Annotated in this window: 56 protein-coding genes, 1 tRNA gene and 1 pseudogene (1 of these 58 running past the window's edge); 9 read left to right on the forward strand and 49 right to left on the reverse strand. The window is 45.4% G+C overall.

The window, feature by feature from the left end; translation table 11 throughout:
• Together BUA79_RS02040 and BUA79_RS02045 are read right to left on the reverse strand one after the other, a co-directional pair.
• A pseudogene (locus BUA79_RS02040) lies at nt 1-416 on the reverse strand (solute carrier family 23 protein); the annotation flags it as partial.
• Between the two features lie 402 nt (nt 417-818).
• A complete protein-coding gene (locus BUA79_RS02045; protein WP_073992705.1) occupies nt 819-1712 on the reverse strand; it encodes a LysR family transcriptional regulator in 894 nt (297 codons plus the stop codon).
• 363 nt (nt 1713-2075) lie between these two features.
• Here BUA79_RS02045 and BUA79_RS02050 point away from each other — a divergent pair, with 363 nt between their 5' ends.
• Nucleotides 2076-2708, forward strand: coding sequence for a corrinoid protein (locus BUA79_RS02050; RefSeq protein ID WP_073992706.1), 633 nt, complete (start codon nt 2076-2078; stop codon nt 2706-2708).
• A gap of 56 nt (nt 2709-2764) precedes the next feature.
• Nucleotides 2765-3766: a uroporphyrinogen decarboxylase family protein gene (locus BUA79_RS02055; protein ID WP_073992707.1), complete on the forward strand. Its 1002-nt coding sequence runs from the start codon at nt 2765-2767 to the stop codon at nt 3764-3766.
• Between the two features lie 88 nt (nt 3767-3854).
• Here BUA79_RS02055 and BUA79_RS02060 read toward each other — a convergent pair whose 3' ends face one another.
• The 13 genes from BUA79_RS02060 to BUA79_RS12780 form a co-directional block, all read right to left on the reverse strand.
• Nucleotides 3855-5105, reverse strand: a complete 1251-nt coding sequence (locus tag BUA79_RS02060; protein ID WP_073992708.1) for an NADH-ubiquinone oxidoreductase-F iron-sulfur binding region domain-containing protein — start codon at nt 5103-5105, stop codon at nt 3855-3857.
• A gap of 1 nt (nt 5106) precedes the next feature.
• Entirely contained in the window at nt 5107-7233 is a 2127-nt protein-coding gene (locus BUA79_RS02065; RefSeq protein WP_073992709.1) for an FAD-dependent oxidoreductase, read from the reverse strand.
• Between the two features lie 161 nt (nt 7234-7394).
• Nucleotides 7395-8051 (reverse strand): 3-oxoacid CoA-transferase subunit B, encoded by a 657-nt coding sequence (locus BUA79_RS02070; RefSeq protein WP_073992710.1) that lies wholly within the window; start codon nt 8049-8051, stop codon nt 7395-7397.
• On the reverse strand, nt 8051-8707 hold the full coding sequence (locus BUA79_RS02075; RefSeq protein WP_073992711.1) for a CoA transferase subunit A: 657 nt from the start codon (nt 8705-8707) through the stop codon (nt 8051-8053). The genes BUA79_RS02070 and BUA79_RS02075 overlap by 1 nt, the downstream gene beginning before the upstream one ends.
• Nucleotides 8708-8718: 11 nt before the next feature.
• Complete coding sequence (locus BUA79_RS02080; protein ID WP_073992712.1) at nt 8719-9897, reverse strand: acetyl-CoA C-acetyltransferase; 1179 nt, start codon at nt 9895-9897, stop codon at nt 8719-8721.
• A gap of 16 nt (nt 9898-9913) precedes the next feature.
• A complete protein-coding gene (locus tag BUA79_RS02085) occupies nt 9914-10777 on the reverse strand; it encodes a beta-keto acid cleavage family enzyme (RefSeq protein WP_073992713.1) in 864 nt (287 codons plus the stop codon).
• A 126-nt stretch (nt 10778-10903) separates the two neighbouring features.
• A complete protein-coding gene (locus BUA79_RS02090) occupies nt 10904-11854 on the reverse strand; it encodes a cyclase family protein (protein ID WP_073992714.1) in 951 nt (316 codons plus the stop codon).
• A 70-nt stretch (nt 11855-11924) separates the two neighbouring features.
• On the reverse strand, nt 11925-12854 hold the full coding sequence (locus BUA79_RS02095) for a 3-hydroxyacyl-CoA dehydrogenase family protein (protein ID WP_073992715.1): 930 nt from the start codon (nt 12852-12854) through the stop codon (nt 11925-11927).
• Nucleotides 12855-12878: 24 nt separating this feature from the next.
• On the reverse strand, nt 12879-13664 hold the full coding sequence (locus BUA79_RS02100; RefSeq protein ID WP_073992716.1) for an SDR family NAD(P)-dependent oxidoreductase: 786 nt from the start codon (nt 13662-13664) through the stop codon (nt 12879-12881).
• Between the two features lie 61 nt (nt 13665-13725).
• Nucleotides 13726-14076, reverse strand: a complete 351-nt coding sequence (locus BUA79_RS02105) for a cupin domain-containing protein (RefSeq protein ID WP_073992717.1) — start codon at nt 14074-14076, stop codon at nt 13726-13728.
• Between the two features lie 412 nt (nt 14077-14488).
• On the reverse strand, nt 14489-15349 hold the full coding sequence (locus BUA79_RS02110) for a prephenate dehydrogenase (RefSeq protein ID WP_143147865.1): 861 nt from the start codon (nt 15347-15349) through the stop codon (nt 14489-14491).
• Complete coding sequence (aroF, locus tag BUA79_RS02115; RefSeq protein ID WP_073992719.1) at nt 15336-16343, reverse strand: 3-deoxy-7-phosphoheptulonate synthase; 1008 nt, start codon at nt 16341-16343, stop codon at nt 15336-15338. The genes BUA79_RS02110 and aroF overlap by 14 nt, the downstream gene beginning before the upstream one ends.
• Nucleotides 16344-16453: 110 nt before the next feature.
• Nucleotides 16454-16579 (reverse strand): hypothetical protein, encoded by a 126-nt coding sequence (locus tag BUA79_RS12780; RefSeq protein WP_278308899.1) that lies wholly within the window; start codon nt 16577-16579, stop codon nt 16454-16456.
• A 150-nt stretch (nt 16580-16729) separates the two neighbouring features.
• On the opposite strand from BUA79_RS12780, the gene BUA79_RS02120 reads away from it, so the two are divergent.
• Nucleotides 16730-18313, forward strand: a complete 1584-nt coding sequence (locus tag BUA79_RS02120) for a PucR family transcriptional regulator (RefSeq protein WP_073992720.1) — start codon at nt 16730-16732, stop codon at nt 18311-18313.
• A 32-nt stretch (nt 18314-18345) separates the two neighbouring features.
• Here BUA79_RS02120 and BUA79_RS02125 read toward each other — a convergent pair whose 3' ends face one another.
• Nucleotides 18346-18582, reverse strand: a complete 237-nt coding sequence (locus BUA79_RS02125; protein ID WP_073992721.1) for a hypothetical protein — start codon at nt 18580-18582, stop codon at nt 18346-18348.
• A gap of 135 nt (nt 18583-18717) precedes the next feature.
• On the opposite strand from BUA79_RS02125, the gene mnmA reads away from it, so the two are divergent.
• Entirely contained in the window at nt 18718-19806 is a 1089-nt protein-coding gene (gene mnmA, locus BUA79_RS02130) for a tRNA 2-thiouridine(34) synthase MnmA (protein ID WP_073992722.1), read from the forward strand.
• Between the two features lie 7 nt (nt 19807-19813).
• Here the strand turns inward: mnmA and BUA79_RS02135 are convergent, their stop codons facing one another.
• The 9 genes from BUA79_RS02135 to mtaB are packed head-to-tail and all read right to left on the reverse strand — an operon-like array spanning nt 19814 to nt 26603.
• Complete coding sequence (locus BUA79_RS02135) at nt 19814-21055, reverse strand: peptidase U32 family protein (protein ID WP_073992723.1); 1242 nt, start codon at nt 21053-21055, stop codon at nt 19814-19816.
• Nucleotides 21056-21064: 9 nt separating this feature from the next.
• Entirely contained in the window at nt 21065-21706 is a 642-nt protein-coding gene (locus tag BUA79_RS02140; RefSeq protein ID WP_073992724.1) for an O-methyltransferase, read from the reverse strand.
• Between the two features lie 17 nt (nt 21707-21723).
• Nucleotides 21724-22080, reverse strand: a complete 357-nt coding sequence (locus BUA79_RS02145) for an endolytic transglycosylase MltG (protein WP_073992725.1) — start codon at nt 22078-22080, stop codon at nt 21724-21726.
• A gap of 1 nt (nt 22081) precedes the next feature.
• Nucleotides 22082-23746: a ribonuclease J gene (locus BUA79_RS02150; RefSeq protein ID WP_073992726.1), complete on the reverse strand. Its 1665-nt coding sequence runs from the start codon at nt 23744-23746 to the stop codon at nt 22082-22084.
• 42 nt (nt 23747-23788) lie between these two features.
• Nucleotides 23789-24244: a Fur family transcriptional regulator gene (locus BUA79_RS02155; protein ID WP_073992727.1), complete on the reverse strand. Its 456-nt coding sequence runs from the start codon at nt 24242-24244 to the stop codon at nt 23789-23791.
• A 6-nt stretch (nt 24245-24250) separates the two neighbouring features.
• Complete coding sequence (locus tag BUA79_RS02160) at nt 24251-24520, reverse strand: DUF1292 domain-containing protein (RefSeq protein WP_073992728.1); 270 nt, start codon at nt 24518-24520, stop codon at nt 24251-24253.
• On the reverse strand, nt 24504-24959 hold the full coding sequence (gene ruvX, locus BUA79_RS02165) for a Holliday junction resolvase RuvX (RefSeq protein ID WP_073992729.1): 456 nt from the start codon (nt 24957-24959) through the stop codon (nt 24504-24506). Before ruvX ends, BUA79_RS02160 begins: the two co-directional genes overlap by 17 nt.
• The gene (locus tag BUA79_RS02170; RefSeq protein ID WP_073992730.1) at nt 24960-25232 is read right to left on the reverse strand and encodes an IreB family regulatory phosphoprotein; all 273 of its coding nucleotides are present in this window, start codon (nt 25230-25232) and stop codon (nt 24960-24962) included.
• Between the two features lie 51 nt (nt 25233-25283).
• Complete coding sequence (gene mtaB / locus BUA79_RS02175) at nt 25284-26603, reverse strand: tRNA (N(6)-L-threonylcarbamoyladenosine(37)-C(2))-methylthiotransferase MtaB (RefSeq protein WP_073992731.1); 1320 nt, start codon at nt 26601-26603, stop codon at nt 25284-25286.
• Nucleotides 26604-26711: 108 nt separating this feature from the next.
• On the opposite strand from mtaB, the gene BUA79_RS02180 reads away from it, so the two are divergent.
• Nucleotides 26712-26948: an HPr family phosphocarrier protein gene (locus BUA79_RS02180; RefSeq protein WP_073992732.1), complete on the forward strand. Its 237-nt coding sequence runs from the start codon at nt 26712-26714 to the stop codon at nt 26946-26948.
• On the opposite strand, the gene thiI is transcribed toward BUA79_RS02180, so the two are convergent.
• The 8 genes from thiI to hrcA form a co-directional block, all read right to left on the reverse strand.
• Complete coding sequence (gene thiI, locus BUA79_RS02185; protein ID WP_073992733.1) at nt 26935-28119, reverse strand: tRNA uracil 4-sulfurtransferase ThiI; 1185 nt, start codon at nt 28117-28119, stop codon at nt 26935-26937. The genes BUA79_RS02180 and thiI overlap by 14 nt on opposite strands.
• A 2-nt stretch (nt 28120-28121) precedes the next feature.
• Complete coding sequence (locus BUA79_RS02190; RefSeq protein ID WP_073992734.1) at nt 28122-29276, reverse strand: cysteine desulfurase family protein; 1155 nt, start codon at nt 29274-29276, stop codon at nt 28122-28124.
• 8 nt (nt 29277-29284) lie between these two features.
• Nucleotides 29285-30022, reverse strand: a complete 738-nt coding sequence (locus tag BUA79_RS02195; protein WP_073992735.1) for an RsmE family RNA methyltransferase — start codon at nt 30020-30022, stop codon at nt 29285-29287.
• Nucleotides 30023-30034: 12 nt separating this feature from the next.
• Entirely contained in the window at nt 30035-30934 is a 900-nt protein-coding gene (locus tag BUA79_RS02200) for a 50S ribosomal protein L11 methyltransferase (RefSeq protein WP_073992736.1), read from the reverse strand.
• Between the two features lie 21 nt (nt 30935-30955).
• Complete coding sequence (gene dnaJ / locus BUA79_RS02205) at nt 30956-32140, reverse strand: molecular chaperone DnaJ (RefSeq protein ID WP_073992737.1); 1185 nt, start codon at nt 32138-32140, stop codon at nt 30956-30958.
• Between the two features lie 99 nt (nt 32141-32239).
• Complete coding sequence (gene dnaK, locus BUA79_RS02210) at nt 32240-34096, reverse strand: molecular chaperone DnaK (RefSeq protein WP_073992738.1); 1857 nt, start codon at nt 34094-34096, stop codon at nt 32240-32242.
• A gap of 27 nt (nt 34097-34123) precedes the next feature.
• Nucleotides 34124-34726, reverse strand: coding sequence for a nucleotide exchange factor GrpE (gene grpE / locus BUA79_RS02215; RefSeq protein ID WP_242941626.1), 603 nt, complete (start codon nt 34724-34726; stop codon nt 34124-34126).
• A 39-nt stretch (nt 34727-34765) separates the two neighbouring features.
• Nucleotides 34766-35815 carry a heat-inducible transcriptional repressor HrcA gene (gene hrcA / locus BUA79_RS02220; RefSeq protein ID WP_073992740.1) on the reverse strand — a complete coding sequence of 350 codons (1050 nt, stop codon included), beginning with the start codon at nt 35813-35815 and terminating at the stop codon, nt 34766-34768.
• Between the two features lie 219 nt (nt 35816-36034).
• On the opposite strand from hrcA, the gene BUA79_RS02225 reads away from it, so the two are divergent.
• Nucleotides 36035-36460: a PaaI family thioesterase gene (locus BUA79_RS02225; protein ID WP_073992741.1), complete on the forward strand. Its 426-nt coding sequence runs from the start codon at nt 36035-36037 to the stop codon at nt 36458-36460.
• Here the strand turns inward: BUA79_RS02225 and BUA79_RS02230 are convergent.
• The 9 genes from BUA79_RS02230 to BUA79_RS12955 all read right to left on the reverse strand — a co-directional run bounded on the left by BUA79_RS02230 (nt 36449) and on the right by BUA79_RS12955 (nt 45425).
• Nucleotides 36449-37726 (reverse strand): VWA domain-containing protein, encoded by a 1278-nt coding sequence (locus tag BUA79_RS02230; RefSeq protein WP_073992742.1) that lies wholly within the window; start codon nt 37724-37726, stop codon nt 36449-36451. The genes BUA79_RS02225 and BUA79_RS02230 overlap by 12 nt on opposite strands.
• The gene (locus tag BUA79_RS02235) at nt 37701-38570 is read right to left on the reverse strand and encodes an AAA family ATPase (RefSeq protein WP_073992743.1); all 870 of its coding nucleotides are present in this window, start codon (nt 38568-38570) and stop codon (nt 37701-37703) included. Before BUA79_RS02235 ends, BUA79_RS02230 begins: the two co-directional genes overlap by 26 nt.
• 53 nt (nt 38571-38623) lie before the next feature.
• Nucleotides 38624-39163: a rubrerythrin gene (gene rbr, locus BUA79_RS02240; protein ID WP_073992744.1), complete on the reverse strand. Its 540-nt coding sequence runs from the start codon at nt 39161-39163 to the stop codon at nt 38624-38626.
• A gap of 96 nt (nt 39164-39259) precedes the next feature.
• Nucleotides 39260-40423: a radical SAM family heme chaperone HemW gene (gene hemW, locus BUA79_RS02245; protein ID WP_073992745.1), complete on the reverse strand. Its 1164-nt coding sequence runs from the start codon at nt 40421-40423 to the stop codon at nt 39260-39262.
• On the reverse strand, nt 40413-42227 hold the full coding sequence (lepA, locus tag BUA79_RS02250) for a translation elongation factor 4 (protein ID WP_073992746.1): 1815 nt from the start codon (nt 42225-42227) through the stop codon (nt 40413-40415). The genes hemW and lepA overlap by 11 nt, the downstream gene beginning before the upstream one ends.
• 120 nt (nt 42228-42347) lie before the next feature.
• Nucleotides 42348-42944: a hypothetical protein gene (locus tag BUA79_RS02255; RefSeq protein ID WP_073992747.1), complete on the reverse strand. Its 597-nt coding sequence runs from the start codon at nt 42942-42944 to the stop codon at nt 42348-42350.
• Nucleotides 42945-43066: 122 nt separating this feature from the next.
• Nucleotides 43067-44152 carry an aspartate-semialdehyde dehydrogenase gene (asd, locus tag BUA79_RS02260; RefSeq protein ID WP_073992748.1) on the reverse strand — a complete coding sequence of 362 codons (1086 nt, stop codon included), beginning with the start codon at nt 44150-44152 and terminating at the stop codon, nt 43067-43069.
• A 221-nt stretch (nt 44153-44373) separates the two neighbouring features.
• Nucleotides 44374-44446 (reverse strand) — tRNA-Thr (locus BUA79_RS02265).
• Nucleotides 44409-45425 carry a DHH family phosphoesterase gene (locus BUA79_RS12955; RefSeq protein ID WP_073992826.1) on the reverse strand — a complete coding sequence of 339 codons (1017 nt, stop codon included), beginning with the start codon at nt 45423-45425 and terminating at the stop codon, nt 44409-44411. The genes BUA79_RS02265 and BUA79_RS12955 overlap by 38 nt, the downstream gene beginning before the upstream one ends.
• Nucleotides 45426-45612: 187 nt before the next feature.
• Between BUA79_RS12955 and BUA79_RS02275 the strand changes: the two genes are divergently transcribed.
• The 3 genes from BUA79_RS02275 to argH all read left to right on the forward strand — a co-directional run bounded on the left by BUA79_RS02275 (nt 45613) and on the right by argH (nt 49620).
• A complete protein-coding gene (locus BUA79_RS02275; RefSeq protein WP_178138518.1) occupies nt 45613-46062 on the forward strand; it encodes a DUF5721 family protein in 450 nt (149 codons plus the stop codon).
• A gap of 118 nt (nt 46063-46180) precedes the next feature.
• Nucleotides 46181-48181, forward strand: coding sequence for a molecular chaperone HtpG (htpG, locus tag BUA79_RS02280; RefSeq protein WP_073992750.1), 2001 nt, complete (start codon nt 46181-46183; stop codon nt 48179-48181).
• Between the two features lie 50 nt (nt 48182-48231).
• Nucleotides 48232-49620 carry an argininosuccinate lyase gene (argH, locus tag BUA79_RS02285; RefSeq protein WP_073992751.1) on the forward strand — a complete coding sequence of 463 codons (1389 nt, stop codon included), beginning with the start codon at nt 48232-48234 and terminating at the stop codon, nt 49618-49620.
• 52 nt (nt 49621-49672) lie between these two features.
• Here argH and BUA79_RS02290 read toward each other — a convergent pair whose 3' ends face one another.
• The 7 genes in view from BUA79_RS02290 to ilvD are tightly spaced (at most 25 nt apart) and all read right to left on the reverse strand, a layout consistent with a single transcriptional unit that may run on beyond the window.
• A complete protein-coding gene (locus tag BUA79_RS02290; protein WP_073992752.1) occupies nt 49673-50524 on the reverse strand; it encodes a patatin-like phospholipase family protein in 852 nt (283 codons plus the stop codon).
• A 19-nt stretch (nt 50525-50543) separates the two neighbouring features.
• On the reverse strand, nt 50544-51359 hold the full coding sequence (locus BUA79_RS02295; RefSeq protein ID WP_073992753.1) for a mechanosensitive ion channel family protein: 816 nt from the start codon (nt 51357-51359) through the stop codon (nt 50544-50546).
• Between the two features lie 23 nt (nt 51360-51382).
• Nucleotides 51383-52618, reverse strand: coding sequence for a DUF1015 domain-containing protein (locus BUA79_RS02300; RefSeq protein WP_073992754.1), 1236 nt, complete (start codon nt 52616-52618; stop codon nt 51383-51385).
• Between the two features lie 15 nt (nt 52619-52633).
• A complete protein-coding gene (locus tag BUA79_RS02305) occupies nt 52634-53797 on the reverse strand; it encodes a phosphoglycerate dehydrogenase (protein WP_073992755.1) in 1164 nt (387 codons plus the stop codon).
• 16 nt (nt 53798-53813) lie between these two features.
• Nucleotides 53814-54899 (reverse strand): 3-phosphoserine/phosphohydroxythreonine transaminase, encoded by a 1086-nt coding sequence (serC, locus tag BUA79_RS02310; protein ID WP_073992756.1) that lies wholly within the window; start codon nt 54897-54899, stop codon nt 53814-53816.
• A gap of 25 nt (nt 54900-54924) precedes the next feature.
• On the reverse strand, nt 54925-56613 hold the full coding sequence (gene ilvB, locus BUA79_RS02315; protein ID WP_073992757.1) for a biosynthetic-type acetolactate synthase large subunit: 1689 nt from the start codon (nt 56611-56613) through the stop codon (nt 54925-54927).
• 21 nt (nt 56614-56634) lie between these two features.
• On the reverse strand, nt 56635-57671 hold the 3' portion of the coding sequence (gene ilvD / locus BUA79_RS02320) for a dihydroxy-acid dehydratase (RefSeq protein ID WP_073992758.1). Its footprint extends 637 nt past the window's final position; only the last 1037 of its 1674 coding nucleotides appear in the window; the start codon falls outside the window, past its right edge; the stop codon is at nt 56635-56637.

A 57671-nucleotide genomic window follows, 5' to 3' on the forward strand; every position in this document is an offset into this window, starting at 1 on the left:
ATACCGGCAACGATTGGCGGAATTATGTGTTTTACCACTTTACTCAGGACTTTTAAATATCCCAGGGCGACGATTACCAGGCCGCTTATGATAATACTTCCAAAACACACGGCAAACCCCTGTTTGGAGGCTATCGCGATAATCGCTCCAAGGGACGCGAATGACATGCCCTGGATAACCGGATATTTAAGGAAAAGGCCAGCCTGGATCACAGTCGCTAGACCACAGGCCAAAAACGTCAGCGCAATAAGTGCAGTGGCATCTGAAATGTTCAGCTGCATAACTGCTATCAGTACTACAGGCCCTAGGAACAGGTTGCATGCAAGCACGGATTGAAACCCAAGGAACAATGCGGAGCCCACACCTATCTTCTCATCGATTCCCACTACTCTGATTTCTTTTTCATTTGAACTCATTAAAATCTCTCCTTTCGATTTACACATTATTATCAAATGACGTATACGGACATATTCGTGCAGATTATTTCTTTCCGCATGTCATAACTGTGTCAGACATAAAGCTGTCAACTGCTGAGTCTCATTTGTTTATGTATCCATTCTACCCCAGAATAAAAAAAAGAATAATCGCCAAAACCGATTCAGTCATACGGTTTGGTTATTATTCTTTCACAGGACAATATTTCGCCTGTATCATCAGCTATCAAAATTGTACTAAAACCAGGGTTTTTTCTTATTATTTTTGGTTTTTACCTATATTCAAGGCTTTCCGTCTTTTGGGTGTTCGGTGAATCTGCTGCACCGACCATAATCATTTCGTATAATACAAACACGGCTGCATGGCTCTATGCATTTTTGTAATTATTTATCGTATTCCGATTCATTAAAAAACACATCAATGAAGGTCTGTTTAACCGGATTATAGTTATCTATGTTCCAGGCCATGGTCAGACTAGGGTCGCTGATTTCATCTACGTCCAGAAACTTAACCGTCGGATCATCCCGCAGCATGTTTCGGGAATCCAGCACGCACACTCCAACCCCTGCCTGCACCCAGAGCATTTCAGTCTGGATGGACGGAGCAACTTTAATGATCGGCATAACACCTTGTTTTTTAAAGGCATCCAGAATCAGTTTTGGCGATTCTTCCGAATCTGTTGTATCAACCATAATAAAAACATCGTCTTTAAAATCAGATAATTTTACATGTCTGGCTCCAGCCAGCCTGTGAGAGCTATGGACAACCACATGGTCCCTGGTTTCTTCAATCACCTTGTAGCCAATCCGTTCCCGGCACTTTACATCAAACCTCAATGTGATTATCAGGTCAAGGGTGTTATCATACAGATGTTCTATCAGACCATTGAAACTATAGTTACGAAGGTTGATTTTAACGTTTGCATGATATTTCGCAAAATATCGGAGAGCTTCCGGAAACAGGTCGCCCACCATGGCTCCATCCAGAATTCCGATGTTTATCTCTCCGGACAGTCCCTGAAAGCTGTTCTGCGCCTTTACGACTGCCAGATTATAATCATTGTAGATCTTTTCAAATTCTTTCAACAGGATATGTCCGGCCGGTGTAAGTTTAACAGTCCTGTTGTTTCTCATGAAAAGCATAATATTCAGCTCATGCTCCATCGCCTGAATCTGACGGCTCAGGGCCGGCTGCGTCACATAAAGCTGACTTGCCGCCTTGGTGTAGTTGAGCGATTTTGCCAAAGTAATAAAGTATCTGATTTGTGTAATATTCATCTTCGACCTCCTTGAATAATGCTATTATAACATATCTGCATACCATATTATAGTTTTACATTTACAACACTCCAGGGAACCAACGGGCGCTCTTCCTATAAAAAGCAATCAAAATCGAGCCTTCATAAGTATCGTTATTGCCTCATTTTTTAGTGCACAGTGCACATTACACAAGATGCACATTTGTATTTTTATTTAATTTTTGTCGTAAAAACAACGTATTTATGGGGTTTTTATGGCATCTATTAACATTTTGCATGCTTTTATTCATTTTATGCATTAGTCATTCTGCATTGTTTGTGTTATATTGTGAGTATAGAATCTGTTAATAATTAAACAATGTATTTTTAGGAGGAAGAAATTATGTCAAAGTTAAATGAAATCGCAGTAGCTGTGGATACCGGAAAGTCAAAAGTTATAGGCGCACTGGTTCAGGAAGCAATCAACGAAGGAATTGATCCAAAAGATATCCTCAACATCGGAATGCTGGATGCCATGGCAGTTGTTGGTGAAAAATTCAAAAACCATGTGTATTTCGTTCCCGAAATGATGGTTGCTGCACGTGCCATGAAAAAAGGACTGGAAGTATTAAGACCGCACCTCGCTGCTGAGAATGCAAAGAAGCTCGGCAAAATGGTAATGGGAACAGTTGCCGGAGATCTGCATGACATCGGAAAAAACCTGGTTATCATGATGATCGAAAGCGTCGGATTTGAAGTAGTCGACCTGGGCGTGGACGTTCCTGTAGAAAAATTCCTCGAAGCAGCTTCTGATCCAGACGTGGATATTGTAGGCCTGTCTACTCTGCTGACCACAACCATGCCAGCTCTTGAAGAAGCTGTCAAAGCGCTGAATGCCCTTCCAAACAGAAGCCAGTTCAAAATCATGGTAGGCGGAGCTCCTGTCACACAGGATTATGCCACTTTTGTCGGAGCCGACGGATATTCCATGGATGCCGTTTCTGCCGCAGATCTTGCCAAAACCTACGTGGCATAAAGGCACAATAACATTCGATAAATTCACTAATCAATAAAAAAAAAGGAGAAAACACTATGAATATGAACAAATGGATTGAAGATATCATCAATTCTCCCGTCAAGAAACCTTTTCCAGTCCTTACCTTCCCGTCAGTTGGATTTATGAACATGACCGTGGAGGAACTGGTATCCAGCAGCGACAACCTCGCGAACGGAATCAAGATTATTGCAGACAAGGTGGATATGCCGGCAGCACTGGGCTACATGGATCTTTCCATTGAAGCCGAAGCCTTTGGAGCGAATACCGTGTATTCCGCCAATGAAGTGCCCAACATCACCGGAAGCATCGCCGATACAGAAGAAGCCGCAGAAGCCCTCAAGGTACCGGAAGTTGGCGCAGGCAGAACCGGAAAGAGCATCGAGGCAATTGCCAAAGCCAGGAAGCTCATTACCGACAAGCCCCTTATAGCCGGCACTATCGGACCATTCTCCATGGCAGGACGCCTTATGGGCGTAAGCAACGCCATGATCTTCTGCTACGACGAACCGGACTTATGCCATATATTATTGAGAAAATCGACTGATTTCCTGATTAAGTACATCCTGGAATTCAAGAAAGCCGGAGCGGATGCCGTACTGATTGCAGAGCCTCTTGCAGGAATCCTCTCACCAAGCCTTTGCCAGGAGTTCTCCACCGATTACATCAAAGAAATCGTAGAAGCCGTGCAGGACGAAGACTTCATCCTCCTCTACCACAACTGTGGAAACGAGGCAGTCAGACTGATTGACGTAATACTGGACACAGGATGTAAAGCATACCATTTCGGGGATGCAATCGATATGGCGGATATGATGCCGCACATTCCGGCTGACATACTGGCAATGGGCAACCTGAAACCGGCATATTTCAGAAACAGCACAACAGAAGAAATCAGACAGGAAACGTTAAATCTTTTAGAAAAATGCGGCAAGTACCCGAATTTCCTGATTTCTTCAGGATGCGATGTGCCTCCTACCGCTAAATGGGAAAACGTGGAAGCCTTCTTTGACGCAGCAGCAGAATTTTACAGTAAATAACGCCCCCCTCTCTTAATTGTTTATAAATATAAATCACCATGCAAAAAGCACCGGGTCCCCTTCCCGGTGCTTTTTATTTGCGTTATTTCTATCTTTTCTTGAACTTCCCGACCTTCGTAAGTTTTTCAGGCAGCTTCGGAAGCCTTCCGGACGCTCTCACGATTGCCTCATATTCACAGGCTTCTATACACTTTCCACATTTTGTGCATTCCAGGTCATCAATCATATGAATATATCCTTCATCTCCTTCGATGCAGTCCGCCGGGCACTCATCCACGCAGTCCCCGCATCCTTCACATTTCATCGGATCAATATATATATTCATAAAGGCCTTGCAGGTATCTGTCCGGCACTTTTTCCGTTTGATATGATCCTCAATCTCATCGTCGAAATTTGCAAGAACTCCAATCACAGGATTTGCCGCTGTCTTTCCCACAGAACATAATGTGCTGAATTCCATGGCATCGACGATTTCCTTAACAAGCGCCAGGTCCGAAGCACTGCCTTTTCCTGCCGTCATTTCTTTAAAGATAGCATGGAGCTGTCTGCTGCCTTCCCTACAGAAGGTGCATTTTCCACAGCTCTTATAGCAGATTTTTTCCATTCTTACAACCGCTTGGTCAATCATGCAGACATCAGGTCCCAAAACGGATACAACTCCGTTTTCAGGCTGAAACGCCGCATCTATCTTCACGTCGAGAGCAGTCCGGTCAAATATTTTCGTACCGATCTCGAGGGCCATTATGTCTTCTTCGGCAATATCGCCAACCACCTTCTTGACTGTCACTCCCAAAGGATATTTTTTGAATCCCTCCAGCACTTCACCGCGTTTTACCGCAAGCAGGATCGAGGGTCTGTATGTTTCCGGATCGGAAAAAAAGGCACTTAGGGCAGCATACGTTTCAAAATGACCGTTTGCGTTATAAAACGGATTGGTATTGGTGATATGGGTATCGACAATTCCCACTTCGATTTGCATATCAAGCCCATACCCTTTGCTCATCTCCATGATTCGGTCTGCCAGACCGTCATTTTCGCTCGGCAGATAAACTGCCGAATTCGTCGTCCCCAGAGCATAGGCAGCTATTGCCATCCCCTCCAGAACCTCTGCCAAATTGTTTTCCAGAACGGAGATCAGCACCGCATCATAGTCACAATTGTTCAGCGCAGCTGCAATCCGTAATTTTTTTCTTTCGTCTGCTGCACCCTGCACGGCATCGCTCCATATGGCTGAAAGCAGTTTCCCCGCATAATGGCCGTAGTCCGTAAAGCCCTTTTCTTCGATTTTATTCAGAACTTCTTCTCTGTTCTGTTTTTTTGCACTCATCAGTCCGGTCATATCACTCAGCCTCCTTAATCGTCTGCGAAGAATAATCTCCCCACAGCTTCGGTCCCTGGATCTGAAGCCTCAAGTCGCACTGCAGGCATCTTTCGGTCTCGCAGCCGATTTTCTTCTCACAAATCCCAAAATCCATCAGACCAAAGTTTTCTGCCCGCTCTCCGGGCAGCGCCAGATCTGGCTGTATTCTTTCCAGATAACCAAATTTTTCGATAACTCCGATGTGAGGATTGGGTTTCTCCACAGGTGCAAGTATTTCATTGATGTCGCCATCCCCGCCAAGATAAACGTCTATCTCAGCAGCCGCCTTCCTTCCGGAAGCAATCGCCCGGATGACAGAAGCGGTTCCATACACAACATCTCCCGCTGCGAAGATTCCTTCCTTATCTGTCTTGAGGCTGTTTTCTCCGACAAGGATACTGTTTCCTCTTCCCAATTTCAGGCCAGACTCCTCCGTAATGGCAGAGCGCTGTCCTACCGCAAAGATTACGGTGTCCGCTTCAATCAGCTGTTCCGATCCGTCCACCTTCCTGATAACTGCATTTCTATTTGCATCAAAGGAGAATGACTCTACTTCCATCAAGAGCATTCCTGAGCAATGTTCCTCCCCAGTGATTTTTTCAAAGGTTCTGCCCGGGTGTACGAAAATACCCTCTTCCAGAGCCTGCTCAATTTCTTCTTTATCGGCCGGCATGGCGTTTTCTGCCTCAAGACATGCAAGATGAACTTCCCTCGCGCCCAGCCTTTTTGCTGATCTCGCACAGTCAAAAGCAACGTTTCCTCCCCCGAGCACGACGACTTTCTCTCCCATACCCGGGTCTATACCCATGCTCACATTCCTGAGAAAGTCGATATTCAGCAGGACGCCTTCCAGACAATTTCCCTCTATCGGAAGACGCACTCCACTATGGGTACCGGTAGCCATCAGCACTGCATCAAAACCTTCTCCCAGGAGTCTTTCCGGATTTTCTATCCTTACTCCTGTTTCCACAGTAACTCCTGCCTTCATCAGAATATCCACTTCTTCATCTACAATCTCCCTCGGCAGCCTGTAGGAAGGGATGCCGTATTGCAGCATTCCGCCTGTTTTTTCCAAGGCCTCTTTAAGAACGACTTCATGGCCTTTTTTCCGGAGATAATGTGCGGCTATGAGACCTGCCGGTCCGCCACCCACAACGCATACTCTTTTACCGGTGGAAGGCGCAGAAATCCCTTTGCCCTCCCAGATCTTTTCCACATCGTGTTCGGCCGCAAAGCGTTTGATATTTCTTATGGATATCGGAGAGTTGACCTGGCCCCTCTTGCAATCCAGCTCACATACATGATTGCAGATATATCCCAGCACCTTGGGCATCGGCGCTTTTTCGCGGACCACAGCCGTCGCCTCCGAATATTTGCCTTCCTTTGTCAGCCGGACGTACCTTGGAACATCCGTCCCGGCGGGACAGGCCGCCTTACAGGGTATCATTACATCTTCCCTGGTTTTTCCACTACCAATAAAAGATACTTTATCCCGTATTGTTCCTGTCGGACATACCTGCGCACAGGCGCCGCAGAAACGGCAGTCCGCATCCGCAAGAAGCTTATCGTGGATTGTACCCACATAGGTTTCCATATCTTTCTTGTTATACCGGAGAACCTTAACGCCCCTCAGTTCGTCACAAGCCCTTACGCATCTTCCGCAAAGGATGCAGCGGTTCATGTCATGAATGAACAGAGGGTTTCTGTCGTCGGACTTAAAGCCCTTCGACCTCATCTTTACACGTCCGCCGCTTGCTCCGATATACTGCATGAGAGTCTGCAATTCACAATCTCCGTAAACCGGACATGTCGAACAATCTTCCGGGTGAGCCGAAAGCAGCAGCTCCATGGCAAGGGTACGCAATTTAGTCAGTCTTTCACTCTTCGTATGTATCACCATACCGTCTTTTGCTTTCATCGTGCATGAAGTCTCTACGCCATCCCTGCCCTCCACTTCAACGATGCACATACGGCACGAGCCCAGTTCGCTGAGTGCCGGATGGTGGCACAGATGAGGAATGTACACTCCCGCCTCCAATGCGCAGTCCAATACATTCCTGTTGTTCTCTACGTTCAGGCGGATTCCGTCTATAGTTATAACAGCCATATTTACTTCCTTTCAAAATATTAATTCAGATTTTCGTCCTATTTATTATATATAATATTGTACTATTGTCCATATTTAATGTCAATAGTCATACTTCAGAAAGGTCAAATAAAAAAAGCTCCACACTGTGATAACACAATGTGAAGCTTTTAATCGTTTGTTTACAAAGAAGGCATTGTTTTTAAGTCGTCTGCTATAATAAGCTGTGCCCCTGTCTGGCTCTGGATTTCCTCCACTGTTGTACCTTCAGCGATTTCCTTTAACAGGAAACCTTTCTCGGTAACCTCAATTACACACAGCTCAGTAACAATCATGTGTACTCTGTTGATTGCTGTAGCAGGAAGTGTAATCTTTTTAAGAAGTTTTGGTTCTCCTTTTGCAGAATGTACCATTCCGATAATGACCTTTTTGGCACCTACGACCAGGTCCATCGCTCCGCCCATACCAGGTACCATTTTACCAGGTACGATATGGCTTGCAAGTGATCCAGTCTCATCTACCTGAAGAGCTCCAAGAACAGTCAGATCGACGTGTCCGCCACGGATGATTCCGAAGGAGGTTGCACTGTCAAAGAAAACAGCTCCCGGCAATACAGTTACATTCTGATTTCCGGCATTGATAAGATCTTTATCTTCTTTACCCGGCTCAGACAATGGACCCATGCCGATAATTCCATTCTCTGACTGAAGGGTAATGTGCACACCCTCTGGTAAATAGTTAGCTACCAGAGTAGGCAGGCCAATACCAAGGTTAACAACGTCGCCATCATGCAGTTCCTGGGCAACTCTGTATGCAATTATTTCTTTTGCTGAAGCCATTAGCGCTCACCTCCTACGATATAATCTACGAAAATATAAGGAGTCATAACGTAGTTTGGATCAATCTCGCCAACTTCTACAATTTTCTCAGCTGCCACAATTACAACATCGGCAGCCGTTGCCATCATTGGATTGAAGTTTCTGGTTGTGGCATTGTAGAAAACATTTCCTGCTTTATCCACAATACTTCCTCTGATTAATGCCACATCTGCTCTCAGGGCGCGCTCCAGAAGGAATTCCTTGCCATCAACAACAACGGTCTGTTTTCCGTTTGCAACATCTGTACCAAGACCGGTCGGGGTGAGAACCCCGCCCAGGCCAGCTCCGCCGGCACGGATCATTTCCGCCAGGGAACCCTGGGGAACTAATTCCACTTCTGCTTCGCCTGCGGACATCTGCCTTCCCATTTCAGGGTTCAATCCGATATGGGATGCAATCAGTTTCTTTACTCTTTTTTCTGCAACCAGTTTGCCGATACCTGTTGTCTGTGTACCGGCATCGTTTGCAATTACTGTTAAATCTTTTGTGTCGTCAGCTATAAGAGCATCCATGAGTATTTCTGGTGTTCCAATTGACATGAATCCGCCTATCATGACAACGCTGCCGTCTTTAACGAGCTTTGCTGCTTCCTCGGCAGTAATCATTTTGTTTTTCATCAGGTCAATTCCTACCTTTCCACGATAACAGTTGTTCCCATACCGCCACCGATACACAATGTAGCAAGTCCGAGTTTTGAATCTCTTCTCTTCATCTCATATAATAATGTAGTAAGGATTCTAGCTCCGGAGCATCCGATTGGATGGCCGATTGCGATAGCACCACCGTTTACATTTGTAATTTCTGAATCAAATCCCAGGTCTTTGCATACGGAAAGCGCCTGTGAAGCAAAAGCTTCATTTGCTTCGATAAGATCAAGATCCTCTGATTTGATGCCTGCTTTAGCCATAGCTTTTTCGCATGCAGGAACCGGTCCGTATCCCATGATGGATGGATCAACACCGCCTGAAGCATAAGACTTGATGGTTGCAAGGATTGGTGCGCCTAACTCCATAGCTTTTTCTTTTGACATAATTACCATGGCAGCAGCACCATCATTGATTCCGGATGCATTTCCAGCTGTTACGGTTCCGTCTTTTTTGAAAGCAGGTTTTAATTTAGCTAATGTATCTATTGTTGTTCCAAATTTAGGGAATTCATCTGTATCAAAGATCTTTGGATCCCCTTTACGCTGAGGAATCTCAACTGGAACGATCTCTTCTACGAATTTTCCGGATTTGATTGCAGCTTCAGCTCTCTGCTGGCTTCTTGCAGCAAAAGCATCCTGCTCTTCTCTGGTAATGTTGAATTTTTCCGCAATGTTCTCTGCGGTCATACCCATGTGATAGTTGTTGAATGCATCCCACAGACCATCCTGGATCATTGTATCTACAAGAGTATCGTTGCCCATTCTCACACCGAAACGTGCTTTTTTAAGGGCATAAGCAGCATTACTCATGCTCTCGGTTCCACCGGCAACAACAACATCAACATCACCAGCTTTGATCATCTGAGCTGCAAGGCTGATTGCTCTCAGGCCTGATCCGCATACTTTGCTCAGAGTGAATGAAGGAACTTTATCACTGATTCCAGCTTTGATAGCAACCTGTCTTGCAGGGTTCTGTCCCTGTCCTGCGTTTAACACGTTACCAAAAACCATTTCATCGATCTGGTTTGGATCGATTCCAGCTCTTTTAATTGCCTCTTTTACGGCAATAGCCCCTAAGTCGACAGCTGATACATCTTTGAGTGCTCCACCGAAACTTCCAACTGGAGTTCTTACTGCAGAAACGATAACTACTTCTTTCACTTTGATATCCCCCTAATTATTTCTTCTTTGTATTACAGTTTTTCAGATTCAGAATTGCTCTTGCATCATCAGGAGATGCAATTTCCCTGTCGATTTCTGCAAGCATTCTCTTTGTTCTTTCAACGAATTCAACGTTGGATGTAGCTAACTGGCCTTTTTTGAATAACAGGTTGTCTTCCATACCCACTCTCAAATGCCCGTTGCGTGACATGGCAGCCAGCATTACTGGAAGATGTCCTCTTCCAACGCCTAAAGCACCCCATGTACAGCCTGGGTGAAGTTTTTCAGCATAATCAGCTAAAGTAAACAGGTTCTCTGGAGTAGCTGCCATTCCGCCTAATACGCCGATAACGAACTGGAAGTGAACTGGTCCTACTAAAGCGCCTTTTTTAACTAAACGTGCAGCATTTTCAATCATGCCCATGTCGAAGATTTCGATTTCTGGTTTAACATCGGCTTCCTGCATAGCATATCCGAGTTTTTCGAGGAACTGTGGGCTGTTTTCAAAAATCGCATTATCCTGCCAATTCATGGTACCACAGTCAAATGATGAAATTTCAGGTTTTAATTCCTGGAAAGGTTTCATTCTCAGCTCATCTGGAACTCCCAGTCCACCGGATGTTGTAAGGTTGATAACGATGTCTGTATTTGCACGAACGATTTCAACAGTTTTTGCAAACTGATCAAAGTTCATGGAAGCTCCGAATGTCTCAGGATCTCTTACATGGATGTGAGCTATGGATGCACCGGCTTCCCAGCATTTGATAATCTCTTCTGCCTCTTCCTGTGGAGTAATTGGAATATACGGACTATCCTCTTTTTTTGGCCATGCGCCTGTGCAGGCAACAGTTAATATTGTTTTATTTTTAAGATCGCTCATTATTATTCTCCTTTCGATTTTAACGCAAGAATTTGTATATTTATTAACGTTTTAGTTTTTCATAAAATCTAAGCAATAGGATGTACACTGTACATTCTATTGCTTAGCAATTCAGTTTATTTAGTACTATCTGCTCTGAACGCCTGTTCCGCAGTATAAGTATGTTCTGTCTGGTACGTCGTTAACATCATCTTCGTCGATTTCAGCAACGCAGCGAGCCATAGAACCGTCTCCCATATACCATCTGATAGGGAAGCAGTAGAATTTGAAACGCTTTCCTGATACTTTAGCTAAATCTCCACCAAGGTTTTCAACACCAACGATACCATTGCCTAACATTAATTTGTGGCAAGGTTCCCATGTTCCCCAGCAGCCGATTGCTTCTAAATCACCGAATCTCTTATCGTAAGCTTCTTTGCCATGAACTCTGATGTATTCTTCTTTGTCGAATTCAGCATATGCTTCTTCTCCAAACATCTGTTTGTATTCTTCCGTAATAGGTATTCCGGCAGATCCGAGTAAGTTCATACGGGTTGCTCCGTTGTTGCCCATTGCAGTATGCAGTGGATGGTCAAGAGCCTGGCTGTCCATAGCTACACATTTAACTTTGTTTTTTACAAACCATCTTCCTGCATCTTCACCTGTACCGCATGAGTAGTGGTAGTATTCTTTTGAGTCATCAAATTTAAGGTTCATACCTGTGTTCAGGCAAACAATCATTCCTTCTAATTCTTCCGGTTTGATGTTAGCACGTTTGCAGGCATCCTCAAGGTGTGCAGATGTAATCAGCTCCCAACGGCTAGCTTTGATTTCAAGGCAGATTGCATCGCCTGTATATGCATCGACTGGCATTTCATGAGTGTAACGAGCTCTTTTGCCATCGAATTCAGTTTCCATAACATGACGTGGTGCATCACAGTGTGTTCCAGTATGCATAGTGCATCCGATGTACTGAGTGAGAACGCCGCCCTTAGCCATAGTGTGTTTACTGTCAATTACCGGCTTATCAAAATAAGGCCAACGTGGTATTTCAGCACTGAATGGATGTGACAAATCAACAAATACTTTCTTTCCCATTGTAAATCCTCCATAAAATAAATTATTTATATATTAGTTGCGGCATAAGTATACCACAATGTTACCAGTATTAAACCCCGTAAATCATCCTGATGAGATATTCATTCAGGTCGCGACGGCATTTTTCGATTTTCTCCGGTGTCCATTCAAGGAAGCCTTCGCCTGATGCAAAGCCTAATTTACCTTTTCCGATGTTTTCCTGAAGAAGCGGTGATGGTACGTGAGAATCTTCCAAATCTTTCAGCACGTAATTGTGGATATTCCATGTGAGCTGCGTTCCAACCATGTCGGAATTTTCCAGTGGAGCAAGCTGTGGAAGTCTTAATCCGAAGCTGTATTTTACAGCATCATCAACTGTCTGTGCATCTGCAATTCCGCGTTCAACAATGGATATTGCCTCGCGCCATAATGCATGCTGCATTCTGTTTGCGATAAATCCTGGTACGTCTTTTTTGCAGAGTACAGGTTTTTTGCCTGCTTTTGTAAGAACGTCCATAACAGCCTGTACAGCCTCTTCACTCGTATCTGCAGTCTTAACAACTTCAACGAGTGGAATCAGGTAAGGAGGATTCCAGAAGTGAGCTCCTACTACTCTGTCTTTATGTTTGCACTTGGACGCGATTTCGGTCGGGCTCATAACGGAAGTGTTGGTTGCATAAATGCAGTCATCCCTTGTGATTCCTTCCAATGTTGCAAAAAGGTTCTGTTTTGTTTCCATTTCCTCTGCAACGCTTTCAATAACTAAATCTGCATTTTTTACAGCATCATCCTGCATATTAGTAGTGAAATATATTCTGCTGAGTCTAGCTTCAATTTCAGCATCTGTAACAATGCCTTTATCTCTGAGCTGCTCAAGATTCTGTCTTACAAATCCGTGTACGTCACGCTCGCTTCTGTTCTGAACGGTTACCTTGAGATCCTCACATCCGGAAAAAACCTGTGCGAGTCCTTTTCCCATTAAACCTGCGCCGCAAATAACGACATTCTTGATTTCTTTCATAATCTTTTTCTCCTGCTATTTTAATTAGTTAGCCCAGTATCCGCCTTCAACAGCAACATTAGCGCCGGTCATGAAGTCACTTGCTTTAGAAGCAAGGAAGATGCAAGGTCCTACGAAATCTTCAGGCTCTCCAAGACGGCCGATAGGAAGACGTCTTAAGAAGTTTTTGTATATTTCACTTTCTGGATCGAACATCCACTCTGTAAGGTCTGAACGGAATACGGTAGGATTGATTGTATTAACATTGATGTGATGTTTTGCAGACCATTCGCAAGCGAGGGACTGAGCCATCAGGTCAACGCCAGCTTTTGCTGTAGCATATCCTGTGTATCCTGCCATACCCATTTTGGAACGAGCTGAAGAAACAAGGATCATTTTTCCGCCTTTGCCCTGAGCGATCATCTGGATTCCAACATATTTTGCATACAGCCAAGTAGCCTGTACATCTGATGAGATGATTTTCTGCCATTCGGAAAGTTCCTGTTCAACGATAGGCTGTGCATGATTGTAACCTGCAGCTGTTAAAAGAACATTGATTTCGCCGTATTTTTCAACAGTTCCAGCAACTACTCTTTTTACATCTTCTTCTACAGCAGGATCTCCTGTTATATAAGAACATTCGATTCCCATAGCAGCCATTTCATCACAAACTGCTTTACATTTGTCTTCTCCACGTCCAGTGATTACAACTTTCATTCCCGCAAGGCCGAATCCTGTTGCAACGGCTTTGCCGAGTGCTCCGGTTGCTCCGGTAAGAAGGGCAACTTTTCCTTTTACATCAAACAAAGTATCCACAAACTGTTTATCCATTATGATTATCCTCCAAAATTAGTATTTATGTATTCCCAAAAAGGTTCCTTATAACTTGAAATTAAACGCCTGGGTATGTAATGATAACAATAACTTTAGATACTCCATCGCTTTCATTTCCAAACCAACGCTCTTCGTTCGGTCCCATTGAGAATGTATCGCCCGGTTTGATTTTCCATTCGTTGCCTTTTCTGTCTCTGATTGTCATTTCGCCTTCTAACATGAAGTAAACTTTTTCACAGGCATTGTCTGCATATCCCCAGCCAGCTCCGCCGCCTGGTTCAAATGTGCTCATTCCAACCCAGAATTTTTCTGCTCCAGTTTCCTCTTTGCCATGAAAACGTCTTAAAACTACACCGCTATGTCCCGGTGCCTCATAAACTGTTGCGTTTTCAAATGTGTTCTTAACCATGATAATATTTCTCCTTTCCTGATACAAAAATGATATTCAACTTAACATGTTCAACATGAAAATGTATAACTAATATCCGCAAGGTATAATCTAACAATTTCCCGCATTAAAATCATTGTTTGATTGCACAATAAATCTGAAATTTCTTTTCGATTTTTGCAGATCAACCGTGCATTTTTTGTCAATGACACCCGGAAAATCACGATAAATCCAACAAAATCAGGGTATTTGTGCGTTTGACAAATACACAAAGAGCTTGTTAAATATGATATTTTTATATCACTTATATCGCAACATTTAGTTATTTTACATGGTCGGACGGTGGTTACCCACGGTTTCACTGTATCATTATTTTTGTAACATTTCAACCACTGTTTATACGATGCAGCCTATTATATAGGAAGAAATGCTGTTATTTTCCGTCTATTCTCTCCTTCGTCTCTCTGGACTTCCTCAAACTTTCTCTGAGCTTCTCCCGGTCAGCGAGACGGATTTGTGTCGACAGCTGGGAAAGCCTTTCCAGCATACCGTCAATTTCCCTGCAAAGATACTCCCTGTTTTCAATAAAAAGCTCGCTCCACATAACTTCATTCAGCTTCGCGACCCTGGCCATATCCTGGAAACTTCCTGCCGAAAATCCATCAAATTTTTCTGCCAGTTCACTGCCTATAAAGGCGCAGGACAGGACATGGGGCAGTTGGGAAGTATAAGAAATCATTTCATCATGTTCCTGGGGATTGGAAATCTTCACTTTACCAAAACCCAGCTCCCGGGCCAGATCTGCTGTCACGTCAACAGCCTCCTGAGGCGTCCACTGGTACGGGGTCAATATCAGCGAAGCATCCCCGAACATTTCCGGGAAAGATGCTTCAAACCCGCTTTTTTCAATGCCTGCCATTGGATGTCCTCCAATGAAATAAAAACCGTTATCCATGGATGCCTTTTCAACCTCAGAACAGATTCTTCGTTTCGTTCCGCAGGCATCCGTTATAACAGCACCTTTTTTGAACCGGGAAGCATGGGAGAGTATAAATTCTATTGCATCCGTTGGATAAATTGATATGATCACCATGTCACAGTTTCCGATATTACCGTCATCCAGAACCCCGTCAATCACTCCTGCTTCCTGCGCTTGCCGGATTACGCCAACACTCCTGTTGAATCCATATACCGTATGATCCGTATATTTTTTTATTGCTTTTGCATAGCTTCCTCCAATGAGGCCAAGACCAACCAGACCGATAATCATCCTCTCACCTCTACCTTTCCGCAAATGGCCTCACTGCCTGGATTTTCCCCATCATGGATGCAAACGCTTCGGGAGTAAGGGATTGAGCCCCATCGCAAAGGGCATGGGAAGGATCGTTATGCACTTCAATAAGCAGACCATCCACACCGGCCATAACTGCAGCCAGAGCCATGGGGCGGACCAGTTTTGCATCCCCCGTGGCATGGGAAGGATCAGCTATAACCGGAAGATGGGACAATCGATGAAGAACGGGTATCGCAGAGATATCCAGCGTATTCCTTGTATAGGTTTCGATTGTTCTTATACCCCTCTCGCATAATATCACCTGCTCATTGCCTCCTGCCATTATGTACTCCGCGCTCATGAGCAGCTCCTGCAATGTATTTGCAAGACCCCTTTTCAGAAGTACAGGCTTCCTGAGCTGTCCCAGTTTCTTGAGAAGCTCAAAATTCTGCATATTGCGAGCCCCAACCTGTATGATATCAACCTCTTCAAACAACGGAATATGAGCAGAATCCATTATCTCCGTGACAATGGGAAGTCCAGTTTTTTCCTTTGCTTTCAGAAGCAATTCAAGGCCTTCCTCCTGAAGTCCCTGGAAGGAGTATGGAGACGTACGCGGTTTAAAAGCACCTCCTCGGAGTATGGATGCACCGGCAGCCTTTACGGATTGGGCTATCCCGATAATCTGCTCCTCCGATTCAATAGAGCAGGGGCCAGCCATCACCTGAAAATTCCCCCCTCCGATTTTCGTCCCGTTTTGGAGAGTAATAACCGTATCTTCCTCATGAAATCTCCGGTTTGATTTTTTAAAAGGTTCCTGGACCCGTTGGACCGTTTCCACGATATCAAATGCTTTCAGCATTTCTATATCGATGGTTGAGGTATCCCCCACAAGGCCTATAATTGTGTGGTTTGTACCTATGGAGAGATGGGTGTCGAACCCCATTTCCTTAAGCTGGCTTATGAAATCCGTTTCCTGCTCCTGTGTAACATGTTTTTTCAATAATATAATCATTTTTATACCTCCATAACTTTGATTTTTTTGTACAAAAAAACCCGGCAGTGTATTTCACCGCCGGGTCAAAATCCCTGATTATGATACATGTGTTTCCACCTGAACGATAATCAATTCCCATCTGCAGCCAAATACATATAAGCCTTATCCTGATAATACAAGGTAAAGCTGCTAACGTAATATTCGGCTGCAAATTTTCTGAGAATTTCCATTTCGTCCTCCGGTATCAATTTCATGATTTCTTTCTTGATGGAAGAATACCTTTTTTTCGTCCCAGTGTCAAGCACTTTTTCGATTTAAATCCCCAAAGTGCCCCGTCATGAATTTCATTGAAGAATCGGGGGTTTTATGTTAGTATAAAACCATTCAGATGAAGGAGATTATACATGAAAATATCGGTCGCAACCGTACTTGATCACCTAAGCCGGGACACCCGTCACCAGCTGGTCAAAAATATCAAACATAATACTTTTTTTACCGGTTTCAGGCTGGCCATTAAGGATATCTCCAACATCGATAAAGATTATGCCTACGTACTTCCATATGACATGTACCCGCAAATCAATGACAGCCACGATAAGTACAAATCTTTTTTCTTTATTTTCACCAGCACTCAGGAGCTGCAGGAAATCGACATAAAGGCCTGCCGCATTAACGCCCTTTTCATCCCTGGCACGGAGCAGATTGAGCTGTACAACGACCTCCTGGATTTTTCATCCCGTCTGAACGACTGGAATGAGCGTCTCAACATCGCCCTGGTTGAAAATCAGTCCATCCAGATCCTCGTCAACCTGAGCAGGGACATTTTCACCAACCCATTCATCATATTTGACCCCGGCTTCAATGTGCTGGCCTACACAGACAACCCCGCCAAAGACGATGAAGGTTACTTTATGATTGTGGACAGGGGGTATACTCCACCCCAGATTCTTGCGGAAATCATGCAGCTGAGCAGCAGCCACCACAACTTTGCCGTCAAGGCATTCGTGGGAAAAGGAAAGCTAAAAAGCCCCTACGTCAAATCGATATTTCCAGTCAGGCTTGGAAATATTATTGTCGCCACTTTATGCATGCATTATACAGTTCAGGACATCTCCCAGGGAACAATTGATCTTTTAAACCATTTCACCAAAAAGCTCTCTGCCTGGTTCAAGAAATCCAGTCCGGACAATGTGGCCCTCAATCATGTGTATACCGATTACGAACAGCTTTTCACTTATATTCTCAATCATACCATTGACGAAAATGATATCGACCACATCGCCAATTTGATCAATATACCGGTACAGGCAACATTCCGGGTATTCGTCATCAGCCTCCCCTCATCGCCCATGAGGAAATTCATCCTGAACAGGGTGGCCGAACGAATGCCTATGTTGAAGTCCATTATTTATGAACAATGCGTCATGCTGGTCAGCATGTTTTCCAGCAAATACCGGAAAGAATCTGAATTTACAGACTCAGTATATGACTCACTGAACAGAATGCTGATGGAATTATCCTGTACATGCGGCTCTTCCCGCCCATTCTACAGAATCTGTGATCTGAGGAACGCTTATGTCCAGGCCAGCAAGGCCTCGGATATCGGAAGCAGGATCCGCAATCTCAAGAATCCCCGATATCTTCTGCATAATACGCCAAAGACCAACATATATGAGTATGATGATCTCTATCTCTATCATATGATTGAATGTACATCCAGGGAAGTGACCCTGGAAAGCCTGTGTACGCCCCAGCTTCTGAATCTTCTGGAGTACGACGAAAAAAATGGATCCGATAATTACAAAGTCCTTTTCACGTACCTGGAGACATCCAAAAAGACGGCAGAGACAGCCAATATCCTGCACATGCACAGAAATAACGTAAATTACCGCATCAAACGGATTGAAGAACTGTTTGACCTGAACCTGGATGATGCAAACCTATGCCTCAAGCTTCAGTTTTCATTCAGAGTGCTCGATTTGATCTGATTTTTAAAAAAGCGCACCGCAGTGCGCTTTTATTATTCCCCGATGACGGACAGTATGTAATCAATGGTCTCCCCAAGGGTGTCTGCTTCCAGGCTGTATATATCAAACTCAGTATTAAATCGATCCTCCAGCACTGCATTCAATTGAAAAAACATGAATTTTTTTCCCGCCTCCAGGGCCTGCTCGTATCTGCTTTTCTCATCAACTTTCTCTCTGTCGAGATTCAACACTTCAATAACCGTGTTCAGCACTTCTTCTCTTTTTGTCATCTCTTCCTCTCCCGCTTTCCATTATCCGTACTGACAGTTTCCATTGACAAAGCGTTTTCCCTATTATATGATTTTCATGTTAATTAACATAATTATAAGCTATAATGAATAAAATAAAAATACAAGGATGTTATTATGAAGATAAAAAAAGCTCTTATTGCCATGAGCGGGGGCGTTGACAGTTCCGTAGCCGCATATATGATAAAAGAAGCCGGTTATGAAGCCATAGGAATAACCATGAAACTATACAGCAACGAAGACATATGCCTGAACAAGTCTAAGACCTGCTGTTCCCTGGATGACATCCAGGATGCCCGCAATGTTGCCGAGGCTCTGGATATCCCCTATTATGTCCTGAATTTCACGGATGACTTCAAAGAGAAGGTCATCGATAAATTCGTAGACAGCTACACGCATGCCTATACGCCCAACCCCTGCATCGACTGCAATCATTTCATAAAGTTCAGCCGCCTTATGCAGAGGGCTGCCGAGCTTGAATGCGATTACGTGGTAACCGGGCACTATGCGAACATTGAGTTCGACGGGATTTCCGGGCGCTGGCTGCTGAGGAAGGGCGCAGATCCCTCAAAAGATCAGAGCTATGTTCTTTATTCCATGACACAGGAACAGCTTTCAAAAACACTGTTTCCCCTGGGGAGGCTTTTCAAGACAGAAATCCGCGAGATGGCTTCCGGATTGAAAATGGTTACGGCCGACAAGCATGACAGCCAGGATATCTGTTTTGTCCCGGACAATGACTATGCCTCATTTATAGAAAAATATACCGGAAAGAAATTTCCTCCCGGCGATTTCATTGACAAGCATGGTAATAAGCTTGGAACACACAACGGCATAATCCGTTATGTTATAGGCCAGCGCAAGGGGCTGGGCCTAGCCCTTCCCAAACCGATGTATGTGTCCAATGTCAACACCGAAGATAACACCGTGACCCTCGTTTATGCCGAAGACCTTCTGGGAACATCCCTGGATGCAGCGGATATCAACCTGATTTCCGTTCCGGATCTTTATGAACCGAAACGGGTGAAGGCAAAAATACGTTACAAACAGGAGGAGCAGTGGGCCACCGTTGTCCAGACCTCAGAAAATACTTTCCACCTGGATTTCGATATCCCCCAGAGGGCTATCACACCCGGTCAGGCGGTGGTGCTCTACGACGGAGATACCGTAGTGGGCGGAGGTACAATCATCAGACCTTCTGCCTGAAATACTATCAGGCCTGGACGGGCGCTTCCTCCGGTATCCGGAAAACATCATATACCTCGGCGTCTGCATCCAATCCGACATAAATAATCTGGCGAGGGTGCGGGGCCGAATCCATTGGGTTGCCCTTTTCATCACGGATAGAAAGCACGGCAGCCTGCAGATTTCTGCCATCTGGCTTCATGATTTCCAGTGTGTCTCCCACACTGAATTTATTCTTCTGTTCCATTCTGTACAGACCGTCTTCACCGATTTCCAAAACATACCCCAGATAGGTATAATTTCTAACATATGTATTGTTATCATAAATCTGCGTGTCTTTATCCGGCTTTCCGAAGAAAAACCCTGTTGTATATTGTCTGTAGGTGCATTTCGTAAGTTCATCCCTGTAAACAGGCAGCTTTTCCCGATAAATCTCGGGATTTTTTTTGTAATCGTCGATGGCTGTCCTATACACTCTGGCGACAGTGGCGACATACAGTGCAGTCTTCATTCTTCCTTCCACTTTAAAACTGTCAATACCGGCTTCTAAAAGTTCCGGAATATATTCAATCATGCATAAATCCTTGGAATTAAAGATGTAGGTTCCACGTTCATTTTCGAAGACTGGCATATACTCCCCGGGTCTTTTCTCTTCCACCAGGGAATACTTCCATCTGCACGGGTGTGTACAGGCTCCCCGGTTGGCATCCCTGCCGGCCATGAAGCTGCTCAGCAGGCATCTTCCGGAATAAGAAATGCACATAGCACCGTGGATGAATGTCTCAATCTCTAATCCAGCCGGGATGTTATCCCTTATTTCCCCAATTTCCCTGAGGGACAGCTCTCGGGCCGATACGACCCGTTTTGCGCCCATTGTATGCCAGAATTTAAATGTGGCATAATTTGTATTATTGGCCTGGGTGCTGATATGAAGCTCCATTTCAGGCAGAATCTCTTTGGCTATCTCAAAAACACCTGGATCAGCTATAATCAGCGCATCCGGGGCCACGTCTTTCAGATCGTTGAAGTATTCCCTGACCCCTTCCAGATCCTCATTGTGGGCTATGATATTCGCTGTTACATAAACACGAACGCCGTGCTGGTGGGCAAATTCAACTCCCTGTTTCATTTCCTCAAGGGTGAAGTTTTTTGCTTTTGCTCTGAGTCCAAAAGCTTCTCCGCCGACATATACAGCATCTGCCCCGTAACGGACGGCAATCTTCAGTACTTCCAGGCTGCTGGCTGGAACCAGTAATTCGGGATGTCTCATGGTATTCTCCTATTTCTTGACGCTTACAGCAACGCCATCCCCAAGAGGGACAATGGTGGTCTCCAACTCCGGACTGTTCTTTAAGGTGTACAGATATTCCCTCATTCTGGCGTGTATCGTTCTGTTTCTTCTTGTTACGGCAAATCTTGATTCAATAATATCCCCCTCCTGGAGGACATTATCCGAAACAAGAACCCCACCTTTGTTCAAAAGCCTCATGATATCGGGCAGGAAATGTATGTACTGTGCCTTGGCTGCATCCATAAAAATAAAATCAAAGGGCTGCGTAAGAGTCGGCAGGACATCTGCTGCATCCCCTTTGATCAGCATAATCTGCTCAGGACGGCCAGACTTTTCAATTACTTCTTCCGCAATTTTTATCCTTTTGTCATAGGATTCAATGGTAGTGATTCTGGCGTTCCCCTTAAGGTACCGACTCATAAGCACCGCCGAATATCCGATGCCGGTTCCGACTTCAAGTACGGAATCCGGCTGCCGGATAGTGAGCAATACCTTCAGAAAACTTTCCATTTCCTTGCGGATTATGGGCACGTCTGTCTCGAGTGCATATTTTTCAATCTTATCACAAAAATCACCGTTCCCTGTTTCCAGGGAACGGATGTATGATGCTATTCTTTCATTTACAATCAAGATTCCACCTGCATATTCTACTGTGCACCATTAATCTTCAACTGATCTATAATCTCTTCGGGCCCCTGTGAAGTATTCAGGGTATAATCCCCTGGATAAAATTGTGCTTCAAAGATAAGACACTGGATGTTGAACGTGCTTTTACTGGCTATCAGACCATTTTTCTTGAGGATGTCGGCTACCTCGGATTTTCCGGCTCCTTCCGGTATGGTTATGGTCACATCCGTTCCCGGCTCTGCTTCCATTCCCTGGACTGCAAACAGACTCCGGCCGAAATCGAAGCTCTTCATACCCAGTACCACCAGAAGCAGTACGAGAATAAGAATAATCACGAATCTGGTCCACCTGCTTACGATTTTGTTCCTAGATTTCATTTCATTCGACCTCCATGATAATCGGAAGTATCATTGGACTTCTCCGCATCTTCTTCCACAGATAGTCACTGAGGGTTTCCCGGATAACCAGTTTAATTTTTCCCCAGTCAACTACTTTTTTCTTCATGCATTCTTCTACCGCTGCCTCAACAATTTTTCTGGCTTCTTCAATAAGATCTTCCGATTCGCGGACATATACAAATCCCCTGGACACAATATCCGGACCGGCCATCACCTGATTTGATTTTTTTTCCAGGGTCAGGACCACCACGATAATTCCGTTTTCCGCCAGATTCTGGCGGTCCCGCAATACAATATTCCCCACATCCCCGATTCCAAGGCCATCCACTAAAACGGCTCCGGCCTGAACCTGTCCAATGATTTCAGCACCTTCCTGACCGATGCTGAGTACATTTCCTGATTTCATGACGATAATATTTTCTTTATCCCATCCCATATTGGCAACCAGGTCGGCCTGGGCCTTAAGATGTCTGAATTCTCCGTGTACAGGAATGGAGTACTTCGGTTTGACAAGAGAATAGAGCAGTTTTATCTCTTCCTGGCAGGCATGTCCGGAAACATGCGTATCCTGGAAAATGATATTGGCTCCCTGCAGAGCCAGCTCATTCATGACCTTCGACACGGCTTTTTCATTTCCGGGTATCGGGCTTGAGCTGAAAACAACCACGTCGCTTGGCTTGATTTTTACTTTTTTATGGATAGACGCAGCCATCCTCGAGAGGGCCGCCATGGATTCGCCCTGGCTACCTGTGGTAATTAGCACCAGCTGCTCATCCGTATAGTTTTTCATTTCTTCCGTTTTGATCAGGGTATTTTCAGGAATCTGCAGATATCCCAATTCATCCGCAACCGTAATAATATTCACCATGCTTCTGCCTTCCAGCACGACTTTGCGTCCAAACTTATGGGCAGAATTAATAATCTGCTGCACTCTGTCTACGTTTGATGCGAAGGTAGCGATAATAAGCCTATGGCTTGCATGTTCTGTAAATATATTGTCAAAAGTCTTGCCTACCGTCTTTTCAGACATAGTAAATCCAGGCCGCAGCGCATTGGTGCTGTCGCACATCATAGCCAGCACACCTTTTCTTCCCAGATCGGCAAACTTCGCCAGATCCATCACATCCCCAAAAACGGGCGTGTAATCAATCTTAAAGTCACCGGTATGGACAATCACTCCGGCAGGAGTATGTATTGCAAGAGCTGAAGCGTCGCCGATGCTGTGGTTGACACGGATGAATTCGATCCTGAACGCACCCAGATTGATAGACTGCCCATATTTAATCACTTTCTTTTTCACAGGCTTCAGCGGATGCTCCTTCAGTTTCCCTTCGATGATGCCCATGGTCAGTCTAGTGGCATATATCGGGGCATTTATCTCCTTTAATACATAGGGGAGGGCACCGATATGATCCTCATGTCCGTGTGTGATCACGAAGCCTTTTATCTTGCTTCTGTTTTCCTGCAGATATGTGATATCCGGAACAACAAGATCGATTCCCAGCATATCGTCATCCGGGAAGGCAAGCCCGCAGTCCACAATAATAATACTGTCCTCGTATTCGATGACAGTAATGTTCATCCCGATATCCTCAAGTCCTCCTAATGGGATAATCTTAATATTCTCTTTTTTGTCTATTGCCAAAATAGCACCTCCATTATTACATATATCCGTTCAAAATCTATATTATAAATGTTTTTCACTGCATGCCCTGCAGTATCCATACAATTTCACTTCATGGTCAACTACCTCGAATCCGGTGGTCTTTCGAATATTATCTTCCAGATTTTCCAGAAGATCATCCGCAAAAGATACAATATCTCCGCAATCAAGGCATATTAAATGATGATGATGGTGTCCTGAGAGTTTGTCCTTTTCTTCGGCAATCTCATAACGGATAGATCCATCATCTAATGTAATCCTGTCTATTAAATTCATATCCAGCAGCAGCTGTACTGTTCTGTATACTGTAGCCAGCCCGATATCCGGACTCATAGCCTTGACCAGCTCATATAGCTCTTCCGTGGTCAGATGCTTTCCCCGGTTTAAATCCAGGACTTCCAGCACTGCCACACGCTGACTTGTCACCTTGAGACCTTTTTCCTTAAGCTGGTCCTTGAAATTTTCCTGATTCACGACAATTCGTCCTTATCTCGTAATCTCGGTATCTTCTAGAAGCTCCGCAAATATATCGGATACATATTTTAATTCGGCATCATCTTCCACAAACTCATAGACAGCCTCTTCCTCTTCCGGGCAGGATAAATCCTTCAGAATATACGCCTCGGCTTCTTCGCCATCATCCTCTGATTCTGTCACAAGAAGGTACTCCATGTTGTTGACTCTGGTCTGTTCAATTACAAACATCTCTATTTCTTCTCCGGTAATAGAATCCGTAAATTTAATTTTTTCGTTCATCTTTATTTCCTCCAGTAAAATCCATATATCCCTTCAGGATGATGGCAGCCGCAATCTGATCCACGTACCGGTCCATATCCTTCCCTTTAACACCAGCATCGCTCATCAGCTGCCTGGCCTCTACGGTAGTGAGTCTTTCATCCCAGGTAACAACTTCCAATCCGGTCCTGCGCTCCAGCATTACTTTGAATTCAAGTGTTTTTTCTGCTCTCTCCCCAATGGAATCATCCATGTTTTTAGGCAGTCCCAGCACGATAAGTTCTACATTATATTCTCTGATGATCTCTTCCAGACGTGCAAGCGTCCTCCGCAATTTATTTTCTGAATCACGGCGTACAGTCTCCAGGCTCTGGGCGGTAAGTCCCAGGGCATCCGAAATAGCCACTCCCACTGTCTTTGAGCCGAAGTCCAGCCCCATTATCCTTTTCACACTGTTCATCTATGAGCGTTTACCCTCTAATTTGTTGTCAATATAATACCGGAGGGCCTCCTCAATCAACTCGTCACGCTCAACTTTCATAATCAGGCTTCTGGCATTATTATGACTTGTGATGTAGGTCGGGTCACCCGACATTATATATCCCACAATCTGGTTTACCGGATTATATCCTTTTTCCTTAAGGGCGGCATACACAAGCTCCATCACTTCGGCGACCTTGATCTGCTGATCCTGAGTCACCTTAAAATATTGGGTATTTGACAAATCATTCATAATTTCACGTCCTCGCACAGCATCATAAGTAAATGCTTCTGTTTCCTTATTCTAAACTACATTTTTAAATTCGGCAAGTAGTATTTCTCCGCTCTTTGGACCGCAGATTCTGGCAGATACAATTTCGTTTAAAAGTCCGTCCCCGTATTCGACAGCAGCCCTTATATATTCCCCGGTATAGCCTGACAGGTACTTTTTCCCGTTTACAATAACCTCTTCCTCCAATAGGATTTCCACCTCGCGGTTTTGGAAGGTTTCTTTATATTCTCTGGACATATCTGCCGCAAGTTCAATCAGGACAGTACTCCGATGGGTTTTGTCCGAAGCCGTCACCTGGTTTTTCATGGCTGCAGCCTTGGTTCCCTGCCTTCTGGAATATTTAAACACATGTACATCAGAAAAGCGGACTTTGTCCAGGAAGGCTCGCGTCTCCTCGAATTCTTCTTCTGTCTCTCCCGGAAAACCGGCGATGATATCTGTTGTTATCCCCGGATTGTCAAAATATTTTCTTAGAATTCCACATTTTTCATAATATTCTCCTGTGGAATACTTCCGATTCATCCTCCCTAGAATTTCATCCGAACCGCTCTGAAGGGATAAATGAAAATGGGGACAAATCTGGGGAATCCGGCATAAAGACTGTGCAAAATCTTCTGTAATGATTCTCGGCTCCAGGGAGCCCAGGCGGATTCTTCTTATCCCATTGATGCGGGCAATCTCGCGGATTACGTCGATAAGGGTTGTTCCATCTTCAAAGTCGGTGCCGTAGGAGCTCAGATGTATCCCGTTTAAGATAACTTCCTTGTATCCTTTTGCAGCGAGAGTTTCGACTTCTTTTACCACGTCCTGGATGCTTCTGCTTCTTACCCGTCCCCTTGCGTAGGGAATGATGCAGTACGAACAGAATTGATTGCACCCGTCCTGTATTTTTATGTTAATTCTTGTACATTCATTATCACCGGGAATATGAAGTTCTTCATATTCCTGAGTAGTGTTGATGTCGATGATGGCATCATCGTCCTGCCTGCCCTCCAGATGATTTCCTATGATAGACACAAGGTCCTTTTTTCTGTTATTTCCGATAAGTATGTCTACAGAAGCATCCTCCTGCAGCTGATCAGCCGCCGCCTGAACATAGCAGCCTGCTGCCACAACCAGGGCCTCCGGATTCATCTTCTTTGCCCTGTGCAGCATCTGCCTGGATTTTCTGTCTGCTATGTTGGTAACGGTGCAGGTATTTATAATGTATACATCGGCCATTTCATCAAAGGGCACGATTTCATATCCGTTATTTTCCAGGTCCTGCTTCATTGCCTCTGTTTCATAGGCATTTACCTTGCAACCCAAATTGTGCAATGCGGCTTTCATCACTTTAACTCCTGTCTTTCCCGTTACAACGATTGACATTTTCGTTATATATGGGTAGTATTTATTCTATAGAAACAATAATCGGAAATTTTTCAGGAAAGAGGATACTTTATGAAAAAAGTTCAAATAACCTTAAATTCCGTGGACCGGGTAAAGTCCTTCGTCAACTCCATCGCTGAGTATGATTCCGACTTTGACCTGGTAAGCGGCAGATATATTATCGATGCCAAATCCGTCATGGGGATATTCAGTCTGGATCTTTCCAAAGACCTTGATCTGGTCATCCATGATGATTCACAGATGGATCAGATCATTGAATCCATTTCTCCTTACATTACCCAGGAATGATTTCGATATTTTCCGCCGTACGTATAGCTTCATCCACAAGTCCGGTGATTTTTTCTTCCAGCCTGGTTTCGGATTTTTTGATTATATTGAGGTTTGGTTTTGTGACCGGATGTTTTGCTACAAAAATGGTGCAGCAGTCCTCATAAGGGAGGATTGATGTCTCATAGGTATCAATCCTGAGGGCAATATCCACAATATCCTGCTTATCAAAGGCAATCAGCGGTCTGTATACAGGCATGGTGCATACTTCGTTGGTAGCGGCCAGGCTCTTCATGGTCTGGCTGGCAACCTGGCCTATGCTTTCTCCTGTTATCAGTCCCAGACATCCCTGTTCCTTTGCGAAATGTTCCGCAATACGCATCATATAGCGCCTCATGATGATGGTCAGCTCATCATGGGGGCATTTTTCATATATGTACAGCTGTATGTCCGTGAAATTAACCACTTTCAGGTTTATCGGACCGGTATAAGCCGCAACCTTTGCAGCCAGATCAACTACCTTCTGCTTGGCCCTTTCACTAGTGTAGGGCGGAGCGTGAAAATATACTGCATCAATCCGGACTCCTCTTTTGGAAATCATATACCCTGCAACCGGACTGTCGATTCCTCCGGATAGCAGAAGCATGGCTGAGCCAGCTGTGCCTACGGGCATTCCACCCGGTCCGGGAATTATGATGCTGTATATATTTATCATCTCACGGATTTCCACATTCAATAGAATATCCGGCGCATGCACATCCACTTTTATTTCCGGAAAAGCCTCCAGTATGGCCCCCCCCAGCTTTCTGTTTATCTCCATGGAATCAATGGGATAATTCTTTCTGGCTCTCCTGGCCTGGACCTTGAAGGTTTTGTTTTTGTCTGGATATACTTTATCCAGATATTCCAGCACCTCACGGGTCAGCTCTTCAAATCCGTTGTCTTCAACCTGAAGAACCGGGCATATACCTGCGATACCAAAGACACGTTTCAGACATGCAACGGTTTCCTCGTAGTCGAAATCACTTTCCACATCCACATATATCCTGCCGGAAGTCTTATAAACTCTGAATTTTCCTTCCAATGCATCCAACATGAGACGGATATTTCCGACGAGTGCATCTTCAAACAGATAACGATTCCTTCCCTTTATACCAATTTCGGCATATTTTATTAAAAATGATTTAAACATGGTTACCTCTTTCTATATAAGCGCAGCTTTGGCAGCAGCTGGGTCAACGTCTCTATGGTATAGTCCAGCTCTTCCTCTGCCGTCTCATAACTCAGGCTGAAGCGGAGCGTGTTATCCAAAAGGTCCTTTGGTACGCCGATTGCCTGCAGCGTTGCGCTGGATGCTTTTTTATGAGAGTTGCAGGCAGAACCGGAGGAAACATAAATCTCTTTTTCTTCTAATGCATGCAGAAGCACTTCGCTTTTGACTCCTGCAAAGCCGGCACTGATGATATGTGGGGCGAAGCAGCCTTCATTTTTAGAAAAAACCGTCACATCCTCCAGTTTTTCCAGATGGCTTATGAAATCTCTTTTCATCTGGGACAGCCTTTGGGTTTTTTCGTCCAGATTATCATATGCCATTTTAACAGCTTCACCGAATCCGGCTATCCCCGGAACATTTTCCGTCCCGGAGCGCAGACCGTCCTGCTGGTTTCCGCCGTAAAACAAGGGCTTAATCTTGATCCGGCTGTTCACATACAGCATCCCGGCTCCTTTGGGTCCATGCAGCTTATGGGCGCTGGCCGACAACAGGTCAATCCCTTCTTTCTGGGGGAAGATCCTGCACTTGCCAAAAGCCTGTACTGCATCCGAATGAATGACCGTTTTCGGGTTTTTCCTTCTGATGATTTCGCTTATTTCCGAAAAAGGCTGCAGGGATCCGATTTCATTATTTACATACATAATGGACACCAGGATCGTATTATCCGTAACGGCTTCCTCAAGCTTATCAAGAAGGACAACACCATTTTTGTCCACCGGAAGGTATGTGACCTCAAAGCCTTCTTCTTCCAGGAATTTGCAGGCATTCAGCACCGAAGGATGCTCAATGCGGGTTGTGATGATGTGGTTCCCCGCCCGCTTGTTCGCCATTGCTGTTCCGATGACAGCCAGATTATTGGATTCAGTTCCTCCCGATGTGAAGAAGATTTCTTTTTCCCTGACTTTCAGCTGTCCTGCCATGATGCCTTTAGCCGTTTTAATGTATTTTTCGGCCTCCAGGCCCTTTGCGTGCAGACTCGACGGATTTCCGTAATGAACGTGCATGACCCTTGTCATGATCTCTGTGACATTTTCAAAAACCTGGGTTGTTGCCGAATTATCCAGATAAGCTTCCATTGTATCCCCTATTTTTCCATGTTGAACATAAGTATGGACAATACTGCCATTCCGGCTGTTTCTGTCCTGAGTATTCTTTTTCCAAGTGAAATCTGCTTTACACCGCACCCATCTGCCTGGATAATTTCATCTCCGTCAAACCCGCCTTCCGGTCCGATAAAGATCCCCACAGACATCCCATTCTCAATTTGGGCAAATATTGTCCGGGTTGCGTTCATATCCTTGAAATTTTCATAAGGAATGATATTTATGGAAAAATCCCCGGCATAAGCAAGCGCCTCCTTAAAAGTCATGAAGGAATTTACCTTTGGTATGATCTCCCTGCCTGACTGTTTTGCAGCACTTTCCGAGATTGCGTTATATCTTTTCAATTTTGCTTCACGCTTTTTTTCATCCAGTTTTACGACCGATCTTTTTGTAAAAACCGGAATTATTTCATAGACTCCCAGCTCCACGGCCTTTTGGATGATCAGCTCCATTTTATCCGATTTTGGTACTCCCTGAAACAGATAAAATCTTGCTCCTGGTTCGTTACCTACGCCGCCGTTTTCAAGAATGTCCGCTACAATCCTGTCATTTTCCAGACTGCGGATCCTGCACTTATAGTTTCCGCCTGTGCCGTCACTGATGAGGATTTCTTCCCCCAGAGACATGCGCAGCACGTTCCGGATATGGTTTACATCCGGTCCGGTCAACGTTATTTCTTTTTCTTTAACCTGTCCGGAATCCACAAAAAAATGGTACATTATGCGTCCTTCCTATCGTATGATTTTTCTGGCGGTCATGGAAATCCAGTCGCCCTCTTCCGTCCTGTCCATGATCTCAAATTTCCCCGTTTCATCCAGAGCCCTGCGTATAGCTGGCTCCTGGGTATCAAGCATCCCGGAGATAATATATATGCCTCCCGGCTTCAGATGGTCTGCCACAAACGGAGTCAGCGGGACGATGACGACAGCCAGAATATTTGCAACCACAATATCGTAGCACTCATACCCTATTGTGTCCCGAATTTCCCGGCTGCTGATCATGTCCCCCTGGAGGAGTCGGATCGTTCCGGCTTCAATCCCGTTTATCCGGACATTTTCCACTGCCGCTTCCACAGCATCCTCTTCTATGTCTATGCCGGTAATCTGTCCTGCTCCCAGTTTCGCCGCAACGACTGAAAGGATGCCGCTTCCGCATCCTACATCCAATATGGCATCTCCCGTCCTCACGTGCTTTTTCAGCTGGCGGATACATAACCTTGTGGTCTCATGCTTTCCAGTTCCGAAAGAAGTTCCGGGATCAATGCTGATCAGCATCTTACCTTCGGTTTCCACGCCTGTCTTTTCCCACGCCGGTTTGATTATCATATCATCAACATTAAATGATTTAAAGTATTTTTTCCAGTTATTTACCCATTCTGTATCTTCTGTCACGGACACGGAAATGGCCGCATCCCCAATATCCACAAACTCACGGATTCCGTCCAGATTCCGCGAAAGCTCTGACAGAATGTCCGGATCGGCATTTTCCTCCAGGTAGAAAATCACCTGCACCTCTTCTGATTCTCCGTTCTCAAGAATTTCCAGACCCTCAATTCCCAGTTCCATAAATATGCCGCTGACTAAGTCAACGGCATATGATTTCGTTTTTAAAGCATATTTATTCCACTTCAAAACACAACCTCATTTTCTCTTCTAATTGTCGAAGTTCTCTTTCAGTTTATCCCTGAAGCCCTTCTTTTTACCGCTTTTTTCATCTTTGGCGGCTGTAACGGTTTCTTCCTGCACTTCCACAGTTCCACCCATGGTCTTATCGAATCCCAGCAATGCCTCTTTTTGCTCACTGCTCAGTTTTCTCGGTACCTGAACGACCAGGGTCACATAATGGTCCCCGCGGACATTTTTATTCCGGAGAGTCGGAACACCCTTGCCTTTCAGCCTTACCTTTGTATCTGTCTGGGTTCCCGGACTGATTTTAAACAGAACGTCCCCATCTATCGTTTTTATTTTTATGTCGCCGCCAATTGCCGCCTGTGCAAAGGAGATAGGTGATGTGGAAAACAGATCAAAACCTTGCCTCTGGAATAAAGGATGCCTCGAAACAACCACTTCCACGAGAAGATCTCCTCTCGGACCGCCTTGAGATCCCGGCTCGCCCTTGTCACGGATTCGAATGCTTTGTCCGTCGTCAATGCCTGCAGGCACAGATACCTGTATCCTTTTCTTCGCGCTTTTATAGCCGGTTCCGTGGCAGTCCGTGCATTTTTCCTTGACTACCTTACCGGTGCCGTTGCACTCTGGGCATGTCTGCACGTTACGGACAGTTCCAAAAATCGACTGCTGTTCATACATTATCTGTCCCTGACCCTGGCATTTGCTGCAGGTCACCGGCTGCGTCCCCGGTTTAGCTCCGGTTCCATGACAGGTCGGGCACTCTTCTTTTAAAATAAGCTCGATTTCTTTTTCGCATCCGAAGACAGCCTCTTCAAAAGTTATCCGGATAGATGCCCTGATGTTGGCTCCTCTTTGCGGACCGTTATTCGCCCTGCGGTTTCTGCCGCCCCCAAAGAAATCGCCGAATATATCGCCGAATATATCGCCCATGTCACCCGAATTGAAATCAAAGCCTCCACCGCCGGCACCGCCGCCTCCGTTGAATGCCGAGTGTCCGAACTGGTCATATTGCTTTTTCTTTTCCGGATCGCTTAGCACGGAATAGGCTTCCGCAGCCTCCTTGAATTTCACTTCCGCCTGCTCGTCTCCCGGGTTACTGTCTGGGTGATATTTTTTTGCTATTTTTCTGTATGCTTTTTTCAGGGCATCGTCGGTTGCATTTCTGTCAACGCCGAGTACCTCATAATAATCTCTTTTTTCTGCCATTTCTATCACCTTTCAACCAAATACACCGAAATATGGAAACACTTTTCAATGTTCCCATATTTCCGGTCTGTATCCATGTATTAATCTGTCTGGTTTATTCTATACTTCTTTGTAATCCCCGTCAACTACATCATCTGATGCACTGTCGGAAGAAGTGTAGGATTCTCCGCCAGCTCCTCCCTCAGGAGTCGGATTGGACTGCTCATACATCTTTGCAAAAAGGTTCTGCGCGCCAGTCATCAGTTTCTCCTGTGCCGCCTTAATATCTGCAACTTCCTGGTCTGACATGTCATCCGGATTGGTCTTGCCGATAATTTCCTTTAATGCATTCAGGTCTGTTTCCACGGCTGCTTTTTCAGTTGCATCCAGCTTTTCGCCAACTTCGCCTAATGCTTTCTCAACCTGGAATACCATAGAGTCTGCATCGTTGCGTGTGTCGATAGCTTCCTTACGCTTTTTGTCCTGTGCCTCGAATTCGGTTGCTTCTCTTACTGCTTTTTCAATGTCTGATTCGGACATGTTTGATCCAGCAGTAATGGTGATTCTCTGCTCTTTTCCAGTGCCAAGATCTTTAGCAGATACATTTACAATACCATTTGCATCGATGTCGAAGGTTACTTCAACCTGAGGAACTCCTCTTCTTGCCGGCGGAATTCCATCCAGTCTGAACTGTCCAAGGGATTTATTATCTTTCGCGAACTGACGCTCACCCTGTACTACGTTTATATCAACAGCCGTTTGGTTATCTGCAGCTGTGGAGAAAATCTGGCTTTTTTTGGTTGGAATTGTAGTATTTCTTTCAATCAGTCTGGTTGCGATACCACCCATGGTCTCGATGCTCAGTGACAGCGGGGTAACATCCAGAAGAAGAATATCCCCTGCTCCAGCGTCTCCGGCAAGTTTTCCACCCTGAATGGATGCACCGATTGCAACGCACTCGTCTGGATTCAGGTTCTTGGATGGTTCCATTCCGGTCAGCTGTTTAACTTTTTCCTGAACAGAAATCATACGTGTGGATCCGCCTACCAGAAGTACTTTGCCCAAATCGGAAGAAGCAAGTCCGGCATCCTTCAGTGCACGCTGTACAGGCTCTACTGTTCTGGCCACCAGGTCGTTGGTGAGCTCATCAAATTTCGCCCTTGTAAGCGTAACATCCAAATGTTTTGGTCCTTCGCTTGTTGCTGTGATGAAAGGAAGATTGATATTTGTGGTGGTTGCTGCGGAAAGCTCTTTTTTAGCCTTTTCAGCAGCTTCCTTCAGTCTCTGCATGGCCATCTTATCATTGGACAGATCCACGCCTTCGGATTTTTTAAACTCTGCAACCAGGTAATCGCTTACTCTCTGGTCGAAATCGTCTCCACCCAGCTTGTTGTCACCCGCTGTTGCAAGAACCTCAATAACACCGTCGCCGATTTCGATGATAGACACGTCGAATGTACCGCCGCCCAGATCATATACCATGATTTTCTGCTCATGTTCGTTATCCAGTCCGTAAGCAAGAGCTGCTGCAGTTGGCTCGTTGATGATTCTTTTTACTTCAAGTCCCGCAATTTTTCCGGCATCCTTTGTGGCCTGTCTCTGAGCATCATTAAAATATGCAGGTACTGTAATAACGGCTTCTGTTACTTTCTCCCCAAGGTATGCTTCTGCATCTGCCTTGATTTTCTGAAGAATCATGGCTGAAATTTCCTGTGGAGAATATTTTTTATCATCGATAGCTACTTTGTAATCTGTTCCCATGTGTCTCTTAATGGATGAGATCGTTCTCTCCGGATTTGTTACCGCCTGGCGTTTTGCCGGCTCGCCTACAAGTCTTTCACCAGTTTTGGTGAATGCTACTACAGATGGTGTTGTTCTTATGCCTTCTGCGTTTGCAATAACTACCGGTTTTCCGCCTTCCATTACTGCCAGACAAGAGTTAGTAGTTCCTAAATCGATTCCTATTATTTTTCCCATTTTTATTCCTCCTAAGAATATTGACTGTTAGTTTGCGACTTTTACCATGCTGTAGCGGACTACGCTGTCACGGTAGGTGTATCCCTTTTGGAACTCTTCGACAACCACATTGGCTCCGACGCTCTCATCTTCCACATGCATAACCGCATTGTGGAAATCCGGGTTGAATTCTTTATTCAAAGCCTCTATTGGCATGACTCCAAGATCTGTGATGCTCTGCATAAGCTGTTTGTAAACCATGTCCATCCCCTGTGCGAAAGGCTCTTTAACCTCTTCCTCCGACAGGGTCAGTAAACCTCTCTCAAAACCGTCTATCACGGGAAGAAGTTTTTCGATGACCTTCTTCGCTCCCACGTCATACATGGCTGCCTTTTCTTTCTCCGTACGTTTCCGGAAGTTCTCAAACTCGGCCATGTTTCTCTTCAGCTTATCCGTAAGCTCTTCTACCTGCTGTTCATGTTTGTCTTTTTTTATTTTTTTGCTTTTTTTCGTGGATGATTCATCGTGGCAGCTGTCCTCTTCCGTGTTTTCTTCCCCGGCCGGCACTTCTTCTGTCTTCACTGTGTCCTCCTGGATAGTAATTTCCTGGTCTGTGTCTGCCTCTTCCAGGTTTTTATTTTCCGTGTTCATATTCTGCTTTTCCTCCATAATGATATTTCCCACCTTCCATCAGTTTTTCCTGAATGCATTATCAAGCTGGGTCTTGACCTTATTTAAAGCCTCTACGACTTTCTCGTAGTCCATCCTTTTGGGTCCGATAATTCCTATAGTCCCCTGTACGCCTTCTTCAATCTCGTAAGTTGCTGTCACCACGCTGCAGTCCTGCATATTTTTCACTGTCAGTTCCTGCCCTATGTAAATCTGAATCCCTGTATTTCTTTCAGGGTTCAGCTGCTCCGCAATCAGATTGGTCAACATTTTCTTTTCTTCCAAGGTATAGATCAGCTCACTGGCTTTTTCCCTGTCGCTGAGCTCTGGATATTTAAATATGTTCGTTGCTCCTGAGGTATATACCTCCAGATCTTCCGAGGACGTAATGGCATCCGAAATGGCTGTCATAATATCTCTGATCAATTCACCGTGCTCACCTGCCTGGGCATTCAGTTTCGAAAAGATGCCCAGATTGATTTCTTCTATGCAAAGCCCCGTAAGGCTGGTATTCAGAAGAATATTGAATTTTAGCAGTTCTTCCTTGCTTAAATCCTTTTCAATACCAAAAAATCTGTTCTTGACAATGTTTCCGTCCAGTACAATGATGCAAAGCAACTTCCCCGGCTCCAGCATGGAAAGCTGGATAAACTTCAGCCGGCATTTTTTATGGTGCGGACTCGTAATCAGCGATGCATAATTCGTATTGTTCGCCAGGGATTTGGCTATATTTTGAAGGAGTTCCTCCACTTTATCAACCTTTTCATGCAGAAGATTCTCCAGTTCATTTACTTCCTGTTCCCTCTTCTCCAACTGATTCCGCTTATCCAGAAGCATGTAGTCCACATAGGTCCGATATCCCTTATCAGAAGGAATACGGCCTGCCGAAGTGTATGGCTGAACAATATAACCCATTTCTTCCAGGTCCGCCATTTCGTTGCGGATTGTTGCCGAACTCAGGTTTAAATCTGTATATTTAGAAATTGTCCTGGAACCAACCGGTTCACCGGTCTCAAGATATGTGAGGATGATGGCATCCAATATCTTCATTTTCCTATCGTCTAACTCCAATTCTTCACTTCCTCAATTAATATATACAGTTGCGGTTGCCAGGTTCCTCTGTTAGCACTCATTGATGTAGAGTGCTAACATTGTTATACTTAAGATAGCACTTGCAATTATTTTTGTCAACACCCATTTTGAAAATGATGCAGACTCTTCAATCAATATACTTTATACGTTTTTTATGTTAAAATGTATCCGAAAATCAATAGAATCAGGAGGACCGTTATGACAAAAGAGGATTATATAAAAAGGATAAACGAAACCGGAACATTCATCCGCCACAATCACATGCGTATAACCGATGTAGGGGAAGATTATGCCCAGGGCGAAATGGAGCTTACGGACCATCTGCTGAACCATTACTCGTCCGTGCATGGAGGAGCTCTTTTCGCCCTGGCTGACACGGTAGCGGGAGTGGCCGCAACAAGCAGAAAAACGGTCTGCGTCACTCTGAGCGCCAATATCAATTACTTCAAAGGGGCATCTTCTGGGAAAATCACGGCTACCGCAAAGATGGCCAGCCGGACAAGCCGGACGGCCATCTTCGAGGTGGAGCTCACCAACGAAAAAGGGGAACTCCTTGCCAAATCCATATATACATATTACGACACAAAGAAGCCTTTCGAACGGGGCCATGCCCTATCGGAATAAATTTTCCGCACATGCCCTTGCCAGGTTATGCAGGGTACTGCAATCCAGCATCTTACAATAAGGAAGAAATGCATTGACCGTTTTCATGTGTTTCCATTTACTTTTAGGAATCGGATTCAGCCATATGATTTCTTCCACATTTCTGTATATTTTGCGCATTGCGTTCTCTGCTTTGGCACTTCCGGTGGTCTTTGTATCGCTGATGACCAGAAGAACTGTATTGCGGGTAAGAGTTGACGGTTTCTGCCCGCCCAGTTTTTCCAGGGCATTCCCTATATCTGTCCCCTTCCCCCACAATCCGCTTTTTCTGACGTTGCTTTCGAATATTTCCATCCGATCCATGTCCATCGGTCGCACGCGGACAAACCCCTCCGAAAACATATAGGTTTCCGAAAAACCCGAAATGTCATTCATGGATTTCACAAAACGCATGGCAAATTCCGAAAACTGCAGCATGGAAGAAGACACGTCACAGAGCATTACGATTTTCTTCTTGTTCCGGGGTCTTCTCTTGTATTCCAGGTTATAAAAGGAACCGCCCGTTTTCAGGCTTTCATGAATCGTCTTCCGGAAATCGAGACGTCCCCGCTTTCCCGAACGTTTATATTTCCTTGTGATTGCCCCATTGGTCTGGCGCACAAGAATCCGGATCAGGTTGATTGCCCTGGGAATCTCATTTTCCCTTATTTCGGAAATGTTCCTGTACAAAAGATCGTCTGCATTTTCGGGCACACGCACTGACTCGGAGCCATGCAGCGCATCCATTGTTATGCGCCGGTCTATGACCTTCTGTACATAACTGCTGCTCAGAGGAGCATACCGGTCGTTGTTTGTGGCCAGATTCAGATATTTCAGGACCTGTTCCCTGGATTCAGCAGACAGCCCGGTATATGCATCCATTATATTCTTTTCCAGTTCCATTGGTTTTTCAAGATGTTTGGAAAGATCTTCCCTGGCCGACTCCATCTTCTTTTCGTTTTCCAGCTCCATCGCTTTTTCACGGTGGACATTTTCTTCAAGCTGGCTCTCATTAATGAAAAAGTCGTCAAAAACCTCATTGAATGTTTTTTTCTCATTCTGGCTCTTAGCGAATATGCTGGCGAACGAAGTCCGTATGGTGTTTTCGTCTACGAGACCAAACTCCAGGATGAGTCTCGCTGCATCAATTACGTCCGCGATTCCCACAGGAATCCCTGCCAGTCTGAGCAGATTGCAGAAGACTGCCAGATTTTCAGTATATTTATTCTGCAAGCCAGCTATCATCATTTTGGACTTCCTCAATATCTTCATTGTTTTTCAGTACAAATCCCAGAGTTCTCAGTGCACTCGCCCTGTCGAGCCTTGAAACGCCCAGCGCCATCAGCGCTCCCAGCCAGTCGATGGATTCTGCTACGGAAGGTTTCTTGATTATATCCTCATTATCTCGCAGGGTTTTGACCGCCTCCGCCACCTCTCTGGCCAGACTCTTCTCCACATCAGGTACCTTCGCCTCCAGAATTCTGACTTCCTTCTCCACATCCGGATATTGGATATACAGATATGCACAGCGGCGCTTCAGTGCCTCGGAAAGCGGACGAGTGTTGTTGCTGGTCAGAACAACAAACGGTTTCGATTTGGCCTTTATTGTTCCCAGTTCCGGTATGGTGACCTGCATTTCCGACAGCACTTCCAGCAGCAGAGCTTCAAATTCTTCATCTGCCTTATCGATTTCATCTATCAGAAGGACGACCGGTTCTTCGCTGCGGATCGATTTCAGGAGCGGACGCTCCAGAAGATATTCCTTGCTGAACAGCGATCCTGTGAGCGCTTCCGGATCCTGGCCGCCTTCCTTCATGCGAATCTGGATGGACAGGAGCTGCTTCTGGTAGTTCCATTCATAGAGTGCCTTACTCTCATCGAGTCCTTCATGGCACTGCAGACGGATCAGCTCTCTGTTTCCAGCCTTTGCAAGCGCCTTTGCAACTTCTGTCTTTCCGACGCCGGCAGCTCCTTCAACCAGCAGGGGCCTCCCGAGGAGGTTAGCCACATAAAGCGTGGTAACCAGTTCCTCATCATAAATATATTTTTCCTCATCCATAATACGTTTTAGGTTTTCCATATCAAAATTCATCTGTCCCTGCCTCCAAAAAAGCCCATGGCAATGCCACGGGCCCTTAATTTATATTAGTAGTTCAGCGCTCTGATTTCAAAATATGCCATCTTATGCGCACATACAGGACAAACATCCGGTACTGTTTTTCCAACATGGATGTGCCCGCAATTGCGGCATTTCCAAACGACCACATCTTCTCTTGAAAACACCATGCCTTTTTCCAGGTTTTCAAGCAGTTTGAGGTATCTCTTCTCATGCTCGCTTTCCACTCCTGCTACACCCTCGAACAGTACAGCAATATCATCAAAGCCTTCTTCTTTTGCCGTAGCGGCAAATCCGGTATACATTTCCGTCCACTCATAGTGCTCTCCGGCTGCTGCTTCCTTAAGATTGACAGGAGTCGGCTGTATCCCATCATGAAGAAGCTTGAACCATAATTTTGCGTGTTCCTTTTCATTTCCGGATGTCTCTGTGAAAATGTCCGCAATCTGCTCGTATCCATCGCTTTTTGCCTGTGAGGCAAAGTATGCATATTTAATGGACGCCTGTGATTCACCTGCAAATGCAGTCTGAAGATTCGCTTCTGTTTTGGTGCCTTTAATTTTTCCCATAGTACGCTCTCCTTCTTTCATAAAAGTTCTCCACTGTATCTATAGAATACTTCAAATCCATGTCCATATCAAGTATTTTAAAGAATATCCGGACCGCTAGAGAAGATATCCGGCCATTACAAAATTGCTCAGATCCACACCCCTGGGCGTTAGCGCAATGACATCCTCCGACCGGAAAATAAGCCCTTCCATTTCCATCCGAAGGGTAATTTCCCCATATACTTCAAAAAAGTCCAGCCCAAAGCTTCGGTTGAAGCCGCTGATGGAAATGCCATCTGTCATCCTCAACCCTAGGAACATGTACTCCGACATCCTGTCCTCTATGGAAAGCACTGTCTTTTCTGTCTGAATACTGTCCGGCCGGTTTGAATTTTCCAAATAACGCTTCATGTCTGCCGTATTCTTATATCTGGTTTCCTGTATGAGGGACGACGCGCCAAGCCCGATCCCGAGATAGTCTTTCCTTGTCCAGCAGTCGATATTGTGCCTGCACGCAAAGCCCGACCGGGAAAAATTCGAAATCTCGTACTGATGGTACCCAAAATCCCGAAGGATTCCCTTAGTCATGTAGTACATTTCTCTTTCACATTCCTCATCCGGGAGGGACTCCAGCCCCTTTTTCCTCTCCGACAGAATTTTGCGAAAGAGGCCTGTTCCCTCCTCCACAATCAGGCCATAGGCTGAAATGTGCTGCGGACCCAGTCCGGCAACCTTCCTAAGCGTCTCCTCCCAGTCTTTCGTTTTCTGGTTCGGAAGCCCGCTCATCAGATCGACATTGATGTTGGAAAATCCGTTCTCCCGGAGAAGCTCATAGCTTTCCAGAAACATTCCATAGGTATGGATGCGCCCAAGGGCCATAAGTTCCGTATCATCTGCCGACTGGAGTCCCAGGCTGATGCGGTTTACGCCTGCTGCGCGCATGGCTTTCGCCTTGCTCTCATCCAGGGTTCCCGGATTGCACTCCACACTGAATTCAACGTCGACCATGATATGGAAAGAACTCCGGAGCGTCCAAAATATCTCCTCCAGCTGGAAAGCCTCCAGACAGGACGGAGTCCCGCCCCCGACAAATACACTGCTGACCGAAACATCTTCGTATTGCTTTCCCAATATCCGTATTTCGCTGAGCAGGGCTTCCACATAGCGTTCTCTGGTCCGGGAGGATGATACAAAGGATAGGAAATCACAATATTCACATTTTTGTATGCAAAAAGGGATATGTATATATATCCCCATCTGCCTGTTCTCTTTAATCTTCATCTAATTTTAATACGCTCATGAAAGCCTTCTGCGGGATCTCCACGTTGCCCACCAGACGCATCTTCTTCTTTCCTTCCTTCTGTTTTTCAAGAAGTTTCTTCTTTCTGGTTATATCGCCGCCATAGCATTTGGCAAGCACGTCCTTACGCATGGCTTTAACGGTCTCCCGGGCGATTACCTTTCCGCCGATTGCCGCCTGGATCGGAATCTCAAACATCTGCCTTGGAATTTCATCTTTCAGCTTTTCGCACATTTTTCTTCCCTTTTCATAGGCCATGGAAGTGTGCATAATGAAGGAAAGAGCATCCACCACATCCTTGTTGATCAGGACATCCAGTTTGACCAGCTCGGATCTTTCGTAGCCTTTAATTTCATAATCGAAGGAGGCATATCCCTTGGACCTGGATTTCAGGGCATCGAAAAAGTCATAGACAATTTCATTGAGGGGAAGTTCGTATTTCAAAAGAGCCCTGGTCGTTTCAATATATTCCATTCCCAGATATACTCCCCTCCGGTCCTGGCACAATGACATGATCGGGCCGATGAATTCTGTGGTAACCATAATTTCAGCGTGCACGATCGGTTCTTCCATGTATTCTATTTCTGTCTGAGGAGGAAGATTCGTAGGATTCGTCAGTTCAATCACACTTCCATCCGTCTTGTGTACTTTATATATAACACTGGGTGCCGTGGTAACAAGGTCAATGTTATATTCTCTTTCCAGTCTTTCCTGAATGATTTCCAGATGAAGAAGTCCCAGAAATCCGCACCGGAATCCAAAGCCGAGCGCTGTACTGGTCTCCGGTTCAAATACGAGAGCTGCATCATTAAGCTGGAGTTTTTCCAGGGCATCCCGCAGGTCGGGATATTTGGCCCCGTCTGCCGGATACATTCCGCAGAACACCATGGAATTCACTTTTTTATACCCCGGAAGAGCCTCCTTCGCAGGATTCTGGGCATCCGTTATCGTATCGCCGACACGGGTATCCTTGACATTTTTTATGCTGGCAGTTACATAACCTACAGTGCCTGCCGTCAGTTCCTCGCAGGGGATAAAGCAGCCCGGTCCGAAATATCCAACCTCCACCACCTGTGCATTTGCCCCCGTTGCCATCATCTTGATGGGGGTACCCGCTCTCACGGTTCCCTCCATGATCCTGCAGAATATAATGACACCTTTATATGAATCATAAATGCTGTCGAATATAAGGCCTTTCAGCGGCGCACTGCTGTCGCCTTCCGGAGCCGGTATCTTCGCCACGATCTGCTCAAGCACCTCTTCGATATTGATTCCGTTCTTGGCTGAAATCAGGGGAGCGCCCACCGCCTCGATGCCGATGACGTCCTCTATCTCGTGGATTACACGCTCCGGATCCGCACTGGGAAGGTCTATTTTATTGATGACCGGCACGACCTCCAGTTCATGATCCATTGCCATGTAAACATTTGCCAGCGTCTGGGCCTCGATACCCTGGGCGGCGTCCACGACCAGGACCGCGCCCTCACAGGCCGCCAATGCCCGGGAAACTTCATATGTAAAATCCACGTGCCCCGGGGTATCAATCAGGTTGAAGATATACTCTTCGCCATTATTTGCTTTGTAAACAGTACGGACAGTCTGAGCCTTGATTGTGATTCCACGTTCCCTCTCTATGTCCATGTTGTCCAGCACCTGCGCCTGCATTTCCCGGCTGGTAAGCAGACCCGTCTTTTCGATAATCCGGTCTGCAAGTGTGGATTTTCCATGATCTATATGTGCAATGATGCAAAAATTTCTTATGTGCTTCTGATTTATTGCTGCCATTCTTTCCTCCTGTACAGGGAATCTCGACTTGCTTCATCTGTCCCTATAAACTCAATCCATTATATCCAAATCCGAAGGATTGTGTCAACCGATGCATAACGGACAGGCTTCTTCTATTGATTAATTGGGTTTGTTGGTCTGGGACCCATCTTCCGCAGTTGTTGGCGACGTGGTTGTTGGCGACGTGGTTGTTGGCGACGTGGTTATTGGCTCAGTTGTTGTCTCCGAAGTTGGCTCAGTTGTTGTCTCCGAAGTTGTCTCCGAAGCTGCCTCTGTCGTCTCCGCTAAGGTCTCCGTCTTGCCTTCCGTATCCAGTTCACCGGTTGATCCATTGCTGACAGTTGCCTGTTCTACATCCGTCGGCCTGTCTATTTCCACACTCGCGGTCTCCTGCTCTCCGGCAGCATCCGTTGATGCCGCTGTTGTTTCCCCGGTACCCGAAACAACAGATCCATTTCCAGCCAGGGTTCCTATGAGTATGCTGATCAGAAGAATCAGTATAATTGCGCCGCCTGCCACCAGAAGTCTGTTCATTATTTTGTCGGAATTCCTGGGCGGACGGGGGTTCCTTCCGGCCGGGGGCCTTTCTTCAATCTCCAGCTGAAGGTCCCCCTCTTCATCACTCTCTTCACCCTGAAAAACGGTTTCCCCCTGCAGGTCCTTCAAAATGGAATCTATGTCAAAATCATCCTGATCGTGTCCTTCAAATTTCTTCACTAAGCCGCCTCCTTTTCTTTTATGCGCGTCTTCGCTTTTTTACCGTGTTTCATTATATCACACTGACGGCTTTTGTAAATAAAAAAAGGAGAGCATCCAGGATGCCCTCCCGTATCCAAAACTTATTTTGCTGTGATGTACCCCTGAGCGGCAAGCATCTCCGCGCACAGGACGGCGCCGCCAGCTGCACCGCGGACCGTGTTGTGGGACAGTCCCACAAACTTATAATCAAAGACCGTGTCTTCCCTGAGCCTTCCAAGAGAAACTCCCATACCGTTTTCAAAATCCCTGTCCAGTCTTGTCTGAGGTCTGTTTTCTTCTTCCATGTAACGCAGGTACTGCTTCGGTGCGCTTGGAAGCTTCAGTTCCTGTGGAAGAGCCTTAAAGTTGTTCCAGCGCTCAATCATAAGCTCTTTTTCCGGTTTTTTATCGAATGTGACAAAAACTGCGGACATATGTCCATCTTTAACCGGTACCCGCAGGCATTGTGCCGTAATGACCGGATCCTCAGCAGGAACGATCACTCCGTTTTCAATTCTTCCCCACAATCTCAAAGGTTCCTTCTCGCTCTTTTCTTCTTCTCCGCCGATATATGGAATTACGTTATCCAGCATTTCCGGCCAGTCCTGAAAAGTTTTTCCAGCTCCGGAAATCGCCTGGTACGTGGTAACAGCTACCGTTCTCGGTCCGAAATCCTTAAGGGCATTCAGGGCAGGCGTATAGCTCTGTATGGAACAGTTGGGTTTAACAGCCACAAATCCTCTTGTGGTCCCCAGGCGTTTTTTCTGAAATGCTATGACCTCGAAATGCTCCGGGTTGATTTCGGGAACAACCATCGGTACATCCGGTGTCCACCTGTGTGCGCTGTTGTTGGAAACCACAGGAATCTCCGCCTTCGCATATGCATCCTCGATCTCTTTGATTTCTTCCTTTGTCATATCCACTGCACTGAAAACAAAGTCGACTTTTTCTGCAACATCCTTCACTTCATTGATGTTTAAAACTGTCAGGTTTTTAACCGCTTCCGGCATTAGCACATCCATTTTCCAGCGCGGTCCCACGGCCTCCTCGTATGTCTTTCCTGCTGAACGTCCGCTTGCTGCAACAGATACCACTTCAAACCACGGATGGTTCTCCAGCAGAGTGATAAACCGCTGCCCTACCATGCCCGTCGCTCCTAATATTCCAACTTTTAATTTTTCGCTCATCTAGCTTCCCAAGCCTTTCCGCGTCTTTTGTTTTTCTACGGCGCACATTTGTCTTTATATTTCTAACTACTATAGCACACTTTTTAAAAATTGCAACCGATTTTTCGCAATTTTCCTATTCTTATCTCTGAATAATGCCATTCGTGCAGGTTTAGTGTGCCCCTCTTTTTTGGACAAACAAAAAAGCCTTTAAAATCAAGGCTTTCTCGTATTTCCGTCAAAGCTGGAAAAGGGACTCGAACCCTCGACCTATTGATTACGAATCAATTGCTCTACCAACTGAGCTATCCCAGCATGATAATTCTTCTTTGACAATGTTTATGAAATTAGTCCGGATCTCGTTCTTAAGCCGCTTGGCGGACATGCCCGTCTTCGCATATTCCACAAATCCGCCGGCCATGAACTGATGACCTCCGCCTCCGCCCAAACCGTTCAGGGCCGATTTTGTAATCTTGCCAGCATCCAGCTTCTGGTTCATGCTTCTGATGGACAACTTGATGCCTTCCTGCTTTGCCGAAAAAACGACAGAGAAATCGATTTCCTCCACAGTCAGCATAAAATCTGACACTAGTGCAATCAGCTTGTCCGGAGAATCATATCCCGTGTCTGCAAAACATATTTTACCATAAATCACAATATTTTCAATAGCATTTGTGTACGCGGATAAATCTTTCAGGTTCAGCGTGCTGTTTTCCAGGGAATGGATGATATCCAGGTCTGATTTATAGTACAGATAATAATGCATGTCCAGATCCAGTCTGGTCACTCCCCTGGTCAGGTTCGCCGTGTCTATTTTCAGGCCGTACAAAAGGGCCGTTGCCACATTCTGCGGCATTTCAATTGCATTTTCAGAATAATATTCTGCGATAATAGAAGAACAGGAACCCGTTCCCGGCCTGATATCCTCGAACACATAATCCAATCCATGATACATCGGATGATGGTCAATGCAGCTTATTTTCCCAAATACCCTGAATTCTGCATTTACATTGCCAATCTGGGCATCCACCAGAACCAGTTCACTGATATCATCCGTCAGCTTGACTTCCTTCAGGTTAAAAATACGTATGCCCAGGCTGTTAACCATGTTGCTGGTGTTGAATTTATCTACCTCACCTTTATAACAGATTGTGGAATCGATATTCTTAAGCTCTTTCAACAGAAATTGAAGGGCAAATGCGCTGGCAATAGAATCAGGATCTGGAAAATCATGCATCCCGATAATGATGTTATCTGTTTTTATACTGGAGAGAAGCTCTTCTAATCTATTCATATCACTCCTGATATAATATGTGTGGTAACTTCGAAATTATACATTATATTTTCTAATTATGCAATATTTATTTCCTCCTCAGACAGCCCGCAGATTGCCCTTATTCCGCAAGTTTGGTATAATGATTTCATTCTACCTTAAAGGAGCGCAAATGGTTTCGTATAAATTAAATTCCTTAAAAGCTTTTATGAACGATCTGCTGGCAGGAGATACATTCGATCGTTTCCAGATAACCGAAGCCAGCATCCAAACTGGCTGCACATTTACCATTGACGGCCATATCAATTCATCCTTCTATTCCTCCGAGGAATCCGAGGGACTTTCCGCGCGGCTGATTTCAACCTGGGAGACTGTCAAACCCTTCTGTTATATGGCAATGAAAGGCAAGAAACTGCCTGTCCGGTTCAAGATCATTCTGCTGGCTCCTGATGACCTGGCTCAGCTGCTGCTGTCGGAAAGCGGGCTTGCGATGGAGCTCTCGGAGATTAACGGCTTTTTCATGAACATCAAATATGAAGGAGGAGTGCTGGGTATAATTACCGGCACCTCCCTGAACACCTTCACTCTGGACAAGACCCTGGATAAATTATGGGACGGATATGTCCGCTCTTTACTCGAACCATACGATGTGGTATGATGTTTTTATTAGCACTCACGTTAAATGAGTGCTAATTTTTTCTTGACAATCTTTTGTACCGGAGATAAAATATTTTATAAAATGAATCTTAATCATATCAGAAAAAGGAGTGTTCTACATGGCAGGTAAACAAGGAAGTCTATCCATCAACAGCGAAAACATTTTTCCAATCATCAAGAAATGGCTATATTCGGATCACGACATATTCATCCGGGAACTTATTTCCAATGGCTCGGATGCCATAACCAAATTAAAGAAACTGGATGTTATCGGAGAGTATTCCATACCAGAGGGAAACGAATTCAAAATCAGGGTTATAGCTGATGCGGAAAACAAGACCCTCACATTCATCGATAACGGCATCGGAATGACAGCCGGCGAAGTTGATGAATATATCAACCAGATCGCCTTCTCAGGCGCGGAAGCATTCCTGGAACATTATAAAGGCAAAGCGGACGAGGAGCAGATTATCGGCCACTTCGGTTTAGGCTTTTATTCTGCCTTCATGGTGTCGGAAAAAGTGACCATCGATTCTCTTTCCTATAGAGAAGGCGCCGAAGCGGTTCACTGGGATTGCGACGGTTCCACGGAATACACAATGGACAAGGGCGACCGCACGGAAAGAGGAACTACAATAACCCTCTATCTGAATGAGGACAGTCTGGAGTTTGCAAACGAATACAGAGTACACGAAGTACTGGATAAATACTGTTCTTTCATGCCCGTGGAGATTTATCTGGAAAATCCAAACGCAGAACCCCACTACGACACAGTGGATCCTGATGAGGTAACCGAAAAGGATACGGTTATCGAAAACATTGTAATTCCGGCTGAGACCCAGGAAATCGAGAAAGAAGACGGCGCTAAAGAAACCATACAGGTGTCACCGGAAAAAAATCAGGTCAAGATTCTCAGACGCCCAGTCTCCATAAGCGATACAGCACCTCTCTGGACAAAGCATCCAAACGAATGCACCGAGGAGGAATATATCGCATTTTACAGAAAGGTTTTCTCCGATTATAAGAAGCCGCTGTTCTGGATCCACCTGAACATGGATTACCCCTTCAACCTGAAGGGCATCCTGTACTTCCCGAAAGTCAATAATCAGTATGAGTCCCTGGAGGGCACCATAAAGCTCTTCAATAACCAGGTGTTCATAGCTGATAACATAAAAGAGGTTATTCCTGAATTCCTTATGCTTCTCAAGGGTGTGATCGACTGTCCGGACCTTCCTCTGAACGTGTCCAGAAGCGCACTCCAAAATGACGGTTTTGTAAGAAAAATTTCCGATTACATCAGTAAAAAGGTAGCGGATAAGCTGACCGGAATGTGCAAGACCGAAAAAGACGAATACATTAAATACTGGGACGACATCAGTCCTTTCATCAAATTTGGCTGTCTGAAGGACGAGAAATTTGCTGAAAAGATCAACGACTGTATTTTATTCAAGAACCTGGACAACGAGTACCTGACCCTGAAAGAATGCCTGGAAAAGAACGAAGAGAAGCATAAAAATGTCATCTTCTACATTACCGATGAAGTGGCACAGAGCCAGTATATCAATATGTTCCGTGAAGAAAACATCGATGCCGTCCGGCTGACCCACAGCATCGACTCCGCCTTCATTACACAGCTGGAACACAAAAACGAAGATGTGAAATTCTTAAGAATCGACACTGCCCTGAATGAAAGCCTACGGGAGGAAATCCCCGATGCAGACAAAGAAGCCGCTGAAGCAGAAGAGGCTTCCCTGACAGAGCTTTTCCGTAAGGCCCTGGAAAACGAGAATCTGAACATAAAAATGGAATATCTGAAGAACAAAAACATATCTTCCATGATAACGGTTTCCGAGGAAAGCCACCGCATGCAGGAAATGTTCAAGATGTATGCCATGGATGGCATCGATGCCGGCATGTTCGGCGCAGAGGAAACCCTTGTGCTGAATGCAAACAACCAGCTGGTCAGATATATCCTGGCAAACAGAGACAGCGAGCATGTCGACCTGATCTGCAGACAGCTGTATGACCTGGCTGCCATCTCCAAAAAGCAGCTTACCCCTGAGGCAATGACGGAATTCATCGCCAGAAGCAATGAAATAATGATGTTGCTAACAAAGTAATTTATAGGTATAATTGTTAAAGCAAAATTATTATGAAATGAGGAAAGTCTATGAAATTATGGGGTGGCCGGTTCACTAAGGAAACCAATGAGTTAGTAAATGCCTTTAATGCATCGATTTCATTCGACCAGAGGTTTTACAGGCAGGATATCGAAGGAAGCATTGCCCATGCAACGGGTCTGGCTTCACACGGTATCATTTCCGCCGGAGAACGCGACGGGATTATCGACGGATTAAAGGGCATTTTATCAGATATAGACAGCGGCCGTCTGATAATTTCTGATGAATATGAAGATATCCACAGCTTTGTGGAAGCTACGCTGACCACGCGCATCGGGGAAACAGGCAAGAAACTGCATACAGGCCGGAGCCGGAATGATCAGGTTGCTCTTGATATGAAGCTATATATCCGGGATGAGATTTTAGAAATGGATTCTCTGCTGGCCGAGCTGCTGGAGACCATTATCGGGATTATGGAAAGCAACCTGGAAACCTACATGCCTGGTTTTACGCATCTGCAGAAGGCTCAGCCTTTGACCCTTGCCCATCACATGGGTGCATACTTTGAAATGTTCAAACGAGACAGACTGAGACTTAAGGATACCTATCACAGGATGAACCTCTCTCCCCTGGGCTCCGGTGCCCTGGCAGGCACTACATACCCTATTGACCGGAACGAGACGGCGTCTCTGCTGGGATTCGACGGTCCTACCCTTAACAGCATGGACTCTGTATCAGACCGGGATTATCTGCTCGAATTCCTGAGCGGCATGTCCATCATCATGATGCATCTGAGCCGTTTCTCTGAGGAAATCATTATCTGGAATTCCAATGAGTACCGATTTATAGAATTGGATGACGCATTCTCCACAGGAAGCAGTATCATGCCCCAGAAGAAAAATCCGGACATTGCCGAACTTGTTCGTGGAAAGACCGGACGCGTCTATGGGTCCCTTATGTCGCTGCTCACCACGATGAAAGCTCTTCCGCTGGCCTATAACAAGGATATGCAGGAAGATAAGGAACTGACTTTTGATGCCTTGGATACGACCAAAGCCTGCATCCGGCTTTTCAACGGAATGATAAAGACAATGGGCTTCAACAAAGACGTCATGCTGCGAAGTACCAAGGGCGGATTCACTAACGCAACGGATGCCGCTGATTACCTGGTCAATAAAGGCGTGGCGTTCAGAGATGCTCATGGCATCGTAGGAGAATTGGTTTTATTCTGCATCGAACACAAGAAAACTCTGGATGAAATGACCCTGGAAGAATACAAAGCTATCAGCCCTGTATTCGAGAAGGACATTTATGAAGCAATAAGCATTGAAACCTGTGTTAAGCGCCGTGAAACCCTTGGAGCCCCCGGAATCCAGTCTATGGGACACGTTATACGCATCAACCGGCAGTATCTGGAAGACAATAAATCTATCCGATAAATTGTAAACTGAAACGGGGTGTACTTCGCAACTGAAGTACACCCCGTTTTTATTATTTCCGGCAGAACGCCTTTAGCTCTTCCATTTTATCCATGCAGGCATCATAGCCGCAGTCGTACATGCCGTGAATCTTATCCATATTCTTTTCTATCCGTCCGAATTCCCGGGTGTTGTCCGGCGTAAAAACAAAAGCCCGGCCTTCCTTCTCCAGCTCAAACAGCTTTTTTCTCTGTGCATTGTACACATCCGGTCTGCTGTCCAAAGCCTTCAGGAACTGAGGATATTTTCTGTATTTCCAGTGAACGAGTCTCGTAAATTTCTCCGTGCCTTTTTCATACTCTCTTTCACGGGTCAGGATGGCTATGACTTTGTCACAGCCCTTGCCCATCGCTCTCTCGAATGGTATCGGGTCTGACAGCCCACCATCCATGCAGGGGTCTCCGTCCAGATAAATAATGGGAAACAGCAGCGGAAGCGCGCACGATGCACGCAATATCTGAAATTTATCGTCGTCGCATGGGATAGGCTTGTACATGGGGTCTCCTGTCTCCAGGTTGGTGACCACCGCCTCCACTTCCCCGGGAAATTCACGAAAAACATCCATATCAAAAGGTACAAGCTCGTTCGGTATTGTATCATAGGTGAAATCAAGGTTGAAATAAGATCTGTTTCCCTTTTTAAAAAGGTTTTTGAATCCCATATATCTCTTATCGTTAATAAAACGTTCGAATATCTCGAGAGTTCTTCCTACCTGTCTGGACGCATAATTGACCCCGTACCCGATACCTGCAGACACGCCTACAAGATAATCGGTCTGGACATCTTCTTCCATCATCGCATCCAGAACCCCACTGGAAAATATAAAACGGTTTGCACCACCCTCCAGTACCAGTCCGACTGCCATTTTCTCGCCTTCTTTCCCTTTAATCCTTCTTTATGTGAACTTCTACCGTTTCACTGGATAATTCAATGCCGTTGCCTTCCAGCACTTCCTTTACCTTCTCCGTAAGATAGGGCTTAACATTCCAGTAGTTCTGGGTACTGACCCATTTCCGGAATTCTATGACAACCCGGCTGGGTTCCAGTTCCTTTACGAAGACCTCTGAAGGCATGTCTATCCCCTCATCAACCGTTTCCATGAGGTTCCCAATTATTTCCTTCGCTTTCGCAATATCGGATGTATAACTGATTCCGATTACAATATCCAGTCTTCTTTGGTTAAAGGCCGTAGTATTGGTTATGCTGCTGTTTGCCAGGAGGCCGTTCGGCACGACAACCATCCGGTTGTCCGGGGTGACAAGGTGCGTGTAGAACAAATCTATCGTGCTCACCGAGCCCTCTTCTCCCCCGTCTCTCCGGATGTAGTCTCCCACCTTAAACGGCTTCAATATCAGTATGAGCACTCCGCCTGCAAAATTCGACAAGCTTCCCTGAAGAGCCAGACCAATCGCCAGGCCCGCCGATCCGATGACCGCGATAAAAGAGGCCGTCTGTATTCCGACCTGTCCGCATACTGCGATAATCAGTACCACATACAACACGGCCTTTATAAGGGAAATAAGAAATTTCCCAACCGTAACTTCCATTTTGGAGCGTTCAAAAATCTTTCTGGTCATTTTTACAATCAGCTTGATGACCTGCGTTCCTATGATAAATATTATAACCGCTACCAGGACGTTTATCCCAAAATCCAATAACTTTGGCAGGTAGCTCTCTATCTGATTAATAATGACGTTCACACTCCCAACGTTTCCTTAAATGCTTAAATACGATGTATGAATAATCCGCTTCTGAGCTTGGGCTCAAACCACGTGGATTTAGGAGGCATAAGCCTTCCGGCATCCGCCACGGAAAACAGTTCTTCTATCTGGGTAGGGTACATGGCAAAGGCAACCGTCATGTCCTCCTGGCACCTTTTCTCCAGTTCCTTAAGCCCGCGGATCCCTCCGATGAAATCGATTCTCTTGTCCGTCCGGGGATCCATTACACCCAGAACCGGAGCCAGAAGATGATTCTGAAGAATGGATACATCCAGACCTTCCACGGGATCTGTTGAAAGAAGATGCTTTTTCGCCGTCAGCTTATACCAGCTGCCCGCGAGGAACATTCCCACCACGCCTTTTGCAGGCGGCTGGAAAGGTTCTTTCCCCATTTCTTCCAGTTCGAAGTCCTCCGAGATGATTTCAAGAAATTCTTCCCGGGTGTGTCCGTTCAGATCTCGTACTGCCCGGTTATAATCCATTATCTTCAGCTGTTCATCCGGAAAAAGAACGGACAGGAAATAATTGAATTCCTCACCTCCGTCATAGTCCGGATTTTCCGCTCTTCTTTTCAATCCCACCTTTACGGCGGAAGCGGCTCTGTGGTGGCCGTCCGCTATGTATATGTCTGAAATTGCTCCAAATTGTTCCTTTATCGCAGCGATCCGTTCGGAAGCGTCCATTTTCCATACCCTGTGACCGATACCATCTTCAGACACAAAATCGTAAACCGGGCTCAGCTCCTTTGCCTCATCCACAATTTCGTTGATTTCCTGAACTGCACGGTATGCGAGGAAAATAGGTCCGGTCTGAGCCGAACAGGTATCCACATGCCTTATACGGTCAATTTCCTTGTCTTCTCTGGTATTCTCATGCTTCTTGATCCTATTGTTCAGGTAATCGTCAATAGAGGCACATGCCACGATTCCCGTCTGTCGTCTGTCTCCCATCTTCAATTCATACAAATAATAGCATTCTGCGTTATCTTCCACCAGGATGCCTTCTGCAATCATATTGTCCAGGATTTCTCTGGCCTTCAAATAGACTCTGTCATCATACGGTTCAACGCTGTCATCAAACTGGGTCTCAGCCCTGTCGATTTTCAGGAAAGAGAGTTCTTCTTTCGCTACAGCTTCTTTGGCTTCTTTTCTGTTATAGACATCATAAGGAAGAGCCGCAACCCTGCTTGCGGCATCCTTCCTTGGTCTTATGCATTTAAATGGTCTAATATTTGCCATATCAGTTTCCTTCCATTATCGAATCGTACGGGTTCTCTTCACGCCTTCAACAGCAGCTATCTGCTCCAGAAGGGACGGATATGTCGAACTGTCCAGGTCAAATACAGAATACGCGTACTCACCCTTACTCTTGTTGATCATGTCGGAAATATTGATGTTCTCTTTCGCAAATACTGCCGAAAACTGGCTGATCATATTCGGTTTGTTCAAATGATTGATCAGGATACGTTCTTCATTATTGGTGTCACCCAGATCACAGTTCGGATAATTTACAGAATTTGTTATGTTTCCATATTCCATGAAATCCATCAGCTGCTTAACTGCCATTACCGCACAGTTGTCTTCCGACTCTTCAGTGCTGGCTCCCAAATGAGGAATCGCCATGACGCCTTCCATATTTACCGTCTTCTGATTCGGGAAGTCAGTCACGTAGCGTTTTACCTTGCCGGACTTGAGGGCCGCTTCCATATCGTCATCATTAATCAGCGTATCTCTGGAGAAGTTCAGGATTATGATTCCATCCTTCATCATTTCCATTGTATCTTTGCAGATCATTCCCTTTGTTTCCGCTGTCGCAGGGATATGCACGCTTATGTAATCGCACTGGCGATATATTTCCTCCAGAGAATTTGCATGATGCACGTGTCTGGATAAATGCCATGCGCCTTTTACGGAAATGAACGGATCATATCCATAAACTTCCATTCCAAGACCGTTGCATGCATTGGCGACTCTTCCGCCGATTGCGCCGAGTCCGATTATGCCGATTTTCTTTCCAAAGACTTCATTTCCGACATACTTCTTCTTGCCTTTTTCAACTGCATTTGCCACATCCGAATCATCTTTGAGGGTTTTTACCCAGTTGGCACCATCCAGGATATTTCTGGAAGCCATGATGAGGGATGCTACGACCAGCTCTTTGACGCCGTTTGCGTTTGCTCCAGGTGTGTTAAATACTACAATTCCTTTTTTTGAGCATTCTTCAATCGGTATGTTGTTCACGCCAGCTCCCGCTCTGGCGATCGCCTTGATGTTGTCGCCTATTTCCAGGCAATGCATATCCGCACTTCTTACCAGAACCACATCGGCATCATCCATATTCTCCACTTCGACATAATCAGGAGTGAATAATTGCATTCCCACCTGGGCTATCGGATTTAAACATTTAACTTTGACCATCTTGTACTTCCTTCCGTTATTTATTCTCAGCCTCAAACTTGCTCATGAACTCTACGAGTTTCTCAACACCTTCAATCGGCATCGCGTTGTAAATGCTTGCACGCATTCCGCCGATTGTACGGTAGCCTTTAAGATTCACAAAGCCTGCTTTTGTGGCTTCCGCAATAAATTTTGCATCCAGGTCAGGTTTTCCGGTAACAAATGGAACGTTCATAAGAGAACGGGAATCTGGATCTGTTACTGTCGCGCTGAACATCTCGCTGCTGTCAAGATAGTCATACAGTATTCCCGCTTTTTTGATGTTGCGTCTCTTCATTTCTTCGAGGCCGCCAATGCTTTTCAGCCACTTGAATACCTTGCCGCAGATATAGATGCCGTATGAAGGCGGCGTATTGTACATGGAACCTGCATCAGAATGTGTCTTGAATTTCAACATGGTAGGTGTTCCAGGCAGTGTATCTTCCGTAATCAGATCTTCACGGATGATAACGATGACGACGCCGGCCGGACCAATGTTTTTCTGCACTCCACCATACATTATGGCATATTTGCTCACATCCGCAGGTTCAGACAGGAAGCAGGAAGAAACATCTGCTACCAGATCCTTTCCCTTGGTATTAGGAAGTGTTTTGAATTTTGTTCCGTAAATGGTATTGTTTTCGCAAATATATACGTAATCTGCATCCGGGCTTATTGGAAGATCCGAGCAGTCCGGGATATAGGTGAAGTTTTTGTCTTCTGAAGAGGCTATTACATTGGCCTGTCCGAATATTTTAGCTTCTTTGTATGCCTTTGTTGCCCATTGTCCAGTCAGGATATGATCCACAACTTTGTTCTTCATCAGGTTCATAGGAATCATGGCAAACTGCTGTGAAGCTCCGCCCTGAAGGAACAGCACTTTGTAATTATCCGGTATTTCCAGTAAATCCCTAAGATCCTGTTCTGCATCTGCAAGAATTTTTTCAAAGGTCTTAGATCGATGGCTCATCTCCATTACTGACATTCCTGAACCGCCGTAATCCAGCATTTCATCTGCTGCTTCTTTTAACACCTCTTCTGGCAAAACTGCCGGTCCTGCTGAAAAATTATAAACTCTGGCCATTTCTAAATCCTCCTTAAATTTTTATTTATTTGAATCCCTTTGCTTCAAGATCTTCCTCGGCAAACACTTCACTGATCGCCGTGTTGGGGGCAACCATCGGGAATACCTTGTCATCGGGATCAATCTGGCATTCGATCAGTACCGGTTCGTTCAAGGCAAGCGCCTTCCTGAGTACCGGTTCCACCTCTTCCCTTTTTGTAACTCTGTATCCTTTTGCTCCCATGGCTTCTGCCAGCTTCACAAAGTCCACTTTATCCTCAAGTGTCGTACAGGAATATCTCTTCCCGTAAAACAGATTCTGCCACTGTCTGACCATTCCCAGCACGCTGTTATTTATTACGACCTGGACAATCGGAATATCATAGCGTGTCGCTGTTGCAAGCTCATTCATATTCATACGGAAGCATCCGTCTCCGGCTATGTTGATTACAGGCTTATCCATGTTTCCAACCTTCGCTCCGATGCATGCTCCCAGTCCGAAGCCCATTGTACCCAGTCCTCCTGATGTAATAAGGGTGTGGGGATGCTTATATGTGTAATATTGGGCCGCCCACATCTGGTTCTGGCCAACTTCTGTCGTTATGATGGCATCGCCTTCAGTGATTTTACATAGTGTTTCGATTATGTAAGGTCCCGTAAGAATATCCTCCCTGTATTTAAGAGGAAATTCTTCCTTCATATCCAGTATGTGATTTGTCCACTCATCCCTGCTGGTGTATTCGATTTTTTTATTCAGGATAGAAAGGACTTCTTTCACATCCCCTGTAATGCTGGAAGCCGTTTTTATGTTTTTATTTATCTCAGCTCTGTCCACATCGATCTGCAGGATTTTGGCATGGCGAGCAAATCCCTTGGAATTGCCCACTACTCGGTCGCTGAATCTGACACCGATAGCAATCAGAAGATCACATTCAGAAACACCCAGATTGGATGTCTTCGTGCCGTGCATGCCAAGCATTCCCGTATATAAGGGATCATTTCCATCCATCACGCCTTTTCCCATAAGGGTATCGCATACAGGCGCACTTATCTTCGCCGCAAATTCCCTGACTTCTTCAGCCGCATCCGAGGATGTTGCCCCGCCCCCGACCAGGATAAATGGCTTCTTGGATTTTTGAATCATCCTGAGAGCATTTTCAATATCCTCTTCCAGAATATTTTCCGTTGACCGGATAATTTCAAGTGGTTTCTTATACGTGTATTCCGCTTTGTTCGCGGTTGCATCCTTTGTAATATCGACCAGAACCGGGCCTTTTCTTCCGGACTGCGCAATTTGAAATGCTTTCCGCAAGGTCTTAGCCAGATCCTTAACATCTTTTACGATAAAATTATGCTTCGTAATGGGCATAGTGACCCCAACGATGTCGATTTCCTGGAAAGCATCTTTGCCAAGCAGATTTCTGGACACATTTGCCGTAATGGCCACCAGTGGGACGGAATCCATGTATGCAGTTGCAATCCCGGTAACCAGATTCGTCGATCCAGGTCCGCTGGTTGCCATGCACACACCTACTTTTCCAGTAGATCTGGCATATCCGTCTGCTGCATGGGACGCCCCCTGCTCATGGGAGGTCAGATAATGCGTAATTTCATCCGCATGTTTATAAAGTTCATCGTAGATGTTCAGAATGGTACCGCCCGGATATCCGAAAACGGTGTCCACTCCCTGTTCTTTCAAACACTCTATTACTATTTCAGCACCTGTCAAAAGCATGTAATCACCTATTTCCTAATTCTATTCTTTCGGCGCCTGCAGGATAGCCCCCTTATCGGCAGAAGTAACCTGTGCCGCATATCGTACGAGATATCCCTTCGTTACCGAAGGTTTCCTTGGTTTCCATTTATCTTTTCTAGCTTTCATTTCTTCATCGGATACTTCCACATGAATTGTATTTGCATTGATATCGATCTTGATGATATCGCCCTCTTCCACCAATGCAATCGGTCCGCCTACTGCAGCTTCCGGAGACACGTGACCGATGCATGCGCCTCTTGTCGCTCCGCTGAAACGTCCGTCCGTAATTAAAGCCACTTCCTTGCCCAGACCCATTCCGGCAATTGAAGCTGTAGGGTTGAGCATCTCTCTCATTCCAGGGCCGCCTTTTGGTCCCTCATAACGGATAACCACTACATCTCCGGATTTGATTTTCCCGGCATTGATGGCATTTATGGAATCTTCTTCACAATCAAATACTCTTGCCGGTCCTTCATGTATCAGCATTTCTTCTGCAACCGCTGAACGTTTTACCACACAGGAATCCGGTGCCAGATTTCCTGTCAATACGGCTATTCCGCCGGTCTCGCTATATGGATTCTCAATAGGCCTTATGACGTCATGATTGAGATTGATACATCCCTCGATGTTTTCAGCTATTGTTTTTCCGGTGCAGGTTATAAGGTCCGTTTTAATAAGGCCCTTTTTATTCAATTCATTCATGACAGCGTATACGCCGCCCGCCAGGTCCAGATCTTCCATATATGTGTCTCCGGCAGGAGCAAGATGGCAGAGATTTGGAGTTTTTGCGCTAATCTCATTTGCTATTTCCAGATTAAGCTTCACGCCTGCCTCGTAGGCAATTGCCGGAAGGTGAAGCATGCTGTTTGTACTGCATCCCAGCGCCATATCCAGGGCAAGTGCGTTCATGAATGCATCTTCTGTCATGATGTCACATGGTTTGATGTCCTTTTCCAGCAATTCCATGATTTTCATTCCGGCATGTTTTGCCAGCCTGATTCTTTCTGACATAACAGCAGGAATTGTGCCGTTCCCTT

The organism is Parasporobacterium paucivorans DSM 15970 (assembly GCF_900141895.1).
Classification (GTDB): Bacteria; Bacillota; Clostridia; order Lachnospirales; family Lachnospiraceae; genus Parasporobacterium; species Parasporobacterium paucivorans.

Bases quoted from the DNA above. Each gene is read 5' to 3' on its own strand.
- BUA79_RS02045 (WP_073992705.1), bottom strand. From the start codon at position 1,712: ATGAATATTACACAAATCAGATACTTTATTACTTTGGCAAAATCGCTC.
- BUA79_RS02050 (WP_073992706.1), top strand. From the start codon at position 2,076: ATGTCAAAGTTAAATGAAATCGCAGTAGCTGTGGATACCGGAAAGTCA.
- BUA79_RS02055 (WP_073992707.1), top strand. From the start codon at position 2,765: ATGAATATGAACAAATGGATTGAAGATATCATCAATTCTCCCGTCAAG.
- BUA79_RS02060 (WP_073992708.1), bottom strand. From the start codon at position 5,105: ATGACCGGACTGATGAGTGCAAAAAAACAGAACAGAGAAGAAGTTCTG.
- BUA79_RS02065 (WP_073992709.1), bottom strand. From the start codon at position 7,233: ATGGCTGTTATAACTATAGACGGAATCCGCCTGAACGTAGAGAACAAC.
- BUA79_RS02070 (WP_073992710.1), bottom strand. From the start codon at position 8,051: ATGGCTTCAGCAAAAGAAATAATTGCATACAGAGTTGCCCAGGAACTG.
- BUA79_RS02075 (WP_073992711.1), bottom strand. From the start codon at position 8,707: ATGAAAAACAAAATGATTACTGCCGAGGAAGCAGCAAAGCTCGTTAAA.
- BUA79_RS02085 (WP_073992713.1), bottom strand. From the start codon at position 10,777: ATGAGCGATCTTAAAAATAAAACAATATTAACTGTTGCCTGCACAGGC.
- BUA79_RS02090 (WP_073992714.1), bottom strand. From the start codon at position 11,854: ATGGGAAAGAAAGTATTTGTTGATTTGTCACATCCATTCAGTGCTGAA.
- BUA79_RS02095 (WP_073992715.1), bottom strand. From the start codon at position 12,854: ATGAAAGAAATCAAGAATGTCGTTATTTGCGGCGCAGGTTTAATGGGA.
- BUA79_RS02100 (WP_073992716.1), bottom strand. From the start codon at position 13,664: ATGGATAAACAGTTTGTGGATACTTTGTTTGATGTAAAAGGAAAAGTT.
- BUA79_RS02105 (WP_073992717.1), bottom strand. From the start codon at position 14,076: ATGGTTAAGAACACATTTGAAAACGCAACAGTTTATGAGGCACCGGGA.
- aroF (WP_073992719.1), bottom strand. From the start codon at position 16,343: ATGATTATATTATTGAAAAAACATGTTACACAGGAGCAGGAAACGGAT.
- BUA79_RS12780 (WP_278308899.1), bottom strand. From the start codon at position 16,579: ATGAAATTGATACCGGAGGACGAAATGGAAATTCTCAGAAAATTTGCA.
- BUA79_RS02120 (WP_073992720.1), top strand. From the start codon at position 16,730: ATGAAAATATCGGTCGCAACCGTACTTGATCACCTAAGCCGGGACACC.
- BUA79_RS02125 (WP_073992721.1), bottom strand. From the start codon at position 18,582: ATGACAAAAAGAGAAGAAGTGCTGAACACGGTTATTGAAGTGTTGAAT.
- mnmA (WP_073992722.1), top strand. From the start codon at position 18,718: ATGAAGATAAAAAAAGCTCTTATTGCCATGAGCGGGGGCGTTGACAGT.
- BUA79_RS02135 (WP_073992723.1), bottom strand. From the start codon at position 21,055: ATGAGACATCCCGAATTACTGGTTCCAGCCAGCAGCCTGGAAGTACTG.
- BUA79_RS02145 (WP_073992725.1), bottom strand. From the start codon at position 22,080: ATGAAATCTAGGAACAAAATCGTAAGCAGGTGGACCAGATTCGTGATT.
- BUA79_RS02160 (WP_073992728.1), bottom strand. From the start codon at position 24,520: ATGAACGAAAAAATTAAATTTACGGATTCTATTACCGGAGAAGAAATA.
- ruvX (WP_073992729.1), bottom strand. From the start codon at position 24,959: ATGAACAGTGTGAAAAGGATAATGGGGCTGGACTTCGGCTCAAAGACA.
- BUA79_RS02170 (WP_073992730.1), bottom strand. From the start codon at position 25,232: ATGAATGATTTGTCAAATACCCAATATTTTAAGGTGACTCAGGATCAG.
- BUA79_RS02180 (WP_073992732.1), top strand. From the start codon at position 26,712: ATGAAAAAAGTTCAAATAACCTTAAATTCCGTGGACCGGGTAAAGTCC.
- thiI (WP_073992733.1), bottom strand. From the start codon at position 28,119: ATGTTTAAATCATTTTTAATAAAATATGCCGAAATTGGTATAAAGGGA.
- BUA79_RS02190 (WP_073992734.1), bottom strand. From the start codon at position 29,276: ATGGAAGCTTATCTGGATAATTCGGCAACAACCCAGGTTTTTGAAAAT.
- BUA79_RS02195 (WP_073992735.1), bottom strand. From the start codon at position 30,022: ATGTACCATTTTTTTGTGGATTCCGGACAGGTTAAAGAAAAAGAAATA.
- dnaJ (WP_073992737.1), bottom strand. From the start codon at position 32,140: ATGGCAGAAAAAAGAGATTATTATGAGGTACTCGGCGTTGACAGAAAT.
- dnaK (WP_073992738.1), bottom strand. From the start codon at position 34,096: ATGGGAAAAATAATAGGAATCGATTTAGGAACTACTAACTCTTGTCTG.
- grpE (WP_242941626.1), bottom strand. From the start codon at position 34,726: ATGAACACGGAAAATAAAAACCTGGAAGAGGCAGACACAGACCAGGAA.
- BUA79_RS02225 (WP_073992741.1), top strand. From the start codon at position 36,035: ATGACAAAAGAGGATTATATAAAAAGGATAAACGAAACCGGAACATTC.
- BUA79_RS02230 (WP_073992742.1), bottom strand. From the start codon at position 37,726: ATGATGATAGCTGGCTTGCAGAATAAATATACTGAAAATCTGGCAGTC.
- BUA79_RS02235 (WP_073992743.1), bottom strand. From the start codon at position 38,570: ATGAATTTTGATATGGAAAACCTAAAACGTATTATGGATGAGGAAAAA.
- rbr (WP_073992744.1), bottom strand. From the start codon at position 39,163: ATGGGAAAAATTAAAGGCACCAAAACAGAAGCGAATCTTCAGACTGCA.
- hemW (WP_073992745.1), bottom strand. From the start codon at position 40,423: ATGAAGATTAAAGAGAACAGGCAGATGGGGATATATATACATATCCCT.
- lepA (WP_073992746.1), bottom strand. From the start codon at position 42,227: ATGGCAGCAATAAATCAGAAGCACATAAGAAATTTTTGCATCATTGCA.
- asd (WP_073992748.1), bottom strand. From the start codon at position 44,152: ATGAGCGAAAAATTAAAAGTTGGAATATTAGGAGCGACGGGCATGGTA.
- BUA79_RS12955 (WP_073992826.1), bottom strand. From the start codon at position 45,425: ATGAATAGATTAGAAGAGCTTCTCTCCAGTATAAAAACAGATAACATC.
- BUA79_RS02275 (WP_178138518.1), top strand. From the start codon at position 45,613: ATGAACGATCTGCTGGCAGGAGATACATTCGATCGTTTCCAGATAACC.
- htpG (WP_073992750.1), top strand. From the start codon at position 46,181: ATGGCAGGTAAACAAGGAAGTCTATCCATCAACAGCGAAAACATTTTT.
- argH (WP_073992751.1), top strand. From the start codon at position 48,232: ATGAAATTATGGGGTGGCCGGTTCACTAAGGAAACCAATGAGTTAGTA.
- BUA79_RS02290 (WP_073992752.1), bottom strand. From the start codon at position 50,524: ATGGCAGTCGGACTGGTACTGGAGGGTGGTGCAAACCGTTTTATATTT.
- BUA79_RS02300 (WP_073992754.1), bottom strand. From the start codon at position 52,618: ATGGCAAATATTAGACCATTTAAATGCATAAGACCAAGGAAGGATGCC.
- BUA79_RS02305 (WP_073992755.1), bottom strand. From the start codon at position 53,797: ATGGTCAAAGTTAAATGTTTAAATCCGATAGCCCAGGTGGGAATGCAA.
- serC (WP_073992756.1), bottom strand. From the start codon at position 54,899: ATGGCCAGAGTTTATAATTTTTCAGCAGGACCGGCAGTTTTGCCAGAA.
- ilvB (WP_073992757.1), bottom strand. From the start codon at position 56,613: ATGCTTTTGACAGGTGCTGAAATAGTAATAGAGTGTTTGAAAGAACAG.